Source organism: Streptomyces agglomeratus (assembly GCF_001746415.1).
Taxonomy (GTDB): domain Bacteria; phylum Actinomycetota; class Actinomycetes; order Streptomycetales; family Streptomycetaceae; genus Streptomyces; species Streptomyces agglomeratus.
The window spans coordinates 7,460,332-7,518,002 of sequence record NZ_MEHJ01000001.1 but is presented as its reverse complement, the minus strand read 5'-3'; the positions used below and the strand labels follow the sequence as shown (position 1 = coordinate 7,518,002).

The following is a 57,671-nucleotide window of genomic DNA, read 5'->3' as shown; positions in this document are numbered from 1 at the left end:
CTCGGCGTCGGGAGCACCCTGGCGCCCGCCCTCCTCGCCGAGCACCGCGTCGTTCGGCCGGGCGGCTCGAATGACGCCGAGGATCGCCGCCTCGGCGTCCACATCGGCCTCCGTCGCGAAGTCCCCGGCGCCCTTGTCGGTGCGGGTGAGCCGCCAGCCGTACAGGGCGCGCACGACGTCGGCGCCGGCACGAGCCGCTGCTATGGCGACCTCGGTGTCGTCGAGGCACGCATTCGAGTTGATCATGCGGCGGAGAATAGTCGACTCCGGGACGACCCCCGCCAGTTCCTCGTCCGCACACCTCACAACCAACCTATCTCCATAAAAACGCTCACCGCCATTACGAACGTAATGAATAAGAGAGTATGGTGGCCGAAGCGGACCAGGACCGAGGAGAGCCGGACATGACCCAAGCGGAGAACAGCGACGTGCCCCGTACCGAGGCAGGACCGATCACCGTTCGGCGCGGCGTGCCCGAGGGAGCCGAGGACGTGGTGGCCGGGCTGTACTGGGAGGCGTTCGGCCGGAAGCTGGGCGCGGCGCTGAACCCGCCGGCCACCGGGCAGCGGTTCATCGCGAAGCATCTGCACCGCGACCGGGCCGTGGTGGCGCTCGCGGGTGATCGAGTGGTGGCGGTGGCGGGTTACCAGCTCGACGGCCGGGGGCTGACCGGCGGCGGCGTGGCCGATGTCCTGGATACGTACGGGCTGCTCAGGGGGGCGCCACGGCTTGCACTGCTGGCGCTGCTCGAACGCACTCCGGCCGCGGGGCAGCTCGTCATGGACGGCATCGCGGTCGCCGCGGACTCCCGCGGACTCGGCATCGGCACCCTGCTGCTCGGAGAGGTCTTCCGCGTCGCCGCCGAGAACCGCTGCCGGCAGGTCCGGCTGGATGTCATCGACGTCAATCCCCGCGCCCGCGCCCTCTACGAACGTCACGGCTTCACCGCGGTCCACACCGAGCAGACGCCCTATCTGCGCCGCCTGATGGGCTTCAGTGCCGTTACCACCATGCACCGTCCCGTCACCCCCCGGGCGGGTGACCGGCCGTGAGCGGCAGTCGGGCTTCCGCACCTCGCGCCTATGCTCGGTCCATGCCCGAGAACGTTCCCGAGATCCCCACCCGCCTGCTCGTACACGCCCTGGTCCGCGAAGACGGCACCGTCGACGCCGGCGAGCTCTACACCGTGGCGGGCGCCCTCGGCATGAGCGACCAGCAAGTACGCCTGTGCATCAAACGGCTCGTCACCGAAGGGCGCTTCACGCACGAAGGCCGCGGCCGCAAAGCCCTGCTGCATGCCACCGCCGACGTCACCGGGTCCCTGGTCCCGGAGGTGGAGTACGTCCGCTACGCCTACGCACAAGATCATGGGCAGGCGCCGTGGGACGGCGTCTGGCATCTCTTCGCGTTCGCCGTCCCGGAGTCGGCCAGAGCGGCGCGGGACGCTCTGCGCGACACGCTCGTCGGGCTCGGCGCCGCGGCCGTCCAGGGCGGCCTGTACGTCAGCGCGAACCCGATCGGGGAACACGTCGAGGCCCAGGCGCGACACCTCGGCATCCTCGATGCCCTCACGACGTTCACCAGCGACGACCTGCGCATCGGCGACCGTCGTGATGCCACCGACCTGGCCGCCGGGCTCTGGCCGCTGGACGAGATCGCGGGCCGTTACGACACACTGGCCGCCCTCGCCCGGGCGCGCCTCGGCCAACTCGACGGCGCGACCACGACGACCGGGGCCGACCAACTGACCATCGCCGTCGAACTGGCCGCCCAGTTCACCCGCGCCATGGAACCGGACCCCCTCCTTCCGCCGCAGCTGCTCCCCCGGCCCTGGGCCGGCGCGCACGCTCGCGACCTTGCCGCCCGCTGCTGGGCCCGGCTCCTCGAACACCAGGCGTCCACCGGCTCGGACGAGCACCCCCGTCTCCGCCTCTTCAGCCTGTACGCCGACGCCATCCGGCCCGCCCCCGGCCCCGCGGCACGCTGAACAGTCAGCTTCGTCGAAGCCGAGTCCGGGGACGGAGATCAGTCCGCGGTGACACCCGCCAGAACGGCGAGGACCGCGAGTCTGATGCGGTTGTCCCGGCCCGTCTTCGTCATCAGGCTCGCGACGTGTGTCTTCACCGTGGTGACCCCCATGTGCAGTCGGTCGGCGATCTCCTTGTTGGACAGGCCGACGCCCAGCAGGCCGAGGACCTGGCGCTCACGCGGCGTGATGTTCGGCAGTGGGGCCTCGGCCGGGCCGTCGGAGGCTGAACGGGCCTCGACCGCCTGGGTGACGAGGCGGTCGAGGGCACCGCGGCTGAAGGGGGACTCTCCTGCCACCGCTCGGCGTACGGCGTCGAGGACTTCGGCCGGCGGGGTGTCCTTGACGAGCAACCCGCACGCTCCGGCCGCGAGTGCTCCGTACAGGTGTTCATCGTCGTCGAAGGTGGTCAGAGCGACGACGCGGGTGGCGGGACGAGCGGCCAGGATGAGCCGCGTGGCTGTGATGCCGTCCGTGCCGGGCATCCTGAGATCCATGAGGACGACGTCGGGGGCGGAACGCCCGGCCAGGCGTACGGCCTCCGCGCCGTTGCCCGCCTCACCGACGATCTCGACGTCCGGGGCGTGATCGAAGAGCATGCGCAGGCCCATGCGGACGAGCTGTTGGTCGTCGACAACGAGGACTTTGATCACGTCTGCGGCTCCAAGGAGGCTGTTGACGCGGGCAGTTCGGCGATAAGCCGCCAGCCCGTGCTCGCGGGCCCAGCCTCCAATGAGCCGCCGAGCAGGCTCACACGCTCCCGCATGCCGATCAGCCCGTGACCGCGGGGGCCCGGTTCCGGCGGTCTGTGTGTTCTCGCGCCGTCGTCGTGGAGCCCCACATGTATGGCGCCGCCACCGGCCATCCGTACGGTCAACCGCGCGTGGGCGCCGGGACCGGCGTGCTTGACGACGTTCGCCAGGCCCTCCTGGACCAGACGCAGCACGGCCAGTCCACGGACCGCGTCGAGTCCTGCGACGGCCGGGTCCAGGGAAGCGGTGACAGCGAGCCCGTTGCGGCGGCTTCTGCTCACCACCTCGTCCAACACGGCCGGCAACTCCTCGGCCGCGACCAGGGACGCGGTGGCGGGCCTCGCGCTGTCCGGGTCGCGCAGTACGGCGACCAGGCGCCGCAGGTCCTCCAGTGCCGCGCTGCCGCTGGAGTGGAGGTCGTCCAGGACGTCGGTGATCCGGGGGTCGGCCGCGCGGTCTGTGCCGGTGTCGCCGAGCACGTGCCGGGCGACCCCGACGCGCAGCACCATGGAGGACACGTGGTGGGCCACCAGGTCGTGCAGTTCGCGTGCTATCGCCGTGCGTTCGGCGGCGCGCGCCGCCAGCAGCCGCTGTCCGGCGCGTAGTTCGTCCTGTTCCGCGCGCTCGCGGACGTGCCGTACCGCGTCGCGGCTGAAGCGTATGTACGCGCCCAGCAGCAGCGGAAGCCCGGCGACGATGCCCATCTTGTACAGCACTTCGGGCAGGGCGCCGGGCAGGTCTGCGAGCCGGTTCGCCGCGACGGCCAGCGCCAGTACGGCCGCGCCGGCGGCGACGCGGCGTCCTGATCGCCGTACCGCCAGCTCGAAAAGGGTGACGGCGGCCAGCACCTTCACCGCGGGAACGATGCCCGCTCCCAGCTGATGCGCGGCGACCAACAGGCAGGACTGCGACAGGAGCGCGGCGAACGGCCATCTGGCCCCCGCGAGGCACGACACGAGTGCGGCAGCGGCCACAGCTGCGTCGAGAGCCCCGGACGGCCGGTACACCACGAGGAGACCGCCCATCAGGACTCCGGCGAGTACCAGTACACGGGTGGAGGCTGACGTGCTGTCGAACGCGGCTGCGGTCCATGGTCGCTTCACGCCCTTCACGATAGGCGGGCTCCTGCCTCACCCGGGTCCTGCCACGGCAGGAGGTACGGTCCTCCCACTGGCCGCCGGGTCCGGCCCCGGAGCGGAGCCGGACGCGCGGCCCGGGCTGCGAGGGTCCTCTCATGACTCAGCACACCAACGCCCGCAGTACGAGTACGAACACCACGCCCTCCGGCCTGGGCCGGCGGTCCTTCCTGGGCGGCGCCGCCGCTGCCGGGATGACCGGAGCCGCCTTCGGTACACCTGCCCACGCCGCCGGGGTGCGGACGGGCACCCGTGGCAGGGGCGGGCGCTTCCGGGGAAAGTCGGTCCTCATCACAGGCGCCACCTCGGGCATCGGCAGGGCGACGGCGATCGCCTTCGCCGCCGAGGGCGCCCATGTCGGCTTCTGCGGCAGGCGGGCCGAGTCGGGCCGTGCGGTGGAACGCGAGATCCGGGACGCGGGCGGCGAAGCCACGTACATCCAGGCAGACGTGCGGGTGGCCGACCAGGTCCAGCGCTTCGTGGACCGGGTCGCGAGCACATACGGCGGCATCGACGTGGCCTTCAACAACGCCGGCGTCGGCAGCGGCAAGCTGCCCCACGAGATGAGCGTCGAGGAATGGGACAACGTCCAGGCGACCAACGCCCGCGGCGTGTTCCTCGCGATCAAGTACGAGGTTCCCCACATGCTCAGGGCAGGGGGCGGCGTCATCATCTGCACTTCCTCGTCGGCCGCCGAGCAGGCACGGCCGAACGGCGCCGCGTACACCGCGAGCAAGCGGGCGGTGCAGGGCGTGGTGAAGGCCGCGGCACTCGCGTACGGAACGAAGGGCATCCGGGTCAACGCCCTGCTGCCCGGCACCACCGACACGCCTTTCGTACGCCCGCCGGGCATTGCGGACGGCGACTGGGCGACGTACAAGCCGGCCTTCGGGCGGCTGAACATCGACGGGCTGGAGCGGATGGCGGAAGCCGGGGAGATCGCCCGTGCGGTGCTCGGGCTCGCGTCCGACGACTTCCCCTATATGACGGGATCCTCGGTCGCGGTGGACGGAGGCAGCACGGCGGGCCGGAAGATGATCCATCCCGGCGCCCCCTGACGCCGCTGACGCCGTTGCCGCAACTTGCCCGCGCCGCGTTCCCGTTCCCTCCCGGGGACCGGTCGTCCCCGGTGGGCCGGTGCTGATCCGTGCGTCGTCACACAGCTGCCGGACGCAGGAGCTGTCTCCTGGCCGCGGGCGGGAACCCGCCCGCGGCCGGGGTGTCGTGCGCTGTGCGGTGGTGTGGTCCGCGACCGCTACTCGGTCACGTCGTGCCCGTGTCCGTCGTGCAGGCCGCCGCCGCTGCCGGCGTCGCCGTCGGTCGGGACCGACTCGACCGGGGCGGACAGCGGGCCGAGGTCGTGGGCGTAGTGGCCCACGGCGTCCGCGATGATGTCGATGTTGACGTCGAACGCCTTCATGTCGATGTTCTCGATGGTGTCGCCGGCGGCGTGGTAGTTCGGGTCGTACGCCACACCCGCCGTACCGCCGAACTTGACCGCCTGCTCAGCGGTCTTGATGCCCTCGGCGCCGGTGAAGGTGCCGCCGGAGGGAATGCCGACCTCGATGAAGGGTCCGTAGTCGGAGCGGCCCGTGAAGTCGGTGCCCTCGTGCGGGATCTGCCGGGCGTCGAGGAAGTCGTTGATGCCCTTCTCGATCTGGGCGGAGCCCTCCGGGCCGGGGCCTGCTCCGACGCCGTCGGAGTCGTCTCCGTCGTACACGAAGTAGCCGGCGTTCGGGGAGGCGATCATGTCGAAGTTCAGGTAGAGCTTGATCTGCTTCTTCTGTTCCTCCGTCAGCGAGGCGACGTACGCCTCGGACCCGAGGAGGCCGAACTCCTCGGCCGACCACCAGGCGAACTTCACCTTGTTCGTGGGCTTGGCCTGGGTCTTGGCGAGCTCCAGGGCGACCTGGAGGATTCCGGCCGAGCCGGAACCGTTGTCGTTGATGCCGGGGCCCTCGGTGACCGAGTCGAGGTGGGCGCCGAGGAAGACGGTGTTGTCCGCGTCTCCCCCGCGGGTCTCCGCGACCACGTTGTACGTGGTGCGGTTCTCGCGCAGCTCCCGGATGTCCAGGGTGACCTTGACCGGCCCCTTGGCCGCTTCCGCGGCGAGCGCCTCACCGTCCGCCTGGGTGACGCCGCCGGTCGGGACCTTGCCGAGGTCCGGTGCGCCGATGGTGCCGTTGAGGGCTCCCGCGGTGTTGTTGTAGATGACCGCGCCGACCGCGCCGGCGTCGGCGGCGTTGGCCTGCTTGATCGCGAAGGCACAGCCGCCGCGCTTGATCAGGGCGATCTTCCCGGTGAAGGTGCCGGAGGCGAAGTCGCCGGCCTCGCAGCCGTGCGTACCGTCGGCGTCGACGGGGGTGGCGGCGAGCTCCGCGGTGACGCCGCCCGCGGGTGAATTCGCGGTGTATGTCATGAGTTTGACGGGCACGTCGCGCGGCGTAGGCGAGACGACCTTGAGGCTCTCCTTGACCGTCTCGGTATACACGAAGTCGAACTCGTGTCTGGACACCTTGAAGCCGGCCAGCCTCATGACGGCTTCGACGTACTTGGCGGACCGCTCGTGGCCCTGCGACCCGGCCACCCGGTTGCCGTCGCTGTGGTCGGCGATCTTCTGCAACACCTGAAGGTGCCTGTAGGCGTCCTTGGCCGTGGACTCCTTGACCAGCTTGCGAGCCAGCGCATCACCCCGGTGGGGGCCGGATCCCATCGCACTGCCGGCGGTGGCCGGCCCGGCGAACAGGAGCGGGGAAACCAGTGCTGCGGCCGCCAGGGTTGCGGTGGCTGCGGCTATACGGCGTGAGGGCATGGAAGTCCTTCCACGTCATTCGGAAATCGGACTGCGGGGGGTGGTGAGTTGAGGCACGTTAAGCGCCAGAGAACCCCGTTGACCAGAGGTTCGTGAAATCTGCTCCACCTGGTTGCCCCGCGCGGCCACCCGGGGTGACCGGTTCGCCCACCGAGCCGTCGCCGGCCGTCGGCGCGGGGTTCGATGCCGTTGAGCGGCGTCGGAGAGGGTGCTTCGGGGTGACGTCTGCGAGCCTTCGGCCAGGGTGTCGTGCGCCGCCAGGCTCGAACGTAAGCGGTGGGAGCCTCGGGTGGTACGCCGACACGAGCGCGCGCCGCCTGAATGGGTGCTCTCACGGAGGTGGCGGCCGGACCCGGCGGCGCGGGTGCGGGCGGTCCGCGTCAGGTGGCTCCGACGCGGGACCGTCCGGGGCTGTCGGCTCCATGAGGTCGGCGTGTACAGCCGTTGACGCCCCGCGCCGTGATTACAGTGCCCAGCCGGTCGTGGAACGGCAGAGAGGGCATCCTGTGCGGTGGGCTTACATCGGCTCGTTCACCTCGGGGGGCGGTCGCGGCATCACGGTCGCGGCCGTTGACCCGGCGACCGGGGCGCTGACCCCGCGTACCGGCGTCGACACCGTGGTCAACCCCTCGTGTCTCGCTCTCTGCGCCGACACCGGAACGCTGTACGCGGTGAGTGACGCCGAGCCGGGCGCGGTCGTGGCCTTCCGTACCGGGCCGGACGGGAGCCTCACCGCGCTCGGTCCGGCGGTGGACGCGGGCGGCTCCGGCCCCACCCATCTCGGCCTCGCCGGTCGCCGGCTGCTGACCGCCAACTACGGCTCCGGCAGCGTCAGCAGTTTCGCGACGGGACCCGACGGGAGCGTTCACGGTCCGCCCGTCGTGCTGGCGCACCAGGGCTCGGGCCCCGACGCCGACCGGCAGCAGGGCCCGCATGCCCACCACGTGCTGGCCGATCCCGGTGGGCGATGGGTGCTCAGCGTGGACCTGGGCACCGATTCGGTGCGGGTGTGCTCGCCCGACCGTGCCACCGGAGAGCTCCAGGTGCACACCGAGGCGGTGCTCCGGGCCGGGTCGGGGCCACGTCACCTCGCCTTTCACCCCGACGGCGAGGTCGTGTACGTACTCCACGAGCTGGAGCCCCAGATGACCGTCTGCCGATGGGATGGGGCGTCCGGGCATCTGGAGCCCCTGGCGGAGGTTGCGATCGATCCCGAAGGCGCCCCGGAGGGAGAGCGGGTGTACCCGTCCGTGGTCCTCGTCTCGTCCGACGGGCTCTTCGTGCGGGCCGCCGTGCGCGGCAGTAACAGGGTACTGACGTTCTCCCTCGCCGACGGAGCCGAGAAGCCGCGGCTCACGAGCAGCGTGGACTGCGGCGGTGTGTGGCCGCGCGACCTGGTGGCCGGTCCCTCCGGCCGGCGGCTGTACGTCGTAAACGAGTGGTCCGGGGACGTCACCTGGTTCGACGCGGACCCGGAGACCGGGCGACTGGCCCGCGCCGGGGCCCTGGAGGTTCCGGCGGCCGCGTGCGTGGTCTTCGCCTGACCGGCCGGGCGCGCCGCTCGCGGGGCGGCGTGTGGGCGCACGGTCCGCGCCACCGCTGACGCGCGGCTCAGTCGCCCGCGCGGTCCAGTTCCTCGTCGAGGGCGAGTGCCGCCATGATGAGCGCGACATGGGTGAATGCCTGCGGGAAGTTGCCCAGTTGCTCACCGGCCGGTCCGATCTCCTCGGCGAACAGGCCGACGTGGTTGGCGTAGGTGAGCATCTTGTCGAACGCGTACTGCGCCATGCCGAGTCTGCCCGCCCGGGCGAGAGCGCCGGCGTACAGGAAGCTGCACAGGGAGAATGTGCCCTCGTCGCCGCGCAGCCCGTCGGGCGAGGCGACCGGATCGTAGCGGTGGACGAGGCTGTCGGAGACGAGTTCGGCCTCCATGGCGTCCAGCGTCGACAGCCAGCGCCGGTCCTTCGGCGAGAGGAATCCGACCACCGGCATCAGCAGCAGGGACGCGTCCAGGACCTCGCTGTCGTAGTGCTGTACGAACGCCTGGCGGCGGGTGCTCCAGCCGCGTTCCATGACCTGCTCGAAGACGGCGTCCCGGGCGGCGGTCCAGCCGGCGACGTCGGCGGGGCGGGCGAGTTCCCGGGCGAGGCGGATGCCGCGGTCGAAGGCCGCCCAGCACATCAGGCGGCTGAAGGTGAAGTGGCGGCGGCCGCCGCGGGTCTCCCAGATGCCTTCGTCGGGGCGGTCCCAGGTACGGGCCAGCCAGTCGAGCAGGGCGCGGAGGTTGCGCCAGCCGTCGTAGCCGGCGAGCTGCGCCGGGTCGCGGGCGTGGCTCAGGGCGTAGGCGACCTCGCCGTAGATGTCGAGCTGGAGCTGGCCGGCCGCGTCGTTGCCGGCCCGTACCGGAGCGGACCCCCGGTAGCCCTCCAGGTGGCCGAGGACCTCCTCGGTCAGGTGCGGGTCGCCGTCCACCCGGTACATGATCTGCAACGGCTCGCCCGTTACCGTCGCGCCGGCCGCGACCCGGGCTCCGAGCCAGCGCCGGAAGGCGTCCGCCTCCTCCTCGTACCCGAGGTCCAGCAGTGCCTTCACGGACAGGGACGCGTCCCGGATCCAGGTGTAGCGGTAGTCCCAGTTCCGCTCGCTGCCGAGGTGTTCCGGCAGCCCGGCGGTGACCGCGGCCACGGGCGCGCCGGTGGGGGCGTACGTCATCAGCTTGAGGGTGATCGCCGAGCGGTTCACGACCTGCTGCCAGCGTCCCCGGTACCGGCTGCGGCGAACCCAGCGGTGCCAGTGGTCGTAGGTGGAGCGGAACGCGTGCCGGACTTCGGACTCGGTCGGCTGTGGCGGCGGCTGCGCGCCGGGGTCGTCGCACACGGTGAGTACGGCCGCCGCCCGTTGTCCCTGACGCAGCGCCAGGTCGGCCCGTACGTCGCCTCCCTCGGCGCGCAGTTCGACGCGGCCCCCGGGCGCTGCGACGTGCAGGTGGACGGCGCTGTCCGGGGCGGTGAAGCGGGCCGCGCCCTGTTCCACGTCGAGGCGGTGCGTGGCGCGTGCGTAGTCGAACCGCGGGCGGCAGTCCAGCCGGAAGCGGACTTCGCCACGGGTGACGCGCATGACCCTGATGACGCTGTGCCGGTCCTCGGGGCATGCCGCGTCGCCCAGCGGCATGAAGTCGACGACCTCGCCGACGCCTTCCTCCGTCATGAAGCGCGTGACCAGGATGGCGGTGTCCGCGAGGTAGAGCTGACGTGTCGTCGCGCCCTCTGCCGCCGGTGTGATGGCGAAGTACCCGCCGCGGTCGTGGTCGAGCAGTGAGGCGAAGAGGCTGGGTGAGTCGAAGCGGGGTGCGCAGAACCAGTCGAGCACTCCGTCGCAGGAGATCAGGGCGGCGGTGTGCAGGTCGCCGATGAGGCCGTGGTCGGCGATCGGTGGGTAACGGCGCATGGCGTCCCTTCGCGAGCTCGCCCGTCAGCTCACGCTACGGCCGGGTACGCGGCCGTGCATGCGGGACGGTCCGGGCGGGTTCACCCGTCGGGCGGCGCGCGGCGTGCCGATCGGTGCGCGGCTGCTTTGAATGGCGGTCATCAGGTGCGCCGCCCGTACGTGGGCGGCGCGCGTCGTCGTGCCCAGGGATCCAAGCGGCCGGGCCCGGTGGTAGCGGGAGGGCGCATGGCGTCACCGAAGTCCCCCGACGCGCTGTCTTCGGACCGCTTCGGCTCCCGGCGGCCGAAGGGCGCGCTCCGCCGCATCGGTACGTGGTGCGCCCGCCATTGGGTGGCCGTCATCGTCCTGTGGCTGGCGGCTCTGGTGGGGCTCCAGGTGCTGGAGCGCGCGCACGGGGGCGATTACTCGGACGACTTCACCCTGCCCGGGTCCCAGTCCCAGGACGGCCTCGACGTACTCAAGGCGCATGAGCCGACGGCGGGCGGCTACAGCGCCCAGATCGTCCTGCACGACTCCTCGAAGCAGCTCACCGACGAGGGAGGGCCGATCGGCACGGCGGTGACCAGTCTGGGGAAGCTGCCGCATGTGCTCAGTGCGCAGAACCCGCTGCCCGCGCCCGGTACGCCGCCGCCCGCGCAGGGCGCCGCCAACGTCGGCCCGCTGTCGTCCGACGCGAAGACGGCGTACATCACCGTGCGGTTCGCCGTACAGCCGTCCACGCTGGGCTCGTCCTACCTGGACGGTGTGGACACGGCGGTCGAGCCGCTGCGCGCGGCGGGCATCGACGTGGAGTACGGCGGTCCGCTGGGCGAACTGGCCCGCCCGGAGCCGGACGACCGTACGAGTGAGGCGATCGGGTTCGGTGTGGCCGTCCTGGTCCTCCTGCTCGGCTTCGGCAGTGTCGTGGCGGCGGTGCTGCCGCTGGTGACGGCGCTGATCGCGGTGGTCTGCGGGCTCGCGCTGCTGGGGTTGCTGGCGGCGGCGTTCACCTTCGCCACCGTCTCGCCGACGCTCGCCACGATGATCGGGCTGGGCGTCGGGATCGACTACGCCCTCTTCCTGATCACCCGGCACCGTCAGAACCTCATGGACGGGCGGGATCCCCCGGCGGCGGCCGGGTGGGCGACGGCCACCAGTGGGCGGGCCGTGCTGGTCTCCGGCTGCACGGTGATCATCGCCCTGTCCGGGCTGTGGGTGTCGGGGATCAGCTTCATCGGCAAGCTCGGGCTCGCAGCGGCCGTCACGGTGATCACCGCGGTCCTCGGGGCGCTGACCCTGGTGCCGGCGATGCTGGGCCTGGCCGGCCGGCGGATCGACCGGCTCAAAGTACGGCGGCCCATCGCCGAGACGGAGGCCGGTCCCGGCGAGGCGGCGCACGGCACGTGGCACCGCTACGCCCAGCGGGTGGAGCGCCGCCCGTGGTGGTTCCTGGTCTCCGGGATCGTCGTCCTCGCCGTACTGGCGGTGCCCGTGCTGTTCATCCAGCTCGGGCACATCGGCGACGGGGCGGACCCGAAGTCGTTCACCGACCGGCGGGCCTTCGACCTGATGTCGTCGGCGTTCGGCCCGGGGTCGAACGGGCCGCTGACCCTGGTCATCGACCAGACGGACGTCCCCGCGTCCGACCGGTCGTCCCTGACGTCCAAGGCGCAGAGCGCGCTGGACCACGTCCCCGACGCGGCGGTGATCACGCCGCTGAAAGCGACGTCGGACGGTGACGTGCTGATCGCGACGGCCTACTCCGTCGCCGATCCCCAGGACGAGAAGACGACCGGGCTCGTCAACCGCCTCGTGGACGACGTCCTTCCGCAGGCGGTGTCCGGCACCGACGCCCGTACCTATGTGACGGGTACGACGGCCGCACAGGTGGACTTCCTGGACATCGTCTCCAGCAGGCTGCCGCTGATCATCGCGGTGGTCGTCGGCCTCGCGTTCCTGGTGATCCTGACCGTCTTCCGGGGTGTGCTCGTCGCGGTCAAGGCCGCCGTGCTCAATGTGCTCTCGATCGCCGCTTCGTACGGTGTGGTGGTGGCGGTGTTCCAGTGGGGCTGGGGCGGGCCGGCGCTGGGTGTCTCGGGCGACGTGCCCATTGAGAGCTACGTACCGATGATGATGTTCGCGATCGTTTTCGGGCTCAGCATGGACTACGAGATCTTCCTGCTGTCCCGCGTCCACGAGGCGTGGCTGCGCACTGGGGATCCGAGGGTGAGTGTCGCGCACGCCCTGGAGATCACGGCGCGCGTGATCACGTGCGCGGCGCTCATCATGGTCAGCGTCTTCGCTGCCTTCATCCTGAGCGACAACATCGTGGTCAAGATGCTGGGTCTGGGTCTGGCGGCGAGTGTGCTCATCGACGCCACCGTCGTACGCCTGCTGCTCGTGCCGGCCGCCATGACGCTGCTCGGCAGGTCGGCGTGGTGGACGCCGAGGTGGCTGGACCGGGTGCTGCCTCACGTCGACGCGGAGGGCGGGGCCGCCGGGGGCACCGGTGCGGGAGGCCCACCGGGGCGAGGCGCGCCGGGCGCCGGGTCGTGAGAAGGCGGGCCGGGCCGCATCCGGGCTCGCCGGCCGGAGGGGCGGTCAGGCGACGGGCGGCACGCCACCACTCGGAAGGCCGCACCACTCGGAAGGCCGGGTAGCGTCCGCCCCGGCTTGAGGCGGCCGCTTCATCAGCCGCACAACGCCGGCCGCGACCTGGTCAGTGGTCGGGGGTCACGTCGTCGCGGAGGGCGACGCCGGGCCGGGTGTTCACGGACCACATGTGCGTGCATCGCGGGCACTGGAGGTGGACCACGGGTCCCTTGTTGGATATCAGGTAGCGCCAGTGCTCACGGCAGTTCCGCCGCTCGGCGCACGGTGCGCAGTGGCGGGCGTCGTCGCAGGTGGGGCAGGCTACCCAGGCGCGACGGGCGATGTCCGCCTGCGGGTCAATGGGAAGCCGCACGGCCCGGCCCCTCCCCTGGCAGGACACCGGCCGACACCAGCATGTCGTAGGTGCGCTGCTGCTCGGCGTCCAGGCCGGAGTAGAGGAGTGCCGACGCCTGCTCCTCGCCTTCGAGGACGGCCACGGGGTCCCAGTCGGGCCCGAGCGCGGCCACGACCTCGGCCCGGCGACGGGCTTCTTCGACGGTCAGGTCGATCGCGAAGGATATGTGTTCGCTACTCTTGTCCTGGTTCATATGCATACTTCCGTTGCACTGGCGGAACTCCACATCTGTACCAGTCGGCAACGGTGACGGAAAAGGGTCACCCCTGTCAGATCCCGCCGGGGCCGCACCGCCCGACCGGCGGCCGGCCCTCGGACCGACAGGCGCGCAAGGGCGGTTGGGGTGCCGGGCCGTCGACCGGGGAGCACGGGCGCCGCGCGGGGTGTGACGTACTTCATGGCCTTCATGGCCTTCATGGCCGTACGCATCGATTCATCGGAGCGCTGTCACGCGTTCGGCCCGGCTCGGGATCTCCGATCAGCTCGGGTCGGGTCGGGTCGGGTCGGCTCAGGAGGTGCCGGGGGCTCGGTACTGGACCTGTCCGGCTTTGCGCAGAGCCTCCAGCGTCTCGTCGACGCTGAGCAGGACCGTCGTCTCCAGTGAGCTGAGCGCACCGCCCGCACCGATCGCCAGCGCGACGCCGGCCATGGAGACGTTGTCGGGGGCTTCCCACAGGTTGTAGCCGTCGTGCTCGCCGAACGCGTACCAGAATCCGTGGAGCTTTCCCCCGACCGACTCGATGTACGCCTGGGCGGCCCTCGCCCGGTCTTCCGGGTTCTGGATCATCCTCGCCCAGGTCTCCGGTGTGTAGCTGAACCTCGACAGATAGAGCGGCATGCTTCTCCCTCGCCTACACCAGCCCGCCGTGCCCCTTTTTGGGGATAGATGTCGGATTTTAGTGAGCGAGTGCGACGGAAGCCCGCCGCAACACTTCGCCGAAAGGATGCCGTCCTACGGGGCGGACCGGTCGCGGTGCGCGGAGAGCCTCGGGTGGGCGTCGTACCGGCGACGACTGCGGAGCATGCCTTCGTCGGAGAGGGTGAACACGTCGACGAACTCGACTTGTTGAGGGGTCAGCCGGCCGATCGCGACCACGCAGTCGCCGGAGGCCACGATCCGGTCGATGTGGTGGCGACAGCCCGGCGCCGGGTTCTCCAGGCGCGCGTCCTCGTGGAGCAGCGACGAGAAGCCTTCCAGGTCTCCGGCGTCGAGGTAGTGGTAGGCAAGCCGCACGTGGTCGACTCCGGAGTCGGTGACGAGACTGCTGGGCGGCAGCCGCCTTGCTTGACGACTGTTCATGGCGAGTCCTTTCGTACGTCCGCCTCCGGCCCGGCGGCGGCAGAAACCACCGTGCTCCGGCGTCGCAACCCCGCACTATCTCGGGCCTATCACCACCACGGAATCTCCACACCGTTTACAAGTGTGGAGATGATCGGGAAAACTACAGTCCGCACACGCGTCTTGCAGGTCATTTTTGCTGCGAATTCGGTTGGTTTGGGGCGTGTTCCTTGCTGGGAGAAACAGTGAACGTATCGCCCGGCGGGGGCCCTCATGCCCCTGACACCGTGGTTTTCCGCATCCTCGGTCCGCTCCATGTGCACGGCCCGCACGGGCAGGTGCGCATTCCGCCCGGGCGCCAGGAGGTGATTCTGGCCGCGCTCCTGCTGGAGGCGAACCGGGTCGTGAGCACCGACTACTTGGTGGATCTGATCTGGGAGGACGAGCCGCCGGACACCGCCAGGACCCAGGTGCAGATCTGCGTGTCCCGGCTGCGGAAGCTGTTCGGCAAGGAGACCGTTTCCGCGGCCATCACCACCCGGCCGCCCGGTTACGTCCTCAGGACGGAGGACGGCTCGGTGGACGCGGCGCTGTTCAGCCGGCGGATCGCCGACGCGCGGCTGCTCCGCAAGCAGCCCGGCGGGGCGGCGGAGGCGGTCGAACTGCTGCGGGCGGCGGACGGGCTGTGGCAGGGGGACTGCCTGAGCGGCCTCTCCAGTGAGACCCTGCGCAGCAAGGCGCGCCAGCTGGACGAGGAGCGGCTGACGGCCGCCGAGACCCGGATCGACCTGGAACTGGAGCTGGGCCGGCACCACCAGCTGGTCGGGGAGATCCAGTTGCTGGTGCACGAGCATCCGCTGCGGGAACGGCTGCGCGGCCGCCTGATGCTGGCGCTGTACCGCTCGGGACGGCAGGTCGAGGCGCTGGACGTCTACCGGGTCGGCCGGCATCTGCTGGTGGAGGAGCTGGGTCTGGAGCCCGGCGGGGAGCTGCGGCAGCTGGAGTCGGCGATCCTCGCCGGGAACGTTCCGCCGCCCCGGCTCGGTGAACCGGGCGCGGGCGACCGGCCGCCCCCGGCCGCGACCTCTGGGGCCGGGGTGGCGGCGGGCGCCGCCGGAAGCGAGCCGCGCCACCGGGCTCCGGGGGCGGCCGGTGGGGCGGATGCCGCTGGGCGCGTCCTCGCGGGTTCCGCGTCTTCGGCTCCGGAGGGGCCCGGCGCGGCCTTCGGGTCCGGGTCGGGTGAGTCCCACGGGGCGGCCACCGGTGGGGAGCTCGCGGCCACCGGTGGGGAGTTCGGCGCGGGTTCTGGCGGAGGGCCCGCGGGTGCGGGTGGGGAGTCCGGCACGAGGGCGGGTGCGCAGGCGGGCCGGGGCGGTCCGGTCACGGCACCGGTCAGAGATACCGCGGAGGGTGCCGGGGCCGACGATCCGCGACCGGGCCGGCCGGCCGGCCTACCGGAGCCGGGCGGTCGGGCCGCCGGCGGAGGGCCGGCCGGTGCCCACGCGCCCGCGTTACCCGCCGAAGTACCCCGGCAATTACCCGCCGACACGGCCGACTTCGTCGGTCACGAGACGCGGATATCGGTCATCGAGAAGACCTTGCTGGGCACCGGCGAGCGCCGCGCCGTGGGACTCGTCGTCATCGTCGGCAAACCGGGCACCGGCAAGTCCACCCTGGCCACACACATTGCGCACCGGGCCGGTGAGAGGCACTTCACCGACGGACAGCTCTACTGCGACCTGCGCGGCACCAGCGGGGCTCCGGCGACGGCGGGCGAGGTCCTCGGCCGGTTCCTGCGCGCCCTCGGCATCCCCGGCCCCGTCATCCCGGACTCCCTGGACGAGCGGGCGGAGATGTACCGGACGCTGCTCGGGTCCCGGCGGGTGCTGGTGGTACTGGACGACGCGGCGTCCGAGAGCCAGGTACGCCCGCTGCTGCCGGGAGCCGGAAGCTGCGCGGTGCTCGTCACCAGCCGGGTGCGGATGACCGGGCTGCCCGGAGCGCACCGGGTGGAGCTCGACGTACTCGGCACGGAGGAGGCCATGGAGCTCCTGGTCCGCGTAATCGGCGAGGAGCGGGTGGCGGGCGAGCGGGTCTCGGCACAGGCGCTGATCCGGACCGTCGGCGGGCTGCCCCTCGCCCTGCGGATCATCGCGGCCCGGCTGGCGGCCCGGCCGCACTGGACCCTGGCCTCGATGGTGCACCGTCTCGCCAACGAGCGGCACCGGCTGGACGAGCTCACCCACGGCGAGATGACGATGCGGGCGAGCCTGTCCCTGACCCACGACGGGCTGTGCCCCGGCGACCAGCGGCTGTTGCGGCTGCTCAGCCTGGCCCGGGGTCCGAGTCTGCCCGGCTGGCTGGCCGGGGCACTGCTCGACGACCGGCGCCCCTTTCCGTCGGATCTGCTGGAACCGCTCGTCGACGTACAGATGCTGGACGTGGTCGGCATGGAGTCGACCGGCGGGTTCCGGTACCGCTTCCACGAGATCATCCGGGTGTTCGCACGGGAGCAGCTGGCCGCGCACGACGATCCGGCGACCCAGTCGGCGGCCCTGCGGCGGATGATGGGCGGCTGGATGGCGCTGGCAGAGGTGGCCCACCGGCGGATCTACGGCGGGGACTTCACCGTGCTGCACGGGACGGCCCCGCGCTGGCTGCCGCCGGCGGCGCACGTGGACGAGCTGCTCGCCGACCCCCTGGAGTGGCTGGACAGCGAGCACGCCAACCTGGTGCAGGCGGTGGAGCACGCGGCCGCCGAACAGCTCGACGAGGTGTGCTGGGACCTGACGACCACGCTGGTCACGCTGTTCGAGACGCGTGGCTATCTCGACCACTGGGAGCGTACGCACCAGGTGGCGCTGGGCGCCGCGCGGTCCGCCGGGAACAAGCGGGGCAGTGCCGCCGTACTGGCCTCGCTGGGATCGCTGTACCTGAGCCGCAGTCAGCACGAGGAGGCACGGGCGGCGCTGTCCACGGCGCTGGGGCTGTTCACCGAGATCGAGGACCGGCAGGGGCTCGCTCTGTGCCACCGCGACCTGGCGCTGCTGGAACGTTTCCGCGGCAATGAGCACCAGGCTCTGGAGCTGTACGACCGGGCCCTGCGGGACTTCGACCTGGCCGGTGACGTGGTGGGCCGGGCGATCGTGCTGACCCAGAGTGCGCAGATCTGGATGCTGCGGGGCCAGAGCGCCGCCGCGCAGAGCAGGCTGGACGAGGCCCTGGGCATCTACCGGTCGGTCAGGTACACGGGTGGCCAGGCCCGTACTCTGCGCAGGGCCGGACAGTTGCAGCAGCGGCAGGGCGAGATGACCCGTGCCGTTGCGACGTTCACCGAGGTTCTGGAGTTGTGCCGGGACAGCGGGGACGTGATCGGTGAGGGACATCTGCTGCGCGATCTGGGGCTGGCGCACGCGGGGATGGGCCATGTCGCCGCGGCCCGCGAGTGTCTGGACCGGGCACTGAGCATCCGGGAGCAGATCATGGACCAGGGCGGGGCGTCCATGGTGCGGCTCGACCTGGCGCGACTGCTCACGTCGGACAACGGTCCGGGTGACCGCGACCGTTCGCAGGAGCTGCTGCACAGTGCGGTACAGGCGTTCCGGGACCGGCGGATGGCGCCGGAACTCGCGGAGGCGCAGCAGTTGCTGGCAGGCGGCTGAAGCGGCTCGGCGGAAGGCACGGGGCCGGGGGCGAGGTGCTGCGAGAGGTGCGGGGGACGGATCGCGGAGGCCGGGCCCGGAGCTGTGCGCTGGTAGGCGCGGCCCCGGGTTCTCCCGTGCGCGGCCGGTACGGGTCGGAGCGGCCGGTTCGGCGGCGTCAGTCCCAGGGGTTGTTGTCGCTGGTGGGGCTCGGGGCCGGGGTCGGGGTCGCCTCCTGCGGGGAGGAGGTACCGGTCACCCCGCCCGCCGGAGCGGCGTCGTCGGCCAGGGCCGCCTGAGTACCGAGCAGAGCGGCGCCGGCCAGGGCGACGGTGACGACTGCGGCGCGGAGGGCGTGGGCGATGGCCATGGGATTTCCCTTCGGTCGGGGCGTCCCCACCGGGTTGCGGGGGCGTCTCCTTCTTCGTGGTCACCACGCTAGGAACGGCGGGAATCCCCGAACCGGCCCTGCTCCTATCACGCAGTTATCACGACGCGGGCGGGAATCCGCGGGGCGAAGGACGACGGGACGCGGGGTACCGAATGGACGGCACGGCTCCGCTCTCGCCGGGCCGCCGCAGGCGCTCCCGTACTCCTCGCCCCACGCGGGGCCGGCCTCTTGCCGTGCACGCGACCGGCTCCCAGCGAGCGGCTCCGACCTGGGCGTTCGACGTTTTCGCGGTGCGATCCGGCTGTGGCTGCGCGGTCCCTGGTGCGTCCGGGCCGTACGGCCGGCGTACCTCGGTTCTCGCAGGTCCGCGAAGAGCCGAGGCCGTGATAGCGGACGAAGCGCGGCCCGCCATCACCACGCGGCGGTCGGGGGCAGGGCTCGCGAACCGGACCCGGCCCCGCTGCGTAAGCCGGCGCACAGCCTCACAACAAGCCGACCTGCAACCCCATGGACAACAGCCGTCACATCCGCACCACTGTCAACAGACCAAGGCACCCTGGGCGGACGGGCCGGAGTCGCAGTGATCAAACGGGCGTGAGGCTCGTCCGACAGCCGTGATAGCGGGGCAGCCGCCCGCCGTCCCGCGCGGCGTCGCGGTGGGCGGCCGGGCGATGGTGACGCGATAGCGGGCTGCCGAGGATGGGACGTGTCCCTCCTCACCACCCCCCGGAGCACGCATGAACCTCACCGTCACAGCCGGTCCCGCCCAGGACACGCAGGTCGGCGCCCTGATACGGGCCCACCGGCTGCGCATCGGACTCACCCAGCGGGAACTCGCCGACCTGTCGACCATCAGCGTGCGGGCGATACGCGACCTGGAGCACGGCCGGGCGAGACGGCCCCGCACGGACACCGTGCGGCTGATGGCGGACGCGCTGCGGCTGGGGCCGCGGGCCCGGGCCGCGCTGGAGGACGCAGCGCAGCTGGGCCGGGCCCTGGGCGTAACGGCCGGGCCGCCCGCGCCGCCGGACGCCCCGCAGCCGCTGCTGGGCCGGAACACGGAGACCGGCACCCTGGTACGGGAGCTCTCGCCGGACGGCGAGGAGCGACTGACCCATGTGGTGGGGCTGCCGGGCGTCGGCAAGACCCGGGTCGCGCTGGCGGTGGCGGCGACGCTGCACGGCGGCGGCATGCCCGTCCTGTGGCACGCCTTCCCCGGTGCGGCCCGCGAGTACCTGCCGACGGGGCCGGGGATCTGGACGGAGCTCACCGACCGGCTGGTGGCCGGGCTGTACGGCGATGAACCCGGCCCCGAGAACACGGAGCCGGCGGGTGGACTCCTGGGCGAGGGACCGGTCCTGCTGGTGCTCGACGGCGCTCCGGCCGGAGCGCCCCGCTTCGACCGGCTGACCCGTCTCCTGCACGACGTGCCGGGGCTGCGCCTGCTGGTGACGTCCGACGAGCCGTGGCAGGCGCCCGGTGAACGGCTGTTCCTGCTGTGCCCGCTGCCGGTCCCGGCCGCAGACGGCAATGGCTCGGACCTGTCAGGCCGCCCGGCCGACCCGGGGGCCGAGGGGGAACCCGCGGTCCGGATGTTCCTCGACCAGGTGCGGCGCGTCCGTCCGGAGCCGGCCGCCGCCGGTGCCGACAGGGAGCGAGCGGTGCGGATCTGCCGTCTCCTGGACGGGCACCCGGGAGCGCTGTCCGCCGCCGCGTCCTGGCTGGTCGTGTCCGACCTGGCGGCGCTGTGCGACACCCTGGAGGCCGACCCGACGGCGTTCCTGGACCACCTCGGCGGCCGGGCCGACTGCCTGCGTGAATCGCTGCGGAACCGTATCGGCCGCCTGCCCGCCGGGCCGCGCACCCTGCTGACCGCCCTGTGCGCCGCGCCGGGCGGAGGCGAGAGCGCGGGCGCGGGCGCGCTCGAAGACAGCTTCCAGCTGCCCGCGCTGACGGCACTGACCGGCCGCAGCCTGCCGGAGTGCGGGCGCCTGCTACGCGAGCTGCTCCTGTCGGGACTGGTGCGCGCCGCTCACGAGGAGGGCGCCTCCCACTTCCGGGTGCCCGCGCTCGTACGGGCGCTGGTGCCCGGTGCGGCAGTGTGCGCGCCGCAGGCAACTGCCGCCGTCTGAACTGCTCCTGGAGCGCCGGAACAACTGCCGCCCGCAACCGGGCCGCACGGATTGGATGGGCGTACGCCGAAGGGCCGGGCACCTCCGGCCGGCCCCGACCCGGCCGCCCGACGCCCGCCCCGCACTCCCGGCGATCAGCACCACCGCGATGCCCGATCCGAAGCCCGCGTACCGCACGCCGAACCTCGCCCCCGCCCGCCGCGCCGGCCCGCGCGCCCGATTCCGTCCTGCACCGATCCCGTCTCCGAGGAGCCCCCGCATGTCCCCCAAGGCGTCTGTACGGCTGCCGCTGTCGGCGGCCCAGCGCGACATCTGGCTGGCCCACGCGCTGGACCCCTCCGGCCGCCGCTACAACGTCGGCGAGTACCGGGAGCTGCGCGGTCCGGTCGATCCGCAGCTGGTGCGGGCCGCGTTCCGGCAACTCGCCGTCGAGACCGACGCCATGCGGATCCGGGGCATCGGCTCCGACGAGGACGGCCCCTGGCAGGAGCTGCACGCCGAGCCCGGCGACCAGGAGCTGACCGAAGTGGACCTGAGCGGCGCCGAGGACCCGGCCGCCGCGGCGCGGGACTGGATGGCGGCCGAGCTCGCCCGGCCCTTCGACCTGGCTTCGGACTGGCTGACGCGGCACGCGCTGGTGAAGGCCGGTGAGGAGCTGTGGTTCTACTTCCACGGCTTCCACCACCTGGTGATCGACGGGGCGGGGCTGGCTTTGCTCGACGCCCGCCTGGTCGAGCTGTACGCACACGCCGAGGCCGGGGAGCCGTGGAGCCCGAGTCCTTTCGGGTCGCTCACGGAACTGCTCGCACAGGACGCGGCCTACCGGGCCTCGGGCGACGCGGTCGCGGACCGGGCGTACTGGACGGAGCGGCTGGCGGACCTGCCGCCCTCCCCCCAGATCGGCAACGGCCGCTCCGCGCCCGTTCCGTCGGAGTCCCTGCCGTTCGTCCGGCGCACGGTGACGCTGCCCACGGAGTACGCGCAGCTGCTGCGGGAAACCGCCCGAGCGCACCGGGCGCCGTGGACGATGATGGTGATCGCGCTGGTCGCGGCGTACGTGCGGCGAGCCTCCGGGAGCGACGCCGACGAGTTGACCCTGGCGCTGCCGGTGACCGCGCGGACCACGGAACTGGCCCGTCGTACCCCGGGCATGATGTCCAACATCATTCCGCTGCGACTTCCGGTCCCGGCGGACACCACGCTGGCCGTACTGCTGAAGTCAGTGGTGCAGGAGGCCCGGCAGGGGCTGCGCCGGCAGCGGACCCGGTTCGAGGAGATGTGCCGCGGCACGGAGCCGGGCCCTGACCGGCCGACGGAGCTAGGCCCTGACCGGCCGGGTGCGGCGGCACGGCCGCCCACCTCCCTCCAGGTGAACATCATGGCCTTCGCGCCCGGTATGCGGTTCTTCGGTGTGCCGACCACCCAGCACAACCTGGGGAACGGGCCGGTGGACCACCTGGCGGTCGCGGTCTACGACCTGGGACCGGAGGACGGACTGCGGATCGACTTCGACGCCGCGCCGCAATCCTGCGACACGGCCTCGGTGGCCGCGCACCAGGACCGTTTCATCCGCTTCGTCGGCAGCGTCCTGGGCGCCCCGGAACTACCTCTGCGAAGTGTGGAGTTGCTGGACGAGCTGGAGTCGCGACGGATTTTGGGCGAGTGGGCGGGCTCTGCGGTGCCGGTGGACGACCGGTCGCTGACCGGGCGTTTCGAGGAGCGGGCACGGCTGCGTCCGGAGTCCACCGCCGTCATCTTCGGCCAGGAGCGGCTCTCGTACGGAGAGCTGGACGCCCGCGCCAACCGGCTGGCCCATCACCTGCGGGACACGACCGGACTGGGGCGCGGCGATCTCGCGGGCGTCCTCCTGGACCGGTCGACGGAACTCGCCGTCACCATTCTCGCAGTCCTCAAGTGCGGCGCCGGGTACGCCCTGCTCGACCCGGAGTTCCCCGACGAGCGACTCACCAGCACCGCCGCCGACGCCGGCATCGCGGCCCTCGTCACCTCGGCCGGGCACGCACACCGAGTGCCGGGCTCCTGGCCGGCCGTACGGATCGACGCGGAGGGGACGGCGATCGCCGCGCGGCCGGGGACCCGGCTGGGCGTGGTACTGACGGCGGACGATCCGGCGTGTGTGATGTTCACGTCGGGCTCGACCGGACGCCCCAAGGGCATCCTCTCCTCCCACCGCAACCTCGCCTCCACCCTCACCGCGCAGACCCACTGCGCCTTCGGACCCGGCGAAGTCTTCCTCCAGTGCTCCCCCGTCTCCTGGGACGCCTTCAGCCTCGAATTCTGGGGCGCACTCCTCCACGGCGGCACCACCGTCCTGCAACCCGGCCAACGACCCGAACCCGCACTCATCGCCGACCTCGCCCAACAACACCACGTCACAATGCTCCAACTCTCCTCCAGCCTCTTCAACTACCTCACCGACGAACACCCCGACACCTTCACCACCACCCACACCGTCCACACCGGCGGCGAACCCGCCTCCCCCACCCACATCCGGACCCTCCAGGAGACCTGGCCGCATATCACCGTGGTGAACGGCTACGGACCCGCCGAGTCCATGGGCTTCACCACCACCCACACCGTCCCGCGCGGCACGGGCGAAGTACCGCCGACCGTGTCGATCGGCAGTCCGCTGGCCAACAAGTACGCGTACGTACTCGACGACCACCTGCGCCCCGTACCCCCGGCACCACAGGCGAGCTCTACCTCGCCGGACACGGAATCGCCCACGGCTACCTCACCCAACCCACCACCACCGCCACCCGCTTCATCCCCCACCCCTACGGACCCCCCGGCACCCGCCTCTACCGCACCGGCGACCAAGCCCACTACGACACCCACGGAAACCTCCACTACACCGGCCGCACCGACACCCAGATCAAAATCCGCGGCTTCCGCATCGAACCCACCGAAATCGAAACCCTCCTCACCACCCACCCCACCTCGCACAAGCCACCGTGATGTACGGGAACGGGCGGCTGACCGCGTACGTGACGGCTGTCCCCGACGGGCGCGCACCGGAGCCCGCCGTGGTCCGGGCCTGGCTGCGGGAGCGGCTGCCGGACCACATGGTGCCCGCGTTCGTCGTCCTGCTCGACCGGCTGCCGCTCACCCCCAACGGAAAGATCGACAAGCGCGCCCTGCCGGAGCCCACCGCGTCGGCCGCGACGGACCGGGGGCGGGCGCCCCGCACCGCGCTGGAGGAGATCGTCTGCGCCCTGTTCGCCGAGGTCCTGGGCGTCGACGGGCCGCCGTCCCCGGACGCCGACTTCTTCGAGCTGGGCGGGCATTCGCTGCTCGCCGCCCGGCTCGCGAACCGTCTCGCCTCGGCGCTGGACACTCGGCTGAGCCTGCGTGAGGTGTTCCGGTACTCGACCCCGGCCCGGCTGGCCGCGCATCTCGCGGAGCTCACCGGGCGGCGGGCCGCGCTGGCGTCGCCGACGGCCCCGGACCGGCGCCCGGAACGGCTGCCGCTGTCCTTCGCCCAGCAGCGGTTGTGGCTGGTGAACGGGCTCGAAGCCGGCGGGACCGCCTACAACGTACCGATGGCTGTCCGCCTCGACGGCCCGTTGGACGTGGCCGCGCTGCGGGACGCGTTCAACGACCTGGCGGAGCGTCACGAGCCGCTGCGGACCCGCATCGCCGTCGCGGACGGCGAGCCCCATCAGGTGGTGGCACCGGCGGACGAGGTGTTCTTCACGGTCCGGGACGTGACTCCCGAGGCGGTGGAGGACGAGCTGAAGCGGGCAGCCCGGCACGTCTTCGACCTCGCGGCCGAGCCGCCGCTGCGGGTGACTCTGCTGCGCACAGGCCCGGAGTCGGCTGTGCTGCTGGTGCTGCTCCACCACATCGCCACGGACGGGCAGTCGCTACGCCCCCTGTTCGCGGACCTCTCCGAGGCATACGCGGCGCGGCGGGCGGGCCGCCGTCCCGGCTGGTCACCGCTGCCCCTGACGTACGCCGACCACGCGCTGTGGCAGCGGTCCGCACTGTCCGGGCCGGTGCTGGACGAGCAGCTGGAGTACTGGCGGCAGGCGTTGGCGGGGCTTCCGGAGGAGCTGGGGCTGGTGCACGACCGGCCTCGGCCGCCGGTGGCAGGGCTTCGGGGCGGGGCCGTGGAGGTGGACTATGGTCCGGAACTCGGCGCGCTTGTGCGGGAGTTGGCTCGGGCCGAACGCTGCACGCCGTTCATGGTGGTGCAGGCCGCCCTGGCGGCCACGCTGACCCGGCTCGGCGCGGGCACCGACATTCCGTTGGGCTCGCCCGTGGCGGGACGGTCGGAAGAGAGCCTGGCCGGGCTGGTGGGGTTCTTCGTCAACACGCTGGTCCTGCGCACGGACACCTCGGGCGATCCGGAGTTCCGCGAGCTGCTGCGCCGAGTACGGGCCACGGACCTCGACGCGTTCGCCCACCAGGACGCGCCCTTCGACATCGTACTGGAAGCCGTCAACCCAGCGCGCTCACTGGCCAGGCATCCGCTGTTCCAGGTGTGCCTGGCGGTGGAGAGCGGCCCGCCGCCCGGCCCGGAGTTCGCCGGGGTGCGGGCGGGCGCGGCCAGGCCGGTGGTGACCGGGGCCGTCAAGTTCGACCTGGAGTTCCTGCTGCACACCGGGGCGGCCGACGGCGGGCCCGGTGCGGACGGGCTGACCGGCACCGTGCTCTACAGCGCGGACGTCTTCGAGCGGGAGACCGTGGAGCGGATGGCCGCGATGTTCCGCCGGACCCTGGAGCAGGCCGTGTCGGCCCCGCACCTGCGGCTGTCCGAGCTGCGACCGATGGCCGACCAGGACCTTGAGCGGATTCTGGGCGAGTGGGCGGGCACTGCGGTGCCGGTGGACGACCGGTCGCTGACCGGGCGTTTCGAGGAGCAGGCGCGGCTGCGTCCGCAGTCCACCGCCGTCGTCTTCGGCCAGGAGCGGCTCTCGTACGGGGAGCTGGACGCCCGCGCCAACCGGCTCGCGCACCACCTGCGGGACACGACCGGACTGGGGCGCGGCGACCTCGCGGGCGTCCTCTTGGACCGGTCGACGGAACTCGCCGTCACCATCCTCGCGGTCCTCAAGTGCGGCGCCGGATACGCCCTGCTCGACCCGGAGTTCCCCGACGAGCGACTCACGAACACCGCCGCCGACGCCGGCATCACCGCCCTCATCACCTCGGCCGGTCAGACCGGTCGGCTGAACGGGCCGTGGGCGGTGGTTGCCCTGGACGGGACTGACATGTCCGCGCTGCCGGACACGGATCTCGGCGTACGTACAGGGCCCGACGACGTGGCATGCGTGATGTTCACGTCGGGCTCGACCGGACGTCCCAAGGGCATCCTCTCCTCCCACCGCAACCTCGCCTCCACCCTCACCGCGCAGACCCACTGCGCCTTCGGACCCGGCGAAGTCTTCCTCCAGTGCTCCCCCGTCTCCTGGGACGCCTTCAGCCTCGAATTCTGGGCGCACTCCTCCACGGCGGCACCACCGTCCTGCAACCCGGCCAACGACCCGAACCCGCACTCATCGCCGACCTCGCCCAACAACACCACGTCACAATGCTCCAACTCTCCTCCAGCCTCTTCAACTACCTCACCGACGAACACCCCGACACCTTCACCACCACCCACACCGTCCACACCGGCGGCGAACCCGCCTCACCGACGCACACCCGGCGGCTGCACGAGCGCCGTCCGGACCTGACCATCGTCAACGGCTACGGGCCGGCCGAGTCGATGGGCTTCACGACGACGTACACCCTGGACCCGGCGGCACCCGCGCTCCCCTCGGTGCCGATCGGCGGTCCGCTGGCCAACAAGTACGCCTACGTACTGGACGACCACCTGCGCCCCGTACCCCCCGGCACCACAGGCGAGCTCTACCTCGCCGGACACGGAATCGCCCACGGCTACCTCACCCAACCCACCACCACCGCCACCCGCTTCATCCCCCACCCCTACGGACCCCCCGGCACCCGCCTCTACCGCACCGGCGACCAAGCCCACTACGACACCCACGGAAACCTCCACTACACCGGCCGCACCGACACCCAGATCAAAATCCGCGGCTTCCGCATCGAACCCACCGAAATCGAAACCCTCCTCACCACCCACCCCCACCTCGCACAAGCCACCGTGGCCACGCACCCGGACCACCACGGCATCGCGCAGCTGACCGCGTACGCGGTCCCCGCCGAGACCGGGCGGCCCTCCCCATCGGAGATCCGGCTGTGGCTGCGGACCCTGCTTCCCGACCACATGGTGCCCGCGTTCGTCGTCCTGCTGGACCGGCTGCCGCTCACCGCCAACGGCAAGATCGACAAGCGGGCGCTGCCGGTGCCGCACGCCGGTCCGGGCACCGGAGGCCGCGCACCGCGCACCGCCCTGGAGCGGACCCTGTGCGACGCCTTCACCGAGGCGCTGGGGCTGTCCTCCGCGGTCTCGATCGACGACAACTTCTTCGACCTCGGCGGGCATTCGCTGCTCGCCGCCCGGCTCACCAACCGCCTGTGCTCCGCCCTGAATCTGAGCCTCACCCTTCGCGACGTATTCCGTCACCCCACGCCCGCCCAGCTGGCCGCGCACCTCGACGCCTGGTCCGCGCGGGCCGCCACCACCCCCGAGCCGCGCCGCGCCAGGCCCACCCTGCGCCGGCGCACCGACCAGGAACGGATCACCTCATGACCGACCGGACCGCCCCCCTCCCCAACGCCGACGACATCGTCTGGGACCTGCCCGGTGAGGGCCCCCAGCGGACCGCGCTGCTTGTGCTGCCGCACGCGGGCGGCAACGCACACGCCTACGCCGAGTGGCGGGCCCATCTGCCGCAGGACGTACGGCTGCTGATCGGGCAGTACCCGGGCCGTGGCGCCCGGTTCGCCGAGGATCTGCCCCTGACCATCGCCGACCTGGCCGGCCCGGTGGCGGCGGCGCTCCCCGCCGACCTGGGCGAGGACCTGGTGGTCCTCGGGCACAGCATGGGCTCGCTGGTCGCCTTCGAGGTGGTACGGCTGCTCACCGCGGCGGGGCGGGCGCCGCGCTCCCTGGTGGCGTCGGCCTGCCGGGCGCCGTTCCTGGAGAACCCCAGCGCCGTGTACCCCGAGCGGCTCGACGACGACCAGCTGGTCGCCGCGATCAAGGAGCGGGGCGGTACGGACGACGGGATCCTCGACGAGCCCGAGCTCCGCGAGATCATCATTCCCTCCATCCGCGCCGACTTCGCCATCGACGACGTGTACCGCTGCCCCGTCGAGGAGGCCCGTGTCGACTGCCCGGTGACGGTGATCGGAGGCGACGCGGACCCGGTGGTGCCGGCGGCGGCGCTGGACCGGTGGGCCGAGATCACCGAGGCGGGCTTCGCGGCGCACGTCCTGCCCGGCGGCCACTTCTACTTCCAGCAGCAGCTGCCCGGCTTCTTCGCGCTGCTCGGCTCCGTACTGGACGGCGGCGCGCGGCCCGCCGCGGCGGCCCTCACGGCCTCCGCCGTCTGAACCGGCGTACCGCTGCCGTCGTACGTACGCCTTCCGCCCGTCCCCTCTTTCCTGCTCCTTTCTCCCTCCAGCAGAGGACTCTTGCGATGACCACCTTCGCCGATGCCCCCGTCCTGACCGGCCTGACCGTGATCCGCGAGCCGGGCAAGCCCGCCGTCGTGGCCACCCCGGGCCACCACGACATCGACGCCGCCGCCGCGTGGCTGACCGCCCACCGGGCCGAGATCCAGGCCGAGCTGCACCGCTCCGGCGCGGTGCTGCTGCGCGGACTGCCGGTCGCCGACGCGGCGGCCTTCGCCACCGCCCGTGACGCCCTGATCGAGCAGCGGGCCGGCTACAAGGAGAAGGCCACCCCGCGCACCGACTTCGGCGAGGGCGTGTTCTCGTCCACCGACCTGCCGGCCGCCCAGCCGATCCGCCTGCACAACGAGAACAGTTACACCCTGGACTTCCCCGGAGTGCTGCTGTTCGGCTGCGTGACCGCCCCCGAGGAGGGCGGGGCGACGACCGTCGGCGACATGCGGGAGGCCCTACGGCTACTGCCGGCGGACCTGCGGGAGCGGTTCGAGGAGGCCGGCTGGCTGCTCGTACGCAACTACTCCGAACTGGCCGGGCTGCCCTGGTACAAGACCTTCGCCACCGACGACAAGGCTGCCGCCGAGGCGTACTGCGACGAGAACACCATCGGCTACGAGTGGCTGGACGACGACTCCCTGGTCACCCGGCAGCGCCGGTCGGCGATCGTGACGCACCCGGTGACCGGGGACCGGGTCTGGTTCAACCACTTCGCGTTCTGGAACAGCCGCACCCTCGACCCGGACGTCCGCGAGGTGCTCGTCGACACGTACGGCGAGGACGGCCTGCCCTTCAACACCTACCTGGGCGACGGGACCCGGCTCACGGACGCCGAGGTCGACACGGTCAACGAGGTCTACGACCGGGTGACGCGCCGGGAGACCTGGCAGCAGGGCGACCTCATGCTCGTCGACAACCTCCTGTGCGCCCACGGGCGCGAGTCCTTCACGGGCGACCGGAAGATCCTCGTCGCCATGGGCGAGCCGGTCGCGCTGGCCGACTGCTCCCCCGCCACCCAGCCGTCCACCACCGTCTTCGGGAAGTGACCACCGCCATGACCGCCGTACTGCCCGAGCGCCCCGGCACCCTGACCCCCGCCTCGCCCGCCGCCGCGTCGCGGCCGGTGACCGCCGACCTGCTGGACCGGCTGGCCGCCGTCCCCGGGGACCGCGCCGCCGTGATCGCCGCCGACCGCGAGCTGACCTTCGACGGGCTGCGCGCCGACGCCATGCGGATCGCCGGCCGGCTGGCCGCGCACGGCGTCGGCCCGGAGAGCGTGGTCGCGCTCTGCCTGCCGCGCGGTGCGGGCCTCTTGTCCGCGCTGATCGGCGCCCTCACCGCCGGCGCCGCCTACCTTCCGGTCGACCCGAAGCTGCCCGCCGACCGGCGCCGCTACCTCGTCGAGGACTCCGGCGCCGACGTCGTCGTCACCTCGGGCGGCGGCCCGGACGGCGCGCCGCTGCTGCCCGGGGTCCCGCACCTCGACATGGCGGAGCTGCTGGTCGACGACCGTCCCGCGCCCGCGTACCGGCCGGTGCCGGTGTCCGGGGACACGCTGGCGTACGTCATCTACACCTCGGGGTCGACCGGCCGGCCCAAGGGCGTCGAGATCGGCCGGGAGGCCGCCTCCCGGCTGCTCGCCGAACTGGAGGACGCCGGGATCGCCGTGACCGAGGGCGGCCGGGTCGGCTGGAACGCCTCTCCCTCCTTCGACGCCTCCGTGCAGCAGTGGACCCGCATCTGCCGGGGCGACACGCTGGTGATGATCGACGACGAGACGCGCGCCGACCCGGCGCTGCTCGCCGCGCTCGTGGACGAGCGGTCCCTGACCGACCTGGACCTGACCCCCTCTCATGCCGATCCGCTGCTGGAGCTGCTGAGCACCGACGGCGGCCCGCGCCCGCTGACCCTGCTGATCGGCGGCGAGGCGATCAGCCCCGCCCTGTGGTCGAGGATCTCGGACCTGACCGCGGCCGGCACCGTCCGCGCGGTCAACCTGTACGGGCCCACCGAGTGCACCGTGGACGCCTCCGCCGGCTGGATCGCGACCCCCGCAGGGGAACCGGCCGCGCCGCACATCGGCGCCGTACTTCCGGGCCTGCGGATGCGCGTCCTGGACGAGAGGCTTCAGCCGGTCGGCCCGGACGGCACGGGTGAGCTGTACCTCGCCGGACCCCGCGTGGGCCGTGGTTACCGCCGCCGGCCCGGCCTGACCGCCGAGCGGTTCACCGCCGACAGCGGCCACGACGCCGAGCCCGGCGGGCGCATGTACCGCACCGGCGACCTGGTGCGGGTCCTGCCGGAGGGCAGGCTCGACTACCTGGGCCGCGCCGACGGGCAGGTGAAACTGCGCGGCTTCCGCATCGAACTCCCCGAGATCGAGGCGGCGTTGACCGCCCACGAGTCGGTCGCCGAGGCCGCGGTCGTACTGCGCGACGACCTGCACGTGGCCCCCGGCCTCGTCGCCTACTACCGGGCCACCGGACCGGTCACCGGCGCCGCGCTCAAGGACCTGCTGACCGCCGCGCTGCCCGCGTACATGGTGCCCGCCGTCTTCGTCGCCCTCGACCGCTTCCCGACCACAGTCAACGGCAAGCTGGACCGGTCCGCGCTGCCCGAACCGCCGTCGGCCGCACCGGCGTCCGCGACGGAGCCCGCCGGGGAGGACGACGGTCTGACCGCCTCGGAACGGCTGATCGCCGGAGTGTGGACCACGGTGCTCCGGGCGGACTCCGTCGGCCCCGACGACAACTTCTTCAAGCTGGGCGGCCATTCCCTGCTCGCGATCAAGCTGGTCTCGCGGGTACGGGCCGAGCTGGGCGTGGCCCTGCCGGTGAAGGCCGTCTACGCCAACCCCCGCCTGCGGGACCTGGCCGCGCACATCGACGGGCTCGTCGCAGCCCATGACGCCTGAGGACATGACCGTGACCCCGTTGTCGTTCGCCCAGCGCCGCCTGTGGTTCCTCGGGCGGCTGGAAGGCCCCTCCGCCACCTACAACGCCCCGGTGGTGCTCCACCTGGACGGGACGCCCGACCCGGCGGTGCTCGGCGCGGCCCTCGCCGATCTGGCCGAGCGGCACGAGGTACTGCGTACCGTCCTGCCGGCCGGCCCGGACGCCGAGCCCCGCCAGGAGGTCCGCGCCCCCGGGGCGGTCGCCCCGCCCGAGGTGGTCCGGTGCCCACCCGCCGAGCGCGACGCACAGGTGGCCGCGTTCGTCCGGGAGCCGATCGACGTCACGACCGAAGCCCCGTTGCGCGTGCGCCTGTTCACCTCGCAGGACGGTCCGGACGCCGACGGGGACGCGGGTTCCGTGCTGGTGCTCCTGATCCACCACATCGCCACGGACGGCTGGTCCGTACGCCCCCTGCTCCGCGACCTGGACACCGCCTACCGGGCCCGGCTCGCGGGCCAGGCGCCCGACTGGGAGCCGCTGCCGGTCCAGTACGCCGACTACGCGCTGTGGCAACGGGAACTGCTCGGCGACCCGGACGACCCCGACAGCCTCGCCGCCGAGCAGCTCGACCACTGGCGGCGGCGGCTCGACGGGGCACCGGCGGTGACGGCGCTGCCCGCCGACCGGCCGCGGCCGGCCGAGCCCTCCGGGCGCGGGGCCACGCTCACCGCACGGGTCCCGGCCGCCACCCACCGCGCGCTGCTCGCCCTTGGGCGGCAGCACGGGGCCAGCCTGCCGATGGTGGTGCGCGCGGCGCTGGCCGCGTCGCTCGCGGCGGCCGGCGCCGGCCCGGACGTGGTGATCGGCACGCCGGTGGCCGGCCGGCCCGAGGAGGATCTGTACGAGCTCGTCGGGTTCTTCGTCAACACCCTGGCCCTGCGCACGGATCTGTCCGGTGATCCGAGCGCCGCCACGCTCCTGGAGCGGGTGCGGGAGGCGGACCTGGCCGCGTACGAGCACCAGGACCTGCCGTTCGAGCTGCTGGTCGAACGGCTCGCTCCGGAGCGCTCCCTCGGCCACCACCCGCTGTTCCAGGTGATGCTGACCGTGGACGACGGGCAGGGCGCGGGCCCGGTGCCGCTCGGGCCGGACCTCACCGGGCGGCCGGGCACGGCCGACCTGCGGGCGGCCAAGTTCGACCTCACGTTCTTCTGCGCCCAGCGCCAAGCGGCTTCGGACGGCTCCCCCGACGGGCTCGACCTCGCGCTGGGCTATGCCGTCGACCTGTTCGACGAGTCCACGGCGCGGTTGCTGCTGGACCTGTTCAGCCGGGCCCTGGACGCCTTCGCCACGGACGCCGCCCGGCCGCTCGGCGCGCTGGCCACCGACGAGGAGCAGGCCGGGCTGAAGGCCCGGCGGGAGGCGCTGGCCACAGCGCGGAGCGCCGCGACGCCGGCCGTACTCCCCGGCCGCCGGGACGTGAGCGGTCCGCGGGAGGAGATCCTGTGCGGGCTCTTCGCCGAGGTGCTCGGGCGTTCCCACGCGGGACCGGACGACAACTTCTTCCGCACCGGCGGGCATTCGATGCTCGCGGGCAAGCTGGTGAACCGCGTCCGGGCCGCCCTGGGCGTGGAACTCGGCATCAGGGACCTGTTCCTGGCCCCCACCCCGGCCGCCCTGCACCGCCGGATCGCCGAGGCCGCCCGCGCCGGAGGCGGCGCCGCCGCCCGGCCCGCGCCGCGCGCGGTACCGGCGGCCGAACGCCCGGACCGGCTGCCGCTGTCGGCGGCGCAGCGGGCGCTGTGGCTGCTCGCCCGGATCGAGGGCCCCTCGGCCACGTACAACGCCCCCGTGGTGCTCCGCCTCGACGGGGTGCCGGACGCCGGGGCGCTGGCGGCGGCCCTCGCCGACCTGGCCGGGCGGCACCCGGTCCTGCGCACCGCCTACCCGCACGTGGGCGGGGAGCCGTACCAGCGGATCGCGCACGACTTCCGTCCCGCGCTGGAGACCGTCCGGTGCGCCGACGCGGCGGAACTCGACGCCGCAGTGGAGGAATTCGGCCGTACGCCGCTCGATGTGACGGACGGGGTTCCGCTGCGGGCCCGGCTGTTCACCACCGTTGACGGCAGCGCCTGCGCCCTGGTCCTGCTCGTCCACCACATCGCCGTGGACGGCTGGTCCCTGTCCCCGCTGCTCCGGGACCTGGGCGCCGCGTACACCGCCCGGCTGGGAGGCCGCGCCCCCGGGTGGGAGCCGCTGCCCCTCACTTACGCCGACTACGCGCTGTGGCAGCGGGACCTGCTCACCGATCCGCAGGAACTGCTGGGTCACTGGCGGACCGCCCTGGCCGGGCTGCCCGAGCGAACCGACCTGCCGTACGACCGGCCCCGCCCGGCCGAGCCCACCGGGCGCGGCGGCACGGTCGCCGTCCGGCTGGACGCCGGGGCGCGGAGCGGGCTGGCCGCGCTCGCCCGTGACCGGCGGGCGAGCCTGTTCATGGTGGCCCGGGCCGCCCTCGCCGCCGCGCTGTCCGCGGCCGGCTCGGGTGCGGACCTGGCGATCGGCACCCCGGTCGCGGGGCGCTCCGACGAGGCCCTGCACGATCTGGTCGGCTGCTTCGTCAACTCCCTGGTACTGCGCGCCGACACGTCCGGAGACCCCACGGCCGCCGCCCTGGTGGAGCGGGGGCGGGACTTCGACCTGGCAGCGTTCGACCACCAGGACCTGCCGTTCGACGTCCTGGTGGAGCTGCTGTCCGGGACGTCCGGGCGGGCCCTCGGCGAGCACCCCTTCTTCCAGGTGATGCTGACGGTACGGACCGCCGGGGCGGCGGACGGCACGGACCGGCCGCGGCTCGGCCCGCTGACCGCCGAGGCCGGATCGGTCGACCTGGGAGCGGCCAAGTTCGACCTGAGCTTCCACTGCGAGGAGGAGGCCGACGGCGGGCTGCGCCTGCTGCTCGGCTTCGCGCGGGACGTGTTCGACGAGGACACGGCAAGGCTGCTCCTTGACGTGTACGCCCGCGCCCTCACGGCGTTCGCCTCGGACGCCGGCCGGCCGCTGAGCGCCCTCGGCCTGCTCACCGCTGCGGAGTCGGCCGCTCTCGCCGCCCGCCGGGAGCGGCTCGCCGACGCTGCGCGGCACGCCGCCGAGCGCGCGGCGGAGCGGGAACGGGCCGGGCGGACGGCGTCGGAGCCGGAGCATCCGCGCGTGCGGCTGCTGTGCGATCTCTTCGCCGAGATCCTCGGCCGGGACGAGGTGCGCCCCGACGACAACTTCTTCCGTAGCGGCGGGCATTCCCTGCTCGCCAGCAAACTGGTCAACCGGATCCGCGTGGCGCTGGGCGTGGCGGCCGGGGTCCGCGACCTGTTCCTCGCCCCCACTCCGCAGGCGCTGCACGACCGGCTGCCCTCGGGCCCGGACGCCGGCGGGGACCGGCCGGCGCTGCGCCCGGCCGTCCGGCCCGAGCGGGTCCCGCTGTCGTACGCCCAGCGCCGGCTGTGGTTCACCGACCAGCTGGAGGGGCCCTCCGCCGCCTACAACATCGCCATGGTGCGACGGCTGGACCGGCCGCTGGACCCGGCCGCCCTCGCCGCCGCGCTGGCCGATGTCGCCGAGCGGCACGAGGTGCTGCGCACGGTGTACCGGGCCGAGGGCGGGGAGCCGTTCCAGGTGGTCCTCGACGGGGCCCGCCCCCAGTTGGAGCTGGGTTTCCCCGCCGACCTTGCGGCGGCCGTGGACGCGGCCGCGGGCCATGTCTTCGACCTGGCGCGGGACCTGCCGCTGCGCGCGTGGCTGTTCCTGCCGTCCGACGGTTCCGGCCGCCAGACCCTCGTCCTGCTGGTGCACCACATCGCCGCCGACGGCTGGTCGACGGACTGCCTGCTGGCCGATCTGGGCACCGCGTACGCGGCGCGGGCCGCCGGCGCCGCTCCCGCCTGGGAGGCGCTGCCCGTGCAGTACGCGGACTACACGCTCTGGCAGCGGGAGTTGCTCGGCCCCGGGCGGCAGGACGCACGCCTCGGCTTCTGGGAGAGCGCCCTCGCGGAGCTGCCGCCGCTGACCGACCTCCCCACGGACCGGCACCGGCCTCCCGTGCCGTCCGGGCGGGGCGCGCTCACCGGGTTCACGGTCCCCGCGTCCGTACGGGACGGGCTGGACCGGATCGCACGGGACACCGGCAGCACCCTGTTCATGGTGGTGCACGCGGCGCTCGCGGCGGTGCTCACCCGCTGCGGGGCCGGGTCCGACCTGGCGGTGGGCACGGTGGTCGCCGGCCGGGACGACCAGGCGCTGAACGGGCTGGTCGGGTTCTTCGTGAACACGCTGGTCCTGCGCACGGACACGTCGGGCGACCCGTGCTACGCCGACCTGCTGGTACGGGTCCGGGAGGCGGACCTGGCCGCGTACGCGCACCAGGAAGTGCCCTTCGACCTGGTCGTGGAGCACCTCAACCCGCACCGGTCGTCGGCGCACCACCCGCTGGCGCAGGTGATGTTGCGGGTCAGCCCGGAGCCGGACGGCGCGGGCGGGGCGGGCGGCCCGCTGGCCGGTGAGGCGCTGCCGTTCGGGGCACACACCGCGAAGGCCGACCTGACCTTCGCACTGACCGGGAACGCGGAGCACGGCGGCCTGGACGGGGTGCTGGAGTACGCCACCGATCTGTACGAGCGGAACGGCGCCGAGCGGCTCACGGGGCTCCTCGAACACGCCCTGGCGGTGTTCGCGGCGGACCCGGCGGCCCGGATCGGCACTCTGCCGGGCGGCCCGCCCCGGCCGGGCGACGGGCCGTACGCGACCGTGGCGGGATACCGGGTGGACCTCGGGCATGTACGGGAGGTGCTGGCCGCGCAGCCCGGGGTCACGGGCGCCGAAGTGGCCCTCGTCGACGGGAGACTCGTGGCGCGGGTGACGGGTGGGGTCACGGAGGCCGACGCGCAGTCCTGGGCGGCGGACCGGCTGCCCGAGTACGCCGTGCCCGTCGTCGGTGTATCGGGGCAGCCGCCCCGGCCGCCGGCACCGGGTGGTCCGCTGCCACTGCTGGTAGACCTGTTCAGCGAGGTGCTGGACGGCAAGGAGGTGACGCCGGACGCGAACTTCTTCCGTTCGGGCGGGCATTCGCTCCTGGCGGTGCGCCTGCTGAACCGGGTGCGCACGGAGCTCGGCCGCGAGCTGACGCTGCGGGACGTGTTCCGGCATCCCACGCCGGCCGCGCTGGCGGCCCTGCTGGCCGCGGCGCCCACACCGCCACCGGTCCCGGCCCTCCGCCGCCGCACCCGCGCCGGCACGCGGGTGCCGCAGCCCTGACGGGCCCGGCTCACCGGGACAGCGCAGGGCTCATGCTCCCCGCCGGTCCCGGCGCAGCCCGAGCCCGCCCCCTCCGGGCGGGCTCGGGCGCGTCCGCGCCGGGGCCCCGGAGCAGCGGGTACGCCGTGCCGAGGCGGCGCCCAACAGTGCAGTCCCACCCGTGCGTGCAGGGGCAGTTCGGGGCGGCAGCGGCAGGGGCCGGAGCTGCCGCGGGGACTGCCCGCCGGTCGGCCGCGGCGCTCGTAGCGTGGTGGCGCGGAGTCGGGAGGAGGTCCCGATCCCGGACCCCACCACCCCTCACCTGGAGGCCACGCGATGCCCTCGACCGCTCCCCCCGCCTCTGCCGCCCCGGGGACCGGCCCCCTGGACCGGTTCGACGTACAGGTCGCCACCGGTCCGGAGCGGGTCGCGCTGGTGCACGGTGAGCGCCGGACGACGTACGGGCAGCTGGCCCTGGCGGTCGCCCTGCGCGCCGACCGGGAGGCCGGCCCCGCGGCCGGGTTCGCGGAGGACGGCGGAGCGGGGGCCGCGGAGGCCGGGGAAGGCATCGGCCGGGTCGTCGCCCTGCTGGCGGCCCTGCGCGCGGGGTCCGCGGGCGCCGCCGATGTGCCGGAGCTGCGGGAGCTGCTGCCGGCCCTGTCCGCCGGGGCCACCGTGGACCTCGGGGCGGCCGGCGTGCCCGGGGAGCGGGTGCCGCTGTCGTTCGCCCAGCGGCGGCTGTGGTTCCTCAACCGCCTGGAGGGCCCGGCTCCGACGTACAACCTGCCGGTGGTGCTCCGCCTGGACTCCGTACCGGACCGGGACGCGCTGCACGCCGCCCTCGCCGACGTGTTGGAGCGCCACGAGGTGCTGCGCACCCTCTACCCGGCGGACGCGGCCGGGGAGCCCCGCCAGCACGTGCTGGACCGGCCGCGCCCCGAGCTGACCGTGCGTTCCTGCCCGGAAGCCGAAGTGGCCGCCGAGGTCGCCCGCTTCACCGCCGGCACCTTCGACCTGGAGGCCGAACTCCCGGTCCGCGCCGCCCTCTTCGTGCCGGACGACGGCGGCAGCGGTGTGCTGGCCCTGCTCACCCACCACATCGCCACCGACGGCTGGTCGGTGGGACCGCTCCTGCGGGACCTGGGCGCCGCCTACGACGCGCGCCTCGCCGGTCACGGCCCCGCCTGGGAGCCGCTGCCGGTGCAGTACGCCGACTACACGCTCTGGCAGCAGGAACTGCTGGAGAACGACACCGCCCTGGCCGCGTACTGGCAAGGCGCCCTCGCCGGGCTGCCGCCCCTGCTGGACCTGCCCGCCGACCGGCCCCGGCCTGCCACACCGAGCGGCCGGGCCGGCACGCTCACCGCCGTACTGGACGCCGGGACCCACGCGCGGCTGGCCGCGCTGGCCGGTGGAGCGGACGCCAGTCTGCTGATGGTGGCGCACGCGGCGCTCGCCACCGCGCTGGACGCCTGCGGCGGCGGTCCCGACGTGGCGATCGGCACACCGGTCGCCGGGCGTTCCGACGAGGCCCTCGACGAGCTGGTCGGCTTCTTCGTCAACTCCCTGGTACTGCGCACCGACGTGTCCGGGGAGGCGGGCCCCGCGGAGCTGGTGGCCCGGGCCCGGGACGCCGCGCTCGGCGCGTACGCCCACCAGGAACTGCCCTTCGACCGGTTGGTGGAGCTCCTCAACCCGCGCCGCGCGCCCGGTGCCAACCCGCTGTTCCAGGTGACCCTGGCGGTGCAGGAGGAAGACGCCGGCACGGACCCCCGTGCGGTGCGCGTCGGCGCGACGCTCGGCGGCCGGTACGAGGAGACCGGCCTGGAGGTGGCCAAGTTCGACCTCGCCGTGACGTGTGTGGCCCGTCCCGGGCACGGCGGTCTCACGCTGTGGTGGACCTACGCCGAGGACCTGTTCGACGAGGCCACGGCCCGGCTGCTGCTCGACGTGTACGTACGGGCCCTGACCCGGTTCGCCGAGGCCGGGGACGCACCGGTGCGCTCGGCTCCGCTGCTGTCGGCGGCCGAGCGGGCCGCGCTGGACGCCCGGGCGGCCCGTACGGCGCTCTCCTGCGAGGAGCCCGCGCGGGCAGGGGGCGAGAGCGCGGCCGATCCGGGGACCGTGGCCGCGCTGTGCGGGATCTTCGCCGACATCACCGGCCGGGACACGGTCGGCCCGGACGACAACTTCTTCGCCGTCGGCGGCCATTCGATGGCGGGCGTACGGCTGATGAACCGGGTGCGGGCCGCGCTCGGCGTGGACCTTCGGCTGCGGGACCTGTTCCTCGCGCCCACCCCGGCCGGACTGGCCGGGCGGATCGCCGCCGCGTCGCGGGACACGGGAGGTGCCGAGGCGGCGGCCGAGGGCTGGCCCGTGCTGGGCGTGGTGCCGCGCGCGGACCGGCCGGAGCGGCTGCCCCTGTCGTACGCGCAGCGCCGCCTGTGGTTCGTCGACCAGCTGGAGGGGCCGGGCCGTTCGTACAACATCCCGTTCGTGCTGCGGCCGGACCGACCGCTGGACCCGGCCGTGCTGGCCCACGCGCTCGCCGACACGGCGGAACGCCACGAGGTGCTGCGGACCGTGTACCCGGCGCGGGACGGCCTCCCGTACCAGGAGGTGCGGGAGGCGGTCCGGCCGGTGCTGGAGGTGGCACGGACCGGCCCGGAGGGCGTCGCGGCGGCCGTGGACGCGGCGGCGGGGCACGTGTTCGACCTGGCCGGGGAGATCCCGTTCCGGGCCTGGCTCATCGAGACGGCGTCCGGACCGGGGACCGTCGACGGGCCGGAGCGGGCCTCGGGGAGCGACGGTGGCCGTGAGCCGGGCGGGCAGACGCTGGTGCTGCTGGTGCATCACATCGCGGCCGACGGCTGGTCGGCGGGGCCGCTGCTGGCGGATCTCGCCGCCGCGTACACCGCCCGTCTCGGTGGCGCCGCCCCCGCCTGGGAGCCGCTGCCGGTGCAGTACGCGGACTACACCCTGTGGGAGCAGCGGATGCTGGCCGGGCCGGTGGCCGCCGAGCAGACCGCGTACTGGCGGGACCGGCTGGCCGGCGCCCCGCCCGTGCTGGAGCTGACCCCCGCGCGGACCCGGCCGGCCGACGCCTCGCACCGGGGCGCGGCCACGCCGGTCACGGGCCTGGACGCGGACACCCACGCCCGGCTGGAGGCGCTGGCCCTGGAGCACGGCGCGACCCTGCTGATGGTGGTGCAGGCCGCCCTGGCCGCCGTGCTGACGCGGCACGGCGCGGGCACCGACCTGCCGCTGGGCACGGTGGTCGCGGGCCGGGACGACCAGGCGCTGGACGAGCTGGTCGGGTTCTTCGTCAACACGCTGGTCCTGCGCACCGACACCTCTGGGAACCCGCCCTTCGCCGAGCTGCTGGACCGGGTCAGGGAGAGCGATCTGGCGGCCTTCGCCCACCAGCAGCTCCCCTTCGACCTGGTCGTCGAGGAGCTGAACCCGGTGCGGTCCACCGCCCACCACCCGCTGGTGCAGGTGATGGTGCAGGTGCACCCGGCCGACCGGACCGCCGCCGACGGCTCACCGCTGGCCGGCACGCCGGTGGCCGCCGAGTCGGGTTTCACCAAGTTCGACCTGACGCTGGCGCTGCGGGAGACCCGGGACGCCTCCGGTGCCCCGGCGGGCCTGGCCGGGGTGCTGGAGTACGCCCTGGACCTCTTCGACGCGGGCACCGCCGCCCAGTTGGCGGCGCACGTGGCACGGCTGCTGCGTACGGTGGCCGCCGACCCGGCGACGCGGATCGGCGACGTGCCGCTGCTGTCGGCGGAGGAGGCGGACCGGATCCTGGTGCGCTACAACGCCACCGAGGTGCCTCGGGTGCTCCCCGGTCTGGTCCACGAGCGGTTCGAGGAGCAGGTCCGCCGCACCCCACGGGCGGTCGCGGTCCGGTACGAGGAGGAGACCCTCACCTTCGCCGAGCTCAACGCCCGCGCGAACGCGCTGGCCCACCGGCTGATCGAGGCCGGAACGCGGCCGCACGGCGCGGTCGGGCTGCTGCTCGACCGCACCCCGCACCTGCTGGTGGCGGCGCTGGCGGCCCTGAAGTGCGGGGCGGCGTACGTGCCGCTGGACCCCCGGCTGCCGGACGCCAGGATCGCCATGATCATGGAGGACACGGGAGCGCGGGCGCTCGTCACCCAGGAGGCGTACGCCGACGCGGCCCCGGTGGCCCGGCAACTGGCGGCAGGGGTACGGGTGCTGTCGGCGGACACTCCGGTGCCCGGCTGCCGGCGCACCGACCCGAGGGTGGCGGTGGGCGAGGACGCCCTGATGTACGTCATGTTCACCTCGGGCTCGACCGGCCAGCCGAAGGGGGTCGGGGTTACCCACCGCAACGTCGTGGAGCTGGTCACGGACCGCTGCTGGGACCACTCCCGCCACCGCCGCATGCTGGTGCATTCGGCGATCGGCTTCGACGCCTCCACGTACGAGCTGTGGGTGCCGCTGCTGAACGGCGGTGAGCTGGTGTTCGCCTCGGGTTCCGGTACGGACCTCGCCGAGCTGGACCACGCGATCCGCGCCCACGGGGTGACGGCGGCCTACTTCACGATGGGCCTGTTCCACATCATGGCCGACGAGGGGCTGGACACCCTGAAGCTGCTGGACGAGGTGTGGACCGGCGGCGACGTGGCCTCGCCGGCCGCCCTCCAGCGGGTCCTGGACCACTGCCCGGACACGGTTCTGGTGCACAGCTACGGCCCGACCGAGACCACGTTCGCCTCCCACCACCAGCGTCTGGACACCGGCTGCCGCACCCTGCCGGGGGTGTACCTCGGCGCGGCGCTGGACAACACCCGGGTGCACGTCCTGGACGAGCGTATGCGGCCGGTTCCGGTGGGCGTGGCCGGGGAGATGTACCTGGCGGGCACCCAGGTCGCCCGCGGCTATCTGGGCCGGCCGGGGCTGACGGCGGAGCGGTTCGTCGCCGACCCGTTCGCCGCCGACGGCAGCCGCATGTACCGCACCGGCGACCTGGTGCACTGGACGGCCGACGGCGAACTGCGCTTCCTGGGACGGGCGGACGGCCAGATCAAGCTGCGCGGCTTCCGGATCGAGCCCGGCGAGATAGAGGAGACCCTGGCCCGGCACCCGGGCGTCGGGCAGGTGGCGGTGGTCGTCTTCGACGACGGGCCGGGCGGGAAACGCCTGGTGGCGTACGCCGTCCCGCGCGCCGGCCACGCGCTGGACGGGGAGGAACTGCTGCGCTGGGCGGGCGGTGAGCTCCCCGAGCACATGGTGCCCGCGGCGGCGGTCCTGCTGGACGAGATCCCGCTGACCGTGAACGGCAAGCCGGACCGCAAGGCGCTGCCGGCGCCCGCACCCGCGGCGGCCCCGTCCGGGCGCCCGCCGCGCACCCCGCGCGAGGAGGTGCTGTGCGGGCTGTTCGAGGAGATCCTCGGCGTCGACGGGGTGGGTATCGACGACAACTTCTTCACGCTGGGCGGGCATTCGCTGCTCGGGGTCCGGCTGGTGAGCCGGATGCGCACCGCGCTGGGTCTGGAGAGGGGCGTACGGGACCTGTTCCGTACGCCGACGGTCGCGAGGCTGCTCGCCGACGAGCCGTCGGGCTTTGACCCGATGGGGGTGCTGCTGCCGCTCCAGCCGGGCGGCTCCCGCCCGCCGTTGTTCGCGATCCACCCGGGTACGGGCGTGGGCTGGTCGTACGTGGGTCTGGGCCGGCACCTGGGGCCGGACCAGCCGCTCTACGCGATCCAGGCACGGGCGCTGTCGGAACTCGGGCACAGTCCCCGGTCGGTCGAGGAGATGGCCGAGGACTACCTGGAGCACATCCGGCGGGTGCGGCCGCACGGCCCGTACCACTTCCTCGGCTGGTCGTTCGGCGGAACCGTCGCGCACGCCCTGGCGGTGCGGCTGGCCGAACTGGGCGAGCGGACCGGGCTGCTGGCCATGATGGACGTGCACCTGCTGCCCACGGAGCCGGAGCGCCGGCGGATGACCCCGGCGCAGAAGCGGGAGATGCTGGTCGGCGACGCCACGGACGAACCCGAGGACGCCCCCTTCGACGTTGCGGCCCTGATCGGGCTCGTGCGGGAGACCGACCCGGTGCTGGGCGGTTTCTCCGACGGCGAGATCCGCTCGGTGATCGGCGCCTCCATCGATCACGCAGAAATCATGAACCTTTACGCGCCACGGCCGGTGAAGACGGACATGCTGTTCTTCGCGGCTCAGGGAGAAGGCGCCCCGGAGAACACCCTTTGCGAATCCTGGATCCCCTACGTGGAAGGAGCAATTGAAAGGCACACCGTCGGTGTCATCCATACCAGGATGGGCGAACCCGAACCCCTTGAATTGATCGGCCGTATTCTTTCCGAGAAAATGAGGAGTCTGTCATGACGAACCCCTTCGACGACACCGAGGGCAGCTTCCACGTGGTGGTCAACGCCGAGGGCCAGCACGCCCTGTGGCCGGCGTTCAGCGAGATACCCGCAGGCTGGGACAGTGTGTGGGGGGCCGGAGCCAGGGACGAGGCACTGGCGTACGTCGAGGAGCACTGGACCGACATCCGGCCGAAGAGCCTGCTCGCCCAGTACGCCTGATCCCCCGCCCCGCCGCCCAGGGGGCGCAGCTCGAAGACCGAGAGCCGCGGTCCGGAGAATTCCGGACCGCGGCTCGGCGTTTTCCCCGGAAGGCACCGTCAGTTGGGCCGGCCGTGCGGTTTCCCGCTTTCCTTGATTCCGCCGCTTCTGCCGCCGCAACTTCCTCTTTCTCCCCTCATCCGTTCCTATATTTTGGGCATGCGACGACGGAGTTTGAAGATACTGCTGGCCGGTACTGCATCGGATTCCCACACCTGGAACCTTGTCTACCTCCAGCTGTTCATGGAGGAGCAGGGGCACCGGGTGACCGGCCTGGGCCCGTGCGTTCCCGACGACCTGCTCGTGGCGGCCTGTGCGGAGCCCCGGCCCGAGCTGGTCGTCGTCAGCAGCGTCAACGGCCACGGCTACCGCGACGGCCTGTCCGCCGTACGAGCCCTGCGGTCCGCCGGAGTTCAGGTCCCGGTGGTCGTCGGAGGCAAGCTCGGCGTCGCCGGCCGGGCCGACCCGGCCCAGCGGGCTCTGCTCCTGGACGCGGGCTGCACCGCGGTCTTCGACGACGGGGACGTCGAGGCCCTGCGCGCGTTCACGGCCGCGCTGGCCGCCGCGCCCGCGCCGACAGCGCCCCGGGCCGTGGCATGAGTTCCGCCGGTGCGCTCCTCGCTCCCCCGGCGGACCGCCGGGACGGCGACCTCCGCCCCGGTCACCGGTCCGCCGGGCCCGGCGTGCCCGGACCGGCCTCCTTCGGCGGGTTCGTAGCGCGGGCCGCGGCGGCGGGCCGGCTGGTGGTCCAGCCCCGGATGGGGTTCGCCGACCCGGATCGCATGCGGGCGGGCCTGGCCGGCACCCGGTCCGTGGCGGCGGCCACAGTCGGCACCCTCACCATCGACAGCTACACCCGGGTCGGTGACCACGCGGCGGCCCGCGCGGCCCTCGCGGAGGGCGTCCCGCTCAACGGGTACCCGATCGCCGCCCACCCCGCGGAGCGGACCCGGGCCATGCTCGACGGGATCCTCGGCCCCTCGTTCCCCGTGCAGGTACGGCACGGCTCCTCGCGGCCCGAGGCCATCGTCCGAGCCCTCGCCGCGGCCGGCCTGGACGCCACCGAGGGCGGGCCGGTCTCGTACTGCCTGCCCTACGGCCGCACCCCGCTCGCGGAGTCGGTGACCAACTGGGCGCGGGCCTGCGAACTCCTCGCGACGCTGGTCCCCGATCCCGGGGTGCCGCACGTGGAGAGCTTCGGCGGCTGCATGCTCGGACAGCTCTGCCCCCCGGGGCTCCTGGTGGCGCTCAGCCTGCTGGAGGGCCTCTTCTTCACCCGGCACGGCATCCGCAGCGTCTCCCTCAGCTACGCCCAGCAGACCGACCCCGTGCAGGACACCGAGGCCGTACGGGCCCTGCACCGGCTGGCCGCCGAGTTCCTGCCCCCGGAGACCGACCGGCACGTGGTGCTCTACACGTACATGGGGGTGTTCCCCCGGACCGAGCACGGTGCGAGGCGACTGCTGGAGGGCTCCGCCCGGCTGGCCGTGCACGCCGGGGCGCAGCGGCTGATCGTCAAGACGGCGGCCGAGGCGCACCGCATCCCGACCGTACGGGAGAACGTACGCGCCCTGAGGACCGCGGCGGCGAGCGCGGAACGTGCCGCCCGCCGCGAACAGCCGCCGCTGACAAAGCCGTGGTCCGCCGAGACGGCCGACAGCGAGGTGTACCGCGAGGCGCGGGCCTTCGTCGAGGCCGTACTGGAACTGGGCACGGACCTCGGGCGCGCCCTGCGCACCGCTTTCGCACGGGGCGTACTGGACGTTCCGTACTGCCTGCACCCCGACAACGCGGGCCGCTCCCGCAGCTTCGTCGACTCCGGCGGCCGGCTGCGCTGGGCGGAGACCGGGGCGATGCCGGTCGTGCCGTACCTCGCCCCGGGCGGCGCCCGCACTCCCTTGACCTCCGACGGGCTGCTGGCCGCGCTGCACGGCGTCGCGGCCCGCTACGACGCCCCCGTCACCGACTGACCTTTCCTGATCCCCCGACCGTCTGGAGTCGACCGACATGGAACACGCCCACACCCCCACGCCTCCGCCTCTCGGTGAGCACTTGAGGTCGCCGCGTCTGCGGTCGGCGATGCTCGTCCAGCAGGAAGCGCTGTACGCGACGCGGGAGTTCCTGCGCGGCGAGGGCTTCATCGAGCTGCTGCCCCCGCTGGTGGGCCCGGTCACCGATCCGGGCGGGCGGGGCGCCAAGGCTCTCGACGTGGACTACTACGGTCAGCCGTACAAGCTGATGACCAGCGCGATCCTCTACAAGCAGGCGTCGTTGAGCGGCTTCCCGAAGCTGTTCTACATCGCCCCGAACGTACGGGTGGAGCCGCCCGAGACCGCCGGCACCGGCCGGCACCTGGTGGAGTTCCACCAGATCGACGTGGAGATGGCCGGGGCGAGCCGGCAGGACGTGCAGGAGATCGCCGCCGGGCTGCTGGCCCGGGTGGTGGAGCACGTGTGGACGGCCGTCCCCGATGTCCTTCGCGAACTGGGCCGCAGCGAAAGCGAGTTCGACGAGCTGCGGGCCGGGAAGTTCGAGACGTGCACGCACGAGGAGGCCGTCGCCCGGCTGGCCGCGCTCGGTCACGCGCAGAGCCCGGACGCGGAGATCGACTGGGAGGCCGAGCGGATCTTGTCCCTGGACGCCGGCTGCCCCTTCTTCGTCAACGACTACCCCAAGGGCTCGCGCGGCTTCTACGACCGGGAGGACCCCGCGCGTCCCGGCGTACTGCGCAACTTCGACCTCATCGCGCACGGCGGTTACGGCGAGCTGGTCAGCGGCAGCGAGCGGGAGGCCGACTACGCGACGATCGTCACCCGGATGCGGGAGAGCGGCGAGAACCCGGCGAAGTACGCCTGGTACCTGGAGCTGGCCCGCGAGGGGCTGTCCCCCAGCGCCGGTTTCGGCATGGGGCTCCAGCGCCTGGTCCGCTTCCTGACCGGTCTGGATGCCCTGTGGCAGGTCAGCGCCTACCCGAAGCTGCCGGGGGTGATCGCGCCGTGAACGCGACCTCCCTGACGGCGGGCGGCTTCCCCGAGGAGGGGGTACGGGCCCGGGCCCGGCGGGGCGCGGCGGAGGTCTTCCCGCCGGCCGGTGCGTACGGGACCGGGCTGTTCGGCGCCGGTCACGGCAGCGGCCCCGCCACCGCCGCGACCGCCGCCGCGACCGTCCCCGACGAGCTGGACGCGCTGCGCCTGGTGCCGCCGGTGTTCATGCCACGACGGCTGGAGAAGCTGATCGAACTCGGCCGGGAGCCCGGCCACGGCGACGTGGACCTGCGCACCGGAGTCGGCGGGTTCGCATCCGAACTGCCCCTGTATCTCTCCGCGTTCGGCTCCACGCGGGCCGGCAGCGGGGACCTGGCGGTGGCAGCGGCCCGTCAGGCGGGCCGGCTCGGCATCCCGATGGTCGTCGGCGAGAACATGGTGCCGGTGCACGGCTACCGCTCGGTGCTGCTGGCCCGGGTCGAGGCGTACACGGAGGCGGCGGCCGAGGGCGTCGGCGGCGTGGTGGTGCAGCAGTCCACCGAGGACGCCGACTCCGAGGTGTGGAACCTCCTGTACAGCGACCCGGCGTCGCGGGCCCTGCGTGACTCGGGCCGGCTCGGGTTCGAGCTGAAGATCGGCCAGGGCGCCAAGCCGGGTCTGGGCGGCATGACCGTGGTCGGCGCGGCAGAGGCCGAACGGCTCGCCGCGGCATGCCGGTTCACGCTCGGCGAGGAGCTCGGTGCGGACGGCGGGCGGCTGCGCTGCGCGACGCCGGGCACGTTCACCGAGGAGATCGTCCGCCAGCAACTGCGCTTCATGCGGAACAATTTCCCGCTCGCCCGTACGTGGGTGAAGTTCCACCCGGGCCGCGACATCGGCGCCGCCACCGGGACGGCGTGGGCGGCCGGGGCGGACGCGGTCACCGTCGACGGCGCGGAAGGCGGCACCGGCTGGGCGCCTCGGGTGTTCCTGGACGGGGTCGGGCTGCCGCTGGCTGCCTGCCTCGGTCTGATCGACCGCCCCGAGGGTGCGAGTCTGCTGGCCTCCGGCCGGATGTGGGAAGGCGGCCGGGCGGTGCGCGCGCTCGCGCTCGGCGCCACGGCGGTCGGCCTCGGCCGGGCGGCCCTGCTCGCCGTGGACGAGGATCCGGAGCACGGCCTGGAGCGGCTGACGGAGGCTCTTGCGCTGGAACTGCGGCTGCTGATCAGCGCTCTGGGCCAGTATCGTCCGTCGGCTCTGAGCCGGGCGGACCTCTGGCCTCCGGCCGCCGCTGCCGACGCGGGGTCCACCGCGGTTCCGGTGGGACCCCGGCGATGAACCGGCCCCGCAGCCGGTCCGGTGCCGGGAAATCGGAGGCGCCCGCCGCCGGGCCGAGCCCGGCACGGGCCCGGGCGGCCCGGCGGGCCGGGCGACCGGCCAACGCCCGCCTCAGGAGCAGCCGCCTCCGCGTGAGACGGCCGCGCCACACAGCGGTGCCCGGTGCCGGCCCGGGCCGGGTGGCGGCCGTGCGGCGGGGCCGGTCGCCGGAGCTGCGGCCGTTGCGTGGGCGTCCGGGCCCCGGCTCCGGTGCCGGCCCGGGCCGGGTGGCGGCCGTGCGGCGGGGCCGGTCGCCGGAGCTGCGGCCGTTGCGTGGGCGTCCGGGCCCCGGCTTCGCCGTCCGGGCCCGGTTCCTGCCGGACAGTTCGTTGCCCGGCGTCACGGTGGCTCCGGGCTCCCCGGTCGTCGCGGCCCGGGCCGCCGGACAGGCCGCCGCCCGCCGGCTCGCCCGTACCGGCCGGGCCCACGTCGGCGGCCACCTGGCGCTCCGCGTGCTCGGCACCCCGGCAGGCCCGGCCGCGCTGGCCCGCACCGCCGAGCGGGCCGGCGCGCACGCCGTCACCGCCGCCTTCCCCACCACGCGCGCTACATCCACCACGCCCGCCACGCCCGCCACATCCATCACATCCATCACATCCGTCTCGTCGACCAAAGCCACCCCCTGCACCCCACCCACCACACGCACCCCACCCACCACACGCACCCCACCCGCCACCCGAAGGAAATCCCGATGACCGCGACCTCACCCACGTCCACCTCCGCAGCCCCGGAGCGCGCCGCCGTTCCCTGGGGCCGCGTCAGCGCGCTCGTCGGCGGCCAGGCGGCAGTCCAGCTCGGAAGCTTCGGCCTGCTGATCGCGATGAACTGGACCGCCGTGCAGATGGGCGGCACCAAGGCGGTCACCCTCCTGATGCTGGCGGCGACCGTGCCCCGCGCCCTGATGCTCGTCTTCGGCGGGGCCGTTGCCGACACCCTGGGGCCACGCTTCGTCCTGCTCCGTACCACCAGCGCACGCGCGGCCCTGCTCGGGGTCGGCGCGGTGGTCACGGCCACGACCCACGAGTTGTGGCCGCTGGTGCTGATCGCCCTGGTGGAGGGCATGCTCCTCGGGCTGGCCGGCCCGGCCTCCGGGGTACTGCTGCCACGGTTCGCGAGCGGCGACCAGCTCGCGCGCGCCAACTCGGCGTACGCGACGGTGCTCCGGGTCGCCCCCATCCTCGGCACCCCGGCCGGGGCCTGGCTGATCACCGTCGGCGAACTGTGGGTGGCGTTCGTGGCGGCCGCCGTCACCGGCGCGATCTGGCTGGGCTGCCTGCTGTACATCACCCACGGCTTCACCCGTCCCGTACGGCAGCAGGGCGGCCCGTCCCTGCTGCGACGGTCCGGCGACGGATTCCGGCTGCTGGCACGGTATCCGCGACTGCGCTGGATGTTCGTCGCCTGCCTCTGCCTGGACATGGCGTTCAGCTGGCCTGCCGAGGTGGCCCTGCCGCTGCTCGCGCACCAGCGCGGCTGGGGAGTCGGCGCGGTGGCCATGGTGCTGGCGGCCTTCAGCTTCGGCGCGCTGGCCTCCAGCGCGCTCGGCGCGGCGTTCGCCCACCGCATCCCGGTGTTCGTCCGGCTGGTCGTGACCGGGGCCGGGCTGGCCGTGGGCATCACGATGATGGCGCTGATGGCCTCGCCGCTCTCGCTGACGGCGGTGGCCGCGGCGGTCGGTCTGCTGTCCGGGCTGAACGGGCCCGCCATCGTGACGCTCTATCAGCAGGCCGCCCCACAGGATCGGATGGGGGCGGCGATGTCGACCCTGTCACTCGCCGGGATCGGCACCGCTCCGCTGTCCATCGCCCTCTTCAGCTCGCTGTCGCTGGTGCTGGGCGTACAGCAGACCTGGCTCCTGTGCGGGGCGATCGCCGCTGTGTCCCCCGTCGCAGCCGTCCTCGCGCTGCGGCAGCGGCCCACCGGCGAGAGCCCGGCGCAGGCCGCCGAGTACGAGAACCGCGTCGAGGGACCGGCCGGGGCGACCGAGCACCGGCGACCCGCCGGAGACCTGGTCCCGGGCGCACCGGGCGAACAGACCCGTGAAAAGCCCGCACCAGGTACCGCCGACAGCCCCGTCGCCGCCCCCGCGTGATCCGCCCACCCGAACTGGAGGCACCCGACATGGCCGCTATGACCACCGGACGGCTGCTGGTCCCCCGCCGGCTGTCCGGCGCCGGACCCGCCGGCACCGCCCCGTCCCCGGCGGGTCCGGGGCTGTGGCTGGTGGACACCACCGAGTACCGCGCGCACGCCGCCCGGCACGCCCCCGACACCCTGGACTCCGTGGAACTGGCCCGCGCCGCGGAGTTCGTACGGTCCGCCGACCGGGACGGATATGTGTGCGCCCATGTGGCGCTGCGCCGGCTGCTGGGCGCGTACCTGGGGATGGCCGCCCGTGACGTGGTCGTCGAGCGCGCGCCGTGCGCGCACTGCGACGAGCCGCACGGCAAACCCGTCCTGCCGGGTGGCACCCTGCACTTCTCCCTGTCGCACTGCGAGGGTCTGAGCCTGCTCGCGTTCGCGTCCACCCCGGTGGGCGTGGACGTGGAACCGGTGCCGGACGCGGCGGCCATCGCCGAGACCGCCGATGTACTGCACCCCAGGGAGGCGGCCGAACTCGCCGTCCTCCCTGCCTCCGAGCGTCCGCCGGCCTTCACCCGGGTGTGGACCCGCAAGGAGGCCTACCTCAAGGGCACCGGCGTCGGTCTCTCCGCCGACCCCGCGGCCGACTACGTCGGTGCCGGCCCGGACCCGACCCCACCGCCGGGCTGGGCCCTCAGAGACATCCTCGCCCCGGAGGGTCACCACGCCGCCGTGGCACTGGCCCTGGCCGATCCACCGGCCGAAGCGGTTGACCTCGGTGGCCGGTGACGGATGAAACCCCGGGCGGGCCGTACGGACGTGGCGGGAGTCCGCGACCGACGGCAAACCCTCAGCCGTTCAGGAGACATTTCATGGCGCTGTGCCGTAAGCCAGACCGCCAACGGGTGAGGTCAAGCACCTTCGTTGTCGAACACGGCCTCTTCAATCCCGACGAGCTCGGCACGGGTCAACTGGGGCGGGGCCCAGTTCCGGCTTCGGGCGTGCTGGATGAACCGCTCGTCCAGGGTGACGTGGTGCCGCTCGACGTAGTGGGCGAGGTCCGAGTACCAGAACCACTGACCGTCGGTGAGCAAGGACAGTCCGCCGATCAGCTCGTGTCCAGGGCTGAGGATGTCGTGAACGCCGGACCCGGTGGCAGCAAGGACAGAATCCACGTCCACGCTCAACCGGGCGGTGAACGGCCGGTGCGTCCGGGGAGAAGTTCTCCTCGGACGCACCGGCCGTACTGAGCATTCGGTTGTCGTTCTGTCGCAGTGGCGCCGGTCAAGCGGGGGCCGGGCGGATTCGCACGGCCCAGGGTGAGTTCAACGTTACGACGACCCCCGCATGGGCAGTTCCCGGCCTTCCGGAGCCTCGGGTCCGTCCGGTGCAGCGGCGATCCACGCGTTCAGCTGCTCCGGCGTGGTTGCCGGATCCGCGACCAGCGTGGCGAGAGGGTCCTCGCGGAAGGTCGCTGTGGTGACGGCCGGACACCGGTCGCAGGCGGAGACCCCTGCCTGCTGCCACCACTGGCACCGACTGCGGAGGTGGCACCGTGGGACCGACCGCTCCTCGCGAGCCGCGGGCAGCGTCTGCACGCGCTCGACGAGCGTGCAGTCGTTGCCCCGCCGGTGCGCGCACGCGGACACGCAGTGCGAGGCGAACCTCAGTACGCGGGTCGGTTCGATGCCCGCCGGAACCGCCCCGAGCACATCGGCGGCCGCGACCGGCTGTTCCAGGTACACGACCTGCCCGTCCTGACCGGAACGGACACCGAGCACCTGCGACTCCGGCCGGTCCGCGGCCCCGCTCGGACACCAGGTGACCGCAACCTGCTCCGGCGCCTGCTCCGATCCGTCGCGTCGCGCGACTCCCACGGTGCCCACCGCCGTCAGCTCTCGACCGACTCGGTGACCTTCTGGCCGACCGGGTCGCCGAGCGTGCCCGCCTGGGTCGACTCCAGCGCCACCGCCTTCGCCACGTGTGCGTGCAACTCCTGCACAGAGCTGATCCGCTCGGCGGAGGCGGCGCTCGCGGGCGCCGCCGCCCCGACGGCTATTCCGACGGCGATCGCCGCCGCCGCGCCGCCTGCTGCCAGCCGGTTCTTCTTCATGGGCACTCCCGGTACGAAGAGGCGCAGCCGCGGCCACTCCGCCGCTGTCCGCCGGAAACCGACGGTAGGACTCCGGGCCCCGCTGGTGCGGCAGTCACGAGCGGCAGTTCCGCTGCCGGCGCCAGCCCCGCACGGCGGCGAAGAACTGAGTCGGTGACTGCCCGGTACGCGTCGTACCTACGCGGGGTGACCGTCGTTGTCCGTGCGGTCGGCCTGGGTGGAGAACTTCGACAGGAACACGTCGAACCGGCCGTCGGGCCGCCGGGTCATCGTCGCCCCGTCCTGCCAGATGCCGTTTTCGTCCCACCACTGACTGCCGTAGGGGTCGCCCTGGTTCTGATGGATGTTGTGCATGCCGAGACCCTGGCCGAACGGCTCTCCGAAGACCATGACGACCCGTCCGGGAACAAGGATGGGTTCGAGAGCCTGCGCCGCGTCCAGGTTGGACCCGGAGGTCCACGGCCGAGGCGGGTTCAGCCTGTTGAGCACAGCCTGAAGCCAGGCAGGCGGCCGTCGTACGAAGACGCAGCCGGCGCGGTTCACCAAAGCGGGATGCCGGATGTAGTCGAGCGCACCTGACCCGGGACTCCGGGCCAGGTCCTGGTAGCCCGGTTCCTGTCCGGCCACTGGACCGAGCGCCGACGCCTCCAGGGTGAAGACCTTCCACTGGACGCCGGTGGTGGACTGCTTGCTGTCCACGTCGACAGCGCAGCGGTACCGGCCCGCCGGCGCGTCGACTTCCAGGTTGACGTGGAACCAGCGGCCCTGGGTGTCGGGCTGGTCGCGGAAGTGACGGTGCAGGGTCCCCGACAGCACTCCGTAATCGTCTAGCGGCATGCGGTTCAGTCAATCACCAGCCGCGTCAGGAGGGCGGAGGCTCGCGGACACGTCTGTCGTACGACGCCCTCATGCCCTCATGCCCGCACGCCGCCCTTCCCCGGGAGCCTCGTCAGCGGCGGGGACGGGGGCCGCGAGCTGCTCGCCTGCCTGAGAGGCGATGCCGACGGGCTTACCGGCCAGTAGAGGCGCGGTCCCGGCCTCCCGCACCGCACCGCGCGGTTCAGAGGTCACCCCACGACCACTCGGCAATGTGCTCATTTCGCCACGAAGTGGAAGGATTCGGGTAACCAGGAAGGTGCGCAGTCGAGCGCGTCTTCGCACGCACAGGAGGCAGGTCGGCTCATGCCCAAGAAATCGAAGCCATCCGAGCCCTCGCACGGCGAGGGGCCGAGCCGTCACCAAGGGACCGAGCAGCACGGCTGGGCCCCCGACGTGGACGACACCAGTCAGCAGGACAATCCGAGCGCCCGCCGCTCGTTCCATCCCGATGAGCACGCTCCGGAAAAGGGGCCGGGACGCAAGCCCTCCCGCGAGGAGAAGAAGCCCGTCCCCGGCGACACGGTCAAGAGCGACAGTCAGCGCGGCGAGGAGTACGGCGACCAGTCCGAGGAGGGCATGCGGGACACCGGCCGCAAGGGCCGCTCGCAGCGCCCGAGCGGCACCAGGGACGCCTCGGCGTTCACCGGTGTGGACCCCCAGGATCCACCCTCGAAGCGCCGGCCCGGCTAGTTCCCCCGTCCCGATCCCGGCCGCGCCCGGTCATGCGGCGACGCACCTCCGGGGCCCCGGAGGTGCGTCGCAGGTGCGTCGGAGGTGCGGGCCTCAGCAGATGCGCGGGAGCTGTTCCCCGATCGGCAGGTCGACCACGCGGGTGCCGCCCAGACCCGTACGGGCCACCACCATGCCGGGATGCGCGTCCACCGCCTCACCGATCACCTGGGCGTCCGCGCCCAGCGGATGCGCCCGCATCGCGTCCAGGACGGCGTCGGCGTGCTCGCGCGGTACGAACGCCACGAGTTTGCCCTCGTTGGCGACGTACAGGGGGTCCAGCCCCAGGATGGCGCAGGCGTTGGCGACGGCCGGCGGGACGGGTACGTTCCGCTCCTGGACGACCACGCCGACGCCGGCGGCCGCCGCGATCTCGTTCAGCGCGGCGGCCAGTCCGCCACGGGTGGGGTCGCGCAGGACGTGCAGGTCGGGGGTGACGGCGAGCATCGCGTCGACCAGGCCGCCGAGCGCCGCGCAGTCGCTCTCGATCTCGACCCCGAACTCCAGGCCCTCGCGTACGCTCATGATCGCCACGCCGTGCACGCCGATGGCGCCGCTGACGATCACGACGTCGCCGGGGACGACCCGCTGGGGGCGCAGGTCGACGCCCGGCGGGATGAGTCCGATGCCGGCTGTGTTGATGAAGATCCCGTCGCCGTGCCCGGCCTCCACGACCTTGGTGTCACCCGTCGCCACTTCGACCCCGGCCGCGCGCGCCGCCGCGCCCAGCGCCTCGGCGACCCGGCCCACCACGGACAGCTCGACGCCTTCCTCCAGGATGAATCCGCAGGAGAGGTAGGCGGCGCGGGCGCCGCTCATCGCGAGGTCGTTGACCGTGCCGTTGACGGCGAGGTCGCCGATGCTGCCGCCGGGGAAGAACAGGGGCCGCACCACGTACGAATCGGTGGAGAAGGCCAGCCGCACGCCGCCCAGGGACAGCGCCGCGGCGTCGCCCATCTGTGCCAGTACCTCTCCCCCGAAGGCGGGGGCGAAGATGTGCTGGACGAGTTCGGCCGAGAGCGCGCCGCCGCCGCCGTGGCCCATCACGACGCGGTTCTGGTCACGGAGGGGAGCCGGGCAGGTCCAGGCCGTCAGGTCCGGTACCGGCGCGTGCGGCTCGGTGGTGGTGTCAGACAACGGGGCTCGCCTCCCGGGGCGCGTGCGGGGCAGGGGCAGCGGTCGCAGTCGCAGTCGGCACAGGCGTCGAGTCGGGCGCAGGAGTCCCGGAGGCCCCAGCGTGCTCGGCGGCCGCGGCGGTCTTGGAGGCCGCGGCGGCCGGAAGGTCCAGCCGCCGGTAGAGGTAGTACGCGGCGCAGGCGCCCTCGCTGGAGACCATGGTGGCGCCCAGCGGTGTGCGAGGGGTGCAGACGGTGCCGAACGCCTCGCACTCGTGCGGCTTCAGCAAGCCCTGAAGCACTTCCCCGCTCCGGCACTCGGCCGGCTCCAGCGTCCGGATGCCGCTGACCGAGAAGCGGTGTTCCGCGTCGTACTCCCGGTAGCGTTCCGACAGCCGCCAGCCGCTCGCCGGGATCACCCCGATTCCGCGCCAGGCCCGGTCGGTCACCTCGAACACGTCCGCCAGCATGGCCCGCGCGGCCGGGTTGCCCTCCGGGCGCACGGCGCGTGCGTACGCGTTGTCGACGGTGTGCTCGCCGCGCTCCAGCTGGAGTACGGTCCGGCGTACGCCTTCGAGGATGTCCAGCGGCTCGAATCCCGTCACCACGATCGGGACCCGGAACCGCTCGGCCAGCTCCGGGTACTCCCCCGTGCCCATCACGCTGCACACGTGCCCGGCCGCGAGGAACGCCTGGACGCGGCAGTTCGGCGAGCGCATGATCGCCTCGATCGCCGGGGGCACCAGCACGTGGGACACCAGCAGGCTGAAGTTGCGGATGCCCAGCTTGCGGGCCTGATACACCGTCATGGCGTTGGGCGGCGCGGTCGTCTCGAAACCGATACCGAAGAACACCACCTCACGGTCCGGGTTCTGCTGGGCGATCTTGAGGGCGTCCAGCGGTGAGTAGACCACCCGGACGTCACCGCCCTCGCTGCGCACCTGGAACAGGTCGCGGCCCGTACCGGGCACGCGCAGCATGTCCCCGAACGAGCAGAAGATCACCCCGGGTCGGGAAGCGACCTCCAGCGCCTTGTCGATGACCTCCAGCGGGGTCACGCAGACGGGGCAGCCCGGCCCGTGGATGAGCTCCACCTGGTCCGGGAGCAGCTGGTCGATGCCGTGCCGGATGATGGTGTGCGTCTGGCCCCCGCAGACCTCCATCAGTGCCCACGGCCTCGTGACGGCCGCGTGGATGTCGTCCAGCAGCCGACGCGCCAGGTCCGGGTCCTGGAACTCGTCGATGTACTTCACTTCTGTGCCTCCACAGGTGCGCCGTCGCCGGCCGGCAACGGGGATCCACCGGCCTCCGCGGCCAGTTCCCAGGGGTCGCCGAACTCCTCCTGGAGCATTCCGAGGGTGGCGAACAGATCGAGCGTCTGCTTGGCCGACTCCTCGTCCAGGCGTTGCAGGGCGAATCCGACGTGGACGATGGCGTACTCGCCGACCTGGAGGTCGGGCAGGTACTCCAGGCACACCTCCTTGACCACACCGCCGAAGTCGACGGTGGCCATCCGTGTGCCGTCACGCTCCTCGATGTCCAGCACTCTGCCGGGTACCGCCAGGCACATGACCTTCTCCTCGCTGTGGGTGGTGTGTTGTCCGGTGCCGCCGGGGCACGCGCGTCACCCGGTGGTTCCGGGCCCGGCCGCGGCGCGGGCGGCCACCAGGAGCTGGCCGAGTGCCAGCCCACCGTCGTTCGGGGGCACCTGGTGAGCGCGCAGGACCGTGAAGCGGTCGTCGCGCAGGGCCCGCGCGCAGGCCGAGGAGAGCAGGGCGTTGGCGAAGACGCCGCCGGTCAGCACGACGGTGTCCAGGCCGTGCCGCTCCCGCGCCATGGCGCAGACGCGGTGTACGAGGGCGGCGATGGCGCGGTGGAAGCGCGCCGCGACGAGGGCGGGCGCCGCACCGGCCCGTACGTCGTCGACGGCCGCCGCCAGGACGGGCCCGGGGTCGGCGCGCACCGTCACGTCGTCGCCGGGGCGTGCGGGCCGCAGGGCGAAGGCGTATGCGGCGCCGTCCGGCTCCGGACAGGACAGCGCGGCGGCCTCCAGCTCGATGGCGGCCTGCGCCTCGTATCCGGCCCGGTGGCAGATGCCGGCCAGTGAGGAGACGGCGTCGAAGAGCCGGCCCATGCTGGAGGTGCCGACGCAGTTCAGCCCGCGCTCCAACTGCCGCTGGAGCACGCGTCGCTCGTCGGGAGGGCAGGCGGCCACGCAGGGGAGGTCGTCCGACCACGCGATGCCGGCCGCCCGCAGGTGCGCGAGGGCCATGCGGTACGGGCGGTGCACCGCGGCGTCGCCGCCGGGCAGGGGGACGTACGCGAGGTGCCCGAACCGGTCGGCGGTGTCGTAGTCGGCCACCAGGAACTCGCCGCCCCACACGGCCCCGTCGTCGCCGTACCCGGTGCCGTCGAACGCGACGCCGATCACCGGCCGGCTGCCGTCCAGGCCGTGTTCGGCCATGACCGCCGCGACGTGGGCGTGATGGTGCTGTACGCGGACGAGGGGCCGGCCGGCCGCGTGCCGGGCCGCCCACTGACCGGAGCGGTACCCCGGGTGACGGTCGGCGGCCAGGAGCTCCGGGCTCACCCCGGTGATCGACTCCAGCTGGCGCTCGGCCCGCTCGAACGCCTGCTGGGTGGCGAGGTCGTCCATGTCACCGATGTGGGCGGACAGCCAAGCCGTGCGGCCCTCGGCGAGGCAGAACGTGTTCTTCAGGTCGCCCCCCACGGCGAGGGCGGGCCGTACGGGGAGCGGCAGCCGCACGGGCAGGGGGGCGTAGCCGCGGGCGCGGCGCACGGTCAGCGGCTGTCCGTCGCAGACGCGCACCACCGAGTCGTCGCACGGGACATGGATGCGCCGGTCATGCGTGAGCCAGGCGTCGGCGAGGTGCGCCAGCCGGTCCAGTGCCTCGTCGTCGTCCGTGACGATCGGCTCGCCCGCCACGTTGCCGCTGGTCATGACGAGCAGACGGGGGCCGGGGCCGCTGTCGCCGGGCAGGCCGAGCAGCAGGTGGTGCAGCGGGGTGTAGGAAAGCATCACGCCCAGGTCGGGGCTGCCCGGCGCGACCGCGTCCGCGAGGCGCGGAGCCATGGAATCCGGCGCGTCGGCGTCCTGGCGGCGGCGCAGCAGCACGATCGGTCTGACACCGCCGGTGAGAAGGTGGCGCTCCTCGGGTCCCATACGTACGAGGTGTTCGACGTCGGCGGTGTCGCGGGCCATCACAGCGAACGGTTTGTCGCCGCGAGCCTTGCGGCGCCGCAGCATGGCCACGGCGGCGGAGTCGGTCGCGTCGCAGGCGAGGTGGTAGCCGCCGAGGCCCTTCACGGCGAGGACCGCGCCACGGGACAGGAGTGCGCGTGCCTCGGCGATCGGGTCCTTGCCCGTCACGGGCCGGGGCCGGGGGCCGTCGCCCGGCCGGGGAACGAGCAGGCGCAGGCGGGGGCC

At 73.2% G+C, this 57,671-nt stretch carries 40 protein-coding genes and 2 pseudogenes (2 of these 42 only partly in view); 24 read left to right on the top strand and 18 right to left on the bottom strand.

Annotated features, from left to right (window positions below; all coding sequences use genetic code 11):
- Positions 1-246: the 5' end (the start) of an inositol monophosphatase family protein gene (locus tag AS594_RS32900; protein ID WP_079144280.1), read on the bottom strand. Its footprint begins 606 nt before the window's first position; the window shows 246 of its 852 coding nt (coding positions 1-246); the start codon lies at positions 244-246; the stop codon falls past the left edge of the window.
- 158 nt (positions 247-404) lie between these two features.
- Between AS594_RS32900 and AS594_RS32895 the strand changes: the two genes are divergently transcribed.
- Both AS594_RS32895 and AS594_RS32890 read left to right on the top strand, forming a co-directional pair.
- A complete protein-coding gene (locus AS594_RS32895; RefSeq protein WP_069930944.1) occupies positions 405-1,052 on the top strand; it encodes a GNAT family N-acetyltransferase in 648 nt (215 codons plus the stop codon).
- Between the two features lie 41 nt (positions 1,053-1,093).
- Positions 1,094-1,987 carry a DNA-binding transcriptional regulator gene (locus tag AS594_RS32890; RefSeq protein ID WP_069935688.1) on the top strand — a complete coding sequence of 298 codons (894 nt, stop codon included), beginning with the start codon at positions 1,094-1,096 and terminating at the stop codon, positions 1,985-1,987.
- A gap of 38 nt (positions 1,988-2,025) precedes the next feature.
- Here AS594_RS32890 and AS594_RS32885 read toward each other — a convergent pair whose 3' ends face one another.
- Both AS594_RS32885 and AS594_RS32880 read right to left on the bottom strand, forming a co-directional pair.
- Positions 2,026-2,679 carry a response regulator transcription factor gene (locus AS594_RS32885; protein ID WP_069775027.1) on the bottom strand — a complete coding sequence of 218 codons (654 nt, stop codon included), beginning with the start codon at positions 2,677-2,679 and terminating at the stop codon, positions 2,026-2,028.
- Positions 2,676-3,881 (bottom strand): sensor histidine kinase, encoded by a 1,206-nt coding sequence (locus tag AS594_RS32880; protein WP_069936028.1) that lies wholly within the window; start codon positions 3,879-3,881, stop codon positions 2,676-2,678. Before AS594_RS32880 ends, AS594_RS32885 begins: the two co-directional genes overlap by 4 nt.
- 131 nt (positions 3,882-4,012) lie before the next feature.
- Between AS594_RS32880 and AS594_RS32875 the strand changes: the two genes are divergently transcribed.
- Positions 4,013-4,972 carry an SDR family NAD(P)-dependent oxidoreductase gene (locus AS594_RS32875; protein ID WP_069775028.1) on the top strand — a complete coding sequence of 320 codons (960 nt, stop codon included), beginning with the start codon at positions 4,013-4,015 and terminating at the stop codon, positions 4,970-4,972.
- 197 nt (positions 4,973-5,169) lie between these two features.
- Here AS594_RS32875 and AS594_RS32870 read toward each other — a convergent pair whose 3' ends face one another.
- The gene (locus tag AS594_RS32870; protein WP_069775029.1) at positions 5,170-6,726 is read right to left on the bottom strand and encodes a M28 family metallopeptidase; all 1,557 of its coding nucleotides are present in this window, start codon (positions 6,724-6,726) and stop codon (positions 5,170-5,172) included.
- Between the two features lie 506 nt (positions 6,727-7,232).
- On the opposite strand from AS594_RS32870, the gene AS594_RS32865 reads away from it, so the two are divergent.
- Positions 7,233-8,270 carry a lactonase family protein gene (locus AS594_RS32865; RefSeq protein WP_069775030.1) on the top strand — a complete coding sequence of 346 codons (1,038 nt, stop codon included), beginning with the start codon at positions 7,233-7,235 and terminating at the stop codon, positions 8,268-8,270.
- 67 nt (positions 8,271-8,337) lie between these two features.
- On the opposite strand, the gene AS594_RS32860 is transcribed toward AS594_RS32865, so the two are convergent.
- Entirely contained in the window at positions 8,338-10,173 is a 1,836-nt protein-coding gene (locus tag AS594_RS32860) for a glycoside hydrolase family 15 protein (RefSeq protein ID WP_069775032.1), read from the bottom strand.
- Between the two features lie 225 nt (positions 10,174-10,398).
- Here AS594_RS32860 and AS594_RS32855 point away from each other — a divergent pair, with 225 nt between their 5' ends.
- Complete coding sequence (locus AS594_RS32855; protein ID WP_069775033.1) at positions 10,399-12,708, top strand: MMPL family transporter; 2,310 nt, start codon at positions 10,399-10,401, stop codon at positions 12,706-12,708.
- A gap of 163 nt (positions 12,709-12,871) precedes the next feature.
- Here AS594_RS32855 and AS594_RS32850 read toward each other — a convergent pair whose 3' ends face one another.
- The 4 genes from AS594_RS32850 to AS594_RS32835 all read right to left on the bottom strand — a co-directional run bounded on the left by AS594_RS32850 (position 12,872) and on the right by AS594_RS32835 (position 14,459).
- Positions 12,872-13,117, bottom strand: a complete 246-nt coding sequence (locus AS594_RS32850; RefSeq protein WP_069930118.1) for a hypothetical protein — start codon at positions 13,115-13,117, stop codon at positions 12,872-12,874.
- Positions 13,101-13,352: a DUF6400 family protein gene (locus AS594_RS32845; RefSeq protein WP_069775038.1), complete on the bottom strand. Its 252-nt coding sequence runs from the start codon at positions 13,350-13,352 to the stop codon at positions 13,101-13,103. The genes AS594_RS32850 and AS594_RS32845 overlap by 17 nt, the downstream gene beginning before the upstream one ends.
- A 315-nt stretch (positions 13,353-13,667) precedes the next feature.
- Positions 13,668-13,997 carry a GYD domain-containing protein gene (locus tag AS594_RS32840; protein ID WP_069775039.1) on the bottom strand — a complete coding sequence of 110 codons (330 nt, stop codon included), beginning with the start codon at positions 13,995-13,997 and terminating at the stop codon, positions 13,668-13,670.
- Between the two features lie 114 nt (positions 13,998-14,111).
- Entirely contained in the window at positions 14,112-14,459 is a 348-nt protein-coding gene (locus AS594_RS32835) for a nuclear transport factor 2 family protein (RefSeq protein WP_069775040.1), read from the bottom strand.
- Between the two features lie 266 nt (positions 14,460-14,725).
- Here AS594_RS32835 and AS594_RS32830 point away from each other — a divergent pair, with 266 nt between their 5' ends.
- Entirely contained in the window at positions 14,726-18,100 is a 3,375-nt protein-coding gene (locus AS594_RS32830; protein WP_069935687.1) for an AfsR/SARP family transcriptional regulator, read from the top strand.
- Between the two features lie 157 nt (positions 18,101-18,257).
- On the opposite strand, the gene AS594_RS32825 is transcribed toward AS594_RS32830, so the two are convergent.
- Positions 18,258-18,449 carry a hypothetical protein gene (locus tag AS594_RS32825; RefSeq protein ID WP_069775042.1) on the bottom strand — a complete coding sequence of 64 codons (192 nt, stop codon included), beginning with the start codon at positions 18,447-18,449 and terminating at the stop codon, positions 18,258-18,260.
- 758 nt (positions 18,450-19,207) lie between these two features.
- On the opposite strand from AS594_RS32825, the gene AS594_RS32820 reads away from it, so the two are divergent.
- The 17 genes and pseudogenes from AS594_RS32820 to AS594_RS32745 all read left to right on the top strand — a co-directional run bounded on the left by AS594_RS32820 (position 19,208) and on the right by AS594_RS32745 (position 50,176).
- Complete coding sequence (locus tag AS594_RS32820) at positions 19,208-20,602, top strand: helix-turn-helix domain-containing protein (RefSeq protein WP_069775044.1); 1,395 nt, start codon at positions 19,208-19,210, stop codon at positions 20,600-20,602.
- A 55-nt stretch (positions 20,603-20,657) separates the two neighbouring features.
- A pseudogene (locus AS594_RS46440) lies at positions 20,658-23,246 on the top strand (AMP-binding protein); the annotation flags it as partial.
- 334 nt (positions 23,247-23,580) lie between these two features.
- A pseudogene (locus tag AS594_RS44845) lies at positions 23,581-26,855 on the top strand (AMP-binding protein); the annotation flags it as partial.
- A gap of 3 nt (positions 26,856-26,858) precedes the next feature.
- Positions 26,859-27,284, top strand: a complete 426-nt coding sequence (locus AS594_RS48015) for a phosphopantetheine-binding protein (RefSeq protein WP_420877908.1) — start codon at positions 26,859-26,861, stop codon at positions 27,282-27,284.
- Entirely contained in the window at positions 27,281-28,090 is an 810-nt protein-coding gene (locus AS594_RS32805; RefSeq protein WP_069775049.1) for a thioesterase II family protein, read from the top strand. The genes AS594_RS48015 and AS594_RS32805 overlap by 4 nt, the downstream gene beginning before the upstream one ends.
- A gap of 86 nt (positions 28,091-28,176) precedes the next feature.
- Positions 28,177-29,211, top strand: a complete 1,035-nt coding sequence (locus AS594_RS32800; RefSeq protein ID WP_069775050.1) for a TauD/TfdA family dioxygenase — start codon at positions 28,177-28,179, stop codon at positions 29,209-29,211.
- Positions 29,208-31,079 carry a non-ribosomal peptide synthetase gene (locus tag AS594_RS32795; protein ID WP_240509136.1) on the top strand — a complete coding sequence of 624 codons (1,872 nt, stop codon included), beginning with the start codon at positions 29,208-29,210 and terminating at the stop codon, positions 31,077-31,079. Before AS594_RS32800 ends, AS594_RS32795 begins: the two co-directional genes overlap by 4 nt.
- A 4-nt stretch (positions 31,080-31,083) precedes the next feature.
- Positions 31,084-36,366 carry a condensation domain-containing protein gene (locus AS594_RS32790; protein ID WP_167368063.1) on the top strand — a complete coding sequence of 1,761 codons (5,283 nt, stop codon included), beginning with the start codon at positions 31,084-31,086 and terminating at the stop codon, positions 36,364-36,366.
- A 315-nt stretch (positions 36,367-36,681) separates the two neighbouring features.
- A complete protein-coding gene (locus tag AS594_RS32785) occupies positions 36,682-42,723 on the top strand; it encodes a non-ribosomal peptide synthetase (protein ID WP_069935684.1) in 6,042 nt (2,013 codons plus the stop codon).
- On the top strand, positions 42,720-42,926 hold the full coding sequence (locus AS594_RS32780) for an MbtH family protein (RefSeq protein WP_069775053.1): 207 nt from the start codon (positions 42,720-42,722) through the stop codon (positions 42,924-42,926). Before AS594_RS32785 ends, AS594_RS32780 begins: the two co-directional genes overlap by 4 nt.
- Before the next feature lie 198 nt (positions 42,927-43,124).
- The gene (locus tag AS594_RS32775) at positions 43,125-43,565 is read left to right on the top strand and encodes a cobalamin B12-binding domain-containing protein (RefSeq protein WP_240509135.1); all 441 of its coding nucleotides are present in this window, start codon (positions 43,125-43,127) and stop codon (positions 43,563-43,565) included.
- The gene (locus AS594_RS32770; RefSeq protein WP_079144283.1) at positions 43,562-44,935 is read left to right on the top strand and encodes a methylaspartate mutase; all 1,374 of its coding nucleotides are present in this window, start codon (positions 43,562-43,564) and stop codon (positions 44,933-44,935) included. Before AS594_RS32775 ends, AS594_RS32770 begins: the two co-directional genes overlap by 4 nt.
- Before the next feature lie 37 nt (positions 44,936-44,972).
- Positions 44,973-45,965, top strand: a complete 993-nt coding sequence (locus tag AS594_RS32765) for an asparagine synthetase A (protein WP_069775057.1) — start codon at positions 44,973-44,975, stop codon at positions 45,963-45,965.
- The gene (locus AS594_RS32760) at positions 45,962-47,266 is read left to right on the top strand and encodes a glutamate synthase-related protein (RefSeq protein ID WP_069775060.1); all 1,305 of its coding nucleotides are present in this window, start codon (positions 45,962-45,964) and stop codon (positions 47,264-47,266) included. Before AS594_RS32765 ends, AS594_RS32760 begins: the two co-directional genes overlap by 4 nt.
- Positions 47,267-47,574: 308 nt before the next feature.
- Positions 47,575-48,000 carry a hypothetical protein gene (locus tag AS594_RS32755; protein ID WP_141747186.1) on the top strand — a complete coding sequence of 142 codons (426 nt, stop codon included), beginning with the start codon at positions 47,575-47,577 and terminating at the stop codon, positions 47,998-48,000.
- A complete protein-coding gene (locus AS594_RS32750) occupies positions 47,997-49,397 on the top strand; it encodes an MFS transporter (RefSeq protein ID WP_079148075.1) in 1,401 nt (466 codons plus the stop codon). Before AS594_RS32755 ends, AS594_RS32750 begins: the two co-directional genes overlap by 4 nt.
- 29 nt (positions 49,398-49,426) lie before the next feature.
- Positions 49,427-50,176 (top strand): 4'-phosphopantetheinyl transferase family protein, encoded by a 750-nt coding sequence (locus AS594_RS32745; RefSeq protein ID WP_079144792.1) that lies wholly within the window; start codon positions 49,427-49,429, stop codon positions 50,174-50,176.
- Positions 50,177-50,298: 122 nt separating this feature from the next.
- Here AS594_RS32745 and AS594_RS32740 read toward each other — a convergent pair whose 3' ends face one another.
- The 4 genes from AS594_RS32740 to AS594_RS32725 all read right to left on the bottom strand — a co-directional run bounded on the left by AS594_RS32740 (position 50,299) and on the right by AS594_RS32725 (position 52,337).
- The gene (locus AS594_RS32740) at positions 50,299-50,562 is read right to left on the bottom strand and encodes a hypothetical protein (RefSeq protein WP_069930114.1); all 264 of its coding nucleotides are present in this window, start codon (positions 50,560-50,562) and stop codon (positions 50,299-50,301) included.
- A 156-nt stretch (positions 50,563-50,718) separates the two neighbouring features.
- Entirely contained in the window at positions 50,719-51,264 is a 546-nt protein-coding gene (locus tag AS594_RS32735) for a hypothetical protein (RefSeq protein ID WP_107358032.1), read from the bottom strand.
- A 14-nt stretch (positions 51,265-51,278) separates the two neighbouring features.
- Entirely contained in the window at positions 51,279-51,500 is a 222-nt protein-coding gene (locus tag AS594_RS32730; protein ID WP_069775064.1) for a hypothetical protein, read from the bottom strand.
- A gap of 177 nt (positions 51,501-51,677) precedes the next feature.
- Complete coding sequence (locus tag AS594_RS32725; RefSeq protein ID WP_069775065.1) at positions 51,678-52,337, bottom strand: DUF2278 family protein; 660 nt, start codon at positions 52,335-52,337, stop codon at positions 51,678-51,680.
- 345 nt (positions 52,338-52,682) lie between these two features.
- Between AS594_RS32725 and AS594_RS32720 the strand changes: the two genes are divergently transcribed.
- A complete protein-coding gene (locus AS594_RS32720; protein ID WP_069775066.1) occupies positions 52,683-53,069 on the top strand; it encodes a hypothetical protein in 387 nt (128 codons plus the stop codon).
- Positions 53,070-53,162: 93 nt separating this feature from the next.
- Here AS594_RS32720 and hypE read toward each other — a convergent pair whose 3' ends face one another.
- The 4 genes in view from hypE to hypF are tightly spaced (at most 54 nt apart) and all read right to left on the bottom strand, a layout consistent with a single transcriptional unit that may run on beyond the window.
- A complete protein-coding gene (gene hypE, locus AS594_RS32715; protein ID WP_069775068.1) occupies positions 53,163-54,245 on the bottom strand; it encodes a hydrogenase expression/formation protein HypE in 1,083 nt (360 codons plus the stop codon).
- Positions 54,238-55,476 carry a hydrogenase formation protein HypD gene (gene hypD / locus AS594_RS32710; RefSeq protein WP_079144286.1) on the bottom strand — a complete coding sequence of 413 codons (1,239 nt, stop codon included), beginning with the start codon at positions 55,474-55,476 and terminating at the stop codon, positions 54,238-54,240. Before hypD ends, hypE begins: the two co-directional genes overlap by 8 nt.
- Entirely contained in the window at positions 55,473-55,793 is a 321-nt protein-coding gene (locus tag AS594_RS32705; RefSeq protein WP_069775069.1) for a HypC/HybG/HupF family hydrogenase formation chaperone, read from the bottom strand. The genes hypD and AS594_RS32705 overlap by 4 nt, the downstream gene beginning before the upstream one ends.
- Positions 55,794-55,847: 54 nt before the next feature.
- Positions 55,848-57,671 carry the 3' portion of a carbamoyltransferase HypF gene (gene hypF, locus AS594_RS32700; protein ID WP_069775071.1) on the bottom strand. It continues 588 nt past the right edge of the window, so the window shows 1,824 of its 2,412 coding nt (coding positions 589-2,412); its start codon lies beyond the right edge, outside the window; its stop codon occupies positions 55,848-55,850.

Bases quoted from the DNA above. Each gene is read 5' to 3' on its own strand.
- AS594_RS32775 (WP_240509135.1), top strand. From the start codon at position 43,125: ATGCGACGACGGAGTTTGAAGATACTGCTGGCCGGTACTGCATCGGAT.
- AS594_RS32820 (WP_069775044.1), top strand. From the start codon at position 19,208: ATGAACCTCACCGTCACAGCCGGTCCCGCCCAGGACACGCAGGTCGGC.
- AS594_RS32750 (WP_079148075.1), top strand. From the start codon at position 47,997: ATGACCGCGACCTCACCCACGTCCACCTCCGCAGCCCCGGAGCGCGCC.
- AS594_RS32705 (WP_069775069.1), bottom strand. From the start codon at position 55,793: ATGTGCCTGGCGGTACCCGGCAGAGTGCTGGACATCGAGGAGCGTGAC.
- AS594_RS32890 (WP_069935688.1), top strand. From the start codon at position 1,094: ATGCCCGAGAACGTTCCCGAGATCCCCACCCGCCTGCTCGTACACGCC.
- AS594_RS32765 (WP_069775057.1), top strand. From the start codon at position 44,973: ATGGAACACGCCCACACCCCCACGCCTCCGCCTCTCGGTGAGCACTTG.
- AS594_RS32895 (WP_069930944.1), top strand. From the start codon at position 405: ATGACCCAAGCGGAGAACAGCGACGTGCCCCGTACCGAGGCAGGACCG.
- AS594_RS32825 (WP_069775042.1), bottom strand. From the start codon at position 18,449: ATGGCCATCGCCCACGCCCTCCGCGCCGCAGTCGTCACCGTCGCCCTG.
- AS594_RS32770 (WP_079144283.1), top strand. From the start codon at position 43,562: ATGAGTTCCGCCGGTGCGCTCCTCGCTCCCCCGGCGGACCGCCGGGAC.
- AS594_RS32845 (WP_069775038.1), bottom strand. From the start codon at position 13,352: ATGAACCAGGACAAGAGTAGCGAACACATATCCTTCGCGATCGACCTG.
- AS594_RS32800 (WP_069775050.1), top strand. From the start codon at position 28,177: ATGACCACCTTCGCCGATGCCCCCGTCCTGACCGGCCTGACCGTGATC.
- AS594_RS32730 (WP_069775064.1), bottom strand. From the start codon at position 51,500: ATGAAGAAGAACCGGCTGGCAGCAGGCGGCGCGGCGGCGGCGATCGCC.
- AS594_RS32725 (WP_069775065.1), bottom strand. From the start codon at position 52,337: ATGCCGCTAGACGATTACGGAGTGCTGTCGGGGACCCTGCACCGTCAC.
- AS594_RS32840 (WP_069775039.1), bottom strand. From the start codon at position 13,997: ATGCCGCTCTATCTGTCGAGGTTCAGCTACACACCGGAGACCTGGGCG.
- AS594_RS32780 (WP_069775053.1), top strand. From the start codon at position 42,720: ATGACGAACCCCTTCGACGACACCGAGGGCAGCTTCCACGTGGTGGTC.
- AS594_RS32720 (WP_069775066.1), top strand. From the start codon at position 52,683: ATGCCCAAGAAATCGAAGCCATCCGAGCCCTCGCACGGCGAGGGGCCG.
- AS594_RS32860 (WP_069775032.1), bottom strand. From the start codon at position 10,173: ATGCGCCGTTACCCACCGATCGCCGACCACGGCCTCATCGGCGACCTG.
- AS594_RS32785 (WP_069935684.1), top strand. From the start codon at position 36,682: ATGCCCTCGACCGCTCCCCCCGCCTCTGCCGCCCCGGGGACCGGCCCC.
- AS594_RS32835 (WP_069775040.1), bottom strand. From the start codon at position 14,459: ATGAACAGTCGTCAAGCAAGGCGGCTGCCGCCCAGCAGTCTCGTCACC.
- AS594_RS32870 (WP_069775029.1), bottom strand. From the start codon at position 6,726: ATGCCCTCACGCCGTATAGCCGCAGCCACCGCAACCCTGGCGGCCGCA.
- AS594_RS32790 (WP_167368063.1), top strand. From the start codon at position 31,084: ATGACCGTGACCCCGTTGTCGTTCGCCCAGCGCCGCCTGTGGTTCCTC.
- AS594_RS32805 (WP_069775049.1), top strand. From the start codon at position 27,281: ATGACCGACCGGACCGCCCCCCTCCCCAACGCCGACGACATCGTCTGG.
- AS594_RS32855 (WP_069775033.1), top strand. From the start codon at position 10,399: ATGGCGTCACCGAAGTCCCCCGACGCGCTGTCTTCGGACCGCTTCGGC.
- AS594_RS48015 (WP_420877908.1), top strand. From the start codon at position 26,859: ATGGTGCCCGCGTTCGTCGTCCTGCTGGACCGGCTGCCGCTCACCGCC.
- AS594_RS32875 (WP_069775028.1), top strand. From the start codon at position 4,013: ATGACTCAGCACACCAACGCCCGCAGTACGAGTACGAACACCACGCCC.
- AS594_RS32745 (WP_079144792.1), top strand. From the start codon at position 49,427: ATGGCCGCTATGACCACCGGACGGCTGCTGGTCCCCCGCCGGCTGTCC.